55 protein-coding genes (1 of these 55 running past the window's edge) are annotated in these 57671 nt (G+C 36.1%); 26 read left to right on the plus strand and 29 right to left on the minus strand.

Going from position 1 to position 57671, the window contains the following annotated elements:
* Positions 1–219: 219 nt before the first annotated feature.
* Positions 220–381 carry a hypothetical protein gene (locus GVN22_RS10610; RefSeq protein WP_166551004.1) on the minus strand — a complete coding sequence of 54 codons (162 nt, stop codon included), beginning with the start codon at positions 379–381 and terminating at the stop codon, positions 220–222.
* A 467-nt stretch (positions 382–848) separates the two neighbouring features.
* Between GVN22_RS10610 and GVN22_RS10615 the strand changes: the two genes are divergently transcribed.
* Positions 849–1211, plus strand: a complete 363-nt coding sequence (locus GVN22_RS10615) for a helix-turn-helix transcriptional regulator (protein WP_166551005.1) — start codon at positions 849–851, stop codon at positions 1209–1211.
* A gap of 146 nt (positions 1212–1357) precedes the next feature.
* Here GVN22_RS10615 and GVN22_RS10620 read toward each other — a convergent pair whose 3' ends face one another.
* From GVN22_RS10620 to GVN22_RS10655, 8 genes are all read right to left on the minus strand, one after another.
* Positions 1358–1849, minus strand: a complete 492-nt coding sequence (locus tag GVN22_RS10620) for a hypothetical protein (protein ID WP_166551006.1) — start codon at positions 1847–1849, stop codon at positions 1358–1360.
* An 895-nt stretch (positions 1850–2744) separates the two neighbouring features.
* On the minus strand, positions 2745–3185 hold the full coding sequence (locus GVN22_RS10625; protein ID WP_166551126.1) for an IS1 family transposase: 441 nt from the start codon (positions 3183–3185) through the stop codon (positions 2745–2747).
* Positions 3186–3293: 108 nt separating this feature from the next.
* On the minus strand, positions 3294–3689 hold the full coding sequence (locus GVN22_RS10630) for an IS1 family transposase (RefSeq protein WP_166551007.1): 396 nt from the start codon (positions 3687–3689) through the stop codon (positions 3294–3296).
* Positions 3690–3948: 259 nt separating this feature from the next.
* Entirely contained in the window at positions 3949–4152 is a 204-nt protein-coding gene (locus GVN22_RS10635; protein WP_166551127.1) for a DUF2314 domain-containing protein, read from the minus strand.
* Between the two features lie 188 nt (positions 4153–4340).
* Entirely contained in the window at positions 4341–4976 is a 636-nt protein-coding gene (locus GVN22_RS10640; protein WP_166551008.1) for a hypothetical protein, read from the minus strand.
* Positions 4977–5215: 239 nt separating this feature from the next.
* On the minus strand, positions 5216–5821 hold the full coding sequence (locus GVN22_RS10645; protein ID WP_166551009.1) for a matrixin family metalloprotease: 606 nt from the start codon (positions 5819–5821) through the stop codon (positions 5216–5218).
* Between the two features lie 189 nt (positions 5822–6010).
* Positions 6011–7621 (minus strand): glycoside hydrolase 43 family protein, encoded by a 1611-nt coding sequence (locus tag GVN22_RS10650; protein ID WP_166551010.1) that lies wholly within the window; start codon positions 7619–7621, stop codon positions 6011–6013.
* A 363-nt stretch (positions 7622–7984) separates the two neighbouring features.
* On the minus strand, positions 7985–8986 hold the full coding sequence (locus tag GVN22_RS10655) for an amidohydrolase family protein (RefSeq protein WP_166551011.1): 1002 nt from the start codon (positions 8984–8986) through the stop codon (positions 7985–7987).
* 248 nt (positions 8987–9234) lie between these two features.
* Here GVN22_RS10655 and GVN22_RS10660 point away from each other — a divergent pair, with 248 nt between their 5' ends.
* From GVN22_RS10660 to GVN22_RS10710, 11 genes are all read left to right on the plus strand, one after another.
* On the plus strand, positions 9235–9828 hold the full coding sequence (locus GVN22_RS10660; protein ID WP_166551012.1) for an HD family hydrolase: 594 nt from the start codon (positions 9235–9237) through the stop codon (positions 9826–9828).
* A gap of 102 nt (positions 9829–9930) precedes the next feature.
* Positions 9931–10521, plus strand: coding sequence for a TetR/AcrR family transcriptional regulator (locus tag GVN22_RS10665; RefSeq protein WP_166551013.1), 591 nt, complete (start codon positions 9931–9933; stop codon positions 10519–10521).
* 104 nt (positions 10522–10625) lie between these two features.
* Entirely contained in the window at positions 10626–11051 is a 426-nt protein-coding gene (locus GVN22_RS10670; protein ID WP_240915607.1) for a hypothetical protein, read from the plus strand.
* 29 nt (positions 11052–11080) lie between these two features.
* The gene (locus GVN22_RS10675; protein ID WP_166551015.1) at positions 11081–11392 is read left to right on the plus strand and encodes a DUF3817 domain-containing protein; all 312 of its coding nucleotides are present in this window, start codon (positions 11081–11083) and stop codon (positions 11390–11392) included.
* A gap of 314 nt (positions 11393–11706) precedes the next feature.
* The gene (locus tag GVN22_RS10680) at positions 11707–11919 is read left to right on the plus strand and encodes a hypothetical protein (RefSeq protein ID WP_166551016.1); all 213 of its coding nucleotides are present in this window, start codon (positions 11707–11709) and stop codon (positions 11917–11919) included.
* 93 nt (positions 11920–12012) lie between these two features.
* A complete protein-coding gene (locus GVN22_RS10685; protein WP_166551017.1) occupies positions 12013–12570 on the plus strand; it encodes a dihydrofolate reductase family protein in 558 nt (185 codons plus the stop codon).
* 279 nt (positions 12571–12849) lie between these two features.
* Positions 12850–13689 carry an SDR family NAD(P)-dependent oxidoreductase gene (locus tag GVN22_RS10690; protein WP_166551018.1) on the plus strand — a complete coding sequence of 280 codons (840 nt, stop codon included), beginning with the start codon at positions 12850–12852 and terminating at the stop codon, positions 13687–13689.
* Between the two features lie 150 nt (positions 13690–13839).
* On the plus strand, positions 13840–14754 hold the full coding sequence (locus GVN22_RS10695; protein ID WP_166551019.1) for an AraC family transcriptional regulator: 915 nt from the start codon (positions 13840–13842) through the stop codon (positions 14752–14754).
* A 128-nt stretch (positions 14755–14882) separates the two neighbouring features.
* Positions 14883–15686, plus strand: a complete 804-nt coding sequence (locus GVN22_RS10700) for an SDR family oxidoreductase (RefSeq protein WP_166551020.1) — start codon at positions 14883–14885, stop codon at positions 15684–15686.
* 128 nt (positions 15687–15814) lie between these two features.
* Positions 15815–16735, plus strand: coding sequence for an AraC family transcriptional regulator (locus tag GVN22_RS10705; RefSeq protein ID WP_166551021.1), 921 nt, complete (start codon positions 15815–15817; stop codon positions 16733–16735).
* 163 nt (positions 16736–16898) lie between these two features.
* Positions 16899–19385: an outer membrane beta-barrel family protein gene (locus tag GVN22_RS10710; protein WP_166551022.1), complete on the plus strand. Its 2487-nt coding sequence runs from the start codon at positions 16899–16901 to the stop codon at positions 19383–19385.
* A 142-nt stretch (positions 19386–19527) separates the two neighbouring features.
* Here the strand turns inward: GVN22_RS10710 and GVN22_RS10715 are convergent, their stop codons facing one another.
* Positions 19528–20124, minus strand: a complete 597-nt coding sequence (locus GVN22_RS10715; RefSeq protein WP_166551023.1) for a hypothetical protein — start codon at positions 20122–20124, stop codon at positions 19528–19530.
* 250 nt (positions 20125–20374) lie between these two features.
* A complete protein-coding gene (locus tag GVN22_RS10720) occupies positions 20375–20968 on the minus strand; it encodes a redoxin domain-containing protein (protein WP_166551024.1) in 594 nt (197 codons plus the stop codon).
* A 107-nt stretch (positions 20969–21075) separates the two neighbouring features.
* Here GVN22_RS10720 and GVN22_RS10725 point away from each other — a divergent pair, with 107 nt between their 5' ends.
* From GVN22_RS10725 to GVN22_RS10740, 4 genes are all read left to right on the plus strand, one after another.
* Positions 21076–22020 carry a hypothetical protein gene (locus GVN22_RS10725; protein ID WP_166551025.1) on the plus strand — a complete coding sequence of 315 codons (945 nt, stop codon included), beginning with the start codon at positions 21076–21078 and terminating at the stop codon, positions 22018–22020.
* A 135-nt stretch (positions 22021–22155) separates the two neighbouring features.
* Entirely contained in the window at positions 22156–22647 is a 492-nt protein-coding gene (locus tag GVN22_RS10730) for a hypothetical protein (RefSeq protein WP_205690855.1), read from the plus strand.
* A gap of 163 nt (positions 22648–22810) precedes the next feature.
* Positions 22811–23920, plus strand: coding sequence for a family 20 glycosylhydrolase (locus GVN22_RS10735; RefSeq protein ID WP_166551026.1), 1110 nt, complete (start codon positions 22811–22813; stop codon positions 23918–23920).
* A 131-nt stretch (positions 23921–24051) separates the two neighbouring features.
* On the plus strand, positions 24052–24666 hold the full coding sequence (locus GVN22_RS10740) for a hypothetical protein (RefSeq protein WP_166551027.1): 615 nt from the start codon (positions 24052–24054) through the stop codon (positions 24664–24666).
* Positions 24667–24728: 62 nt separating this feature from the next.
* On the opposite strand, the gene GVN22_RS10745 is transcribed toward GVN22_RS10740, so the two are convergent.
* Positions 24729–26261, minus strand: coding sequence for a subtype B tannase (locus GVN22_RS10745; RefSeq protein ID WP_166551028.1), 1533 nt, complete (start codon positions 26259–26261; stop codon positions 24729–24731).
* 636 nt (positions 26262–26897) lie between these two features.
* A complete protein-coding gene (locus GVN22_RS10750) occupies positions 26898–27263 on the minus strand; it encodes a helix-turn-helix domain-containing protein (protein ID WP_166551029.1) in 366 nt (121 codons plus the stop codon).
* 87 nt (positions 27264–27350) lie between these two features.
* Between GVN22_RS10750 and GVN22_RS10755 the strand changes: the two genes are divergently transcribed.
* A complete protein-coding gene (locus tag GVN22_RS10755) occupies positions 27351–27863 on the plus strand; it encodes an SRPBCC domain-containing protein (protein ID WP_166551030.1) in 513 nt (170 codons plus the stop codon).
* A gap of 201 nt (positions 27864–28064) precedes the next feature.
* Here GVN22_RS10755 and GVN22_RS10760 read toward each other — a convergent pair whose 3' ends face one another.
* The 3 genes from GVN22_RS10760 to GVN22_RS10770 all read right to left on the minus strand — a co-directional run bounded on the left by GVN22_RS10760 (position 28065) and on the right by GVN22_RS10770 (position 30702).
* Positions 28065–28652 (minus strand): 5'-methylthioadenosine/S-adenosylhomocysteine nucleosidase, encoded by a 588-nt coding sequence (locus tag GVN22_RS10760; RefSeq protein ID WP_166551031.1) that lies wholly within the window; start codon positions 28650–28652, stop codon positions 28065–28067.
* Between the two features lie 61 nt (positions 28653–28713).
* Positions 28714–29268, minus strand: a complete 555-nt coding sequence (locus GVN22_RS10765; RefSeq protein ID WP_166551032.1) for a thioredoxin family protein — start codon at positions 29266–29268, stop codon at positions 28714–28716.
* Positions 29269–29868: 600 nt separating this feature from the next.
* Positions 29869–30702: an AraC family transcriptional regulator gene (locus tag GVN22_RS10770; protein WP_166551033.1), complete on the minus strand. Its 834-nt coding sequence runs from the start codon at positions 30700–30702 to the stop codon at positions 29869–29871.
* 85 nt (positions 30703–30787) lie between these two features.
* Between GVN22_RS10770 and GVN22_RS10775 the strand changes: the two genes are divergently transcribed.
* On the plus strand, positions 30788–31183 hold the full coding sequence (locus tag GVN22_RS10775; protein WP_166551034.1) for a DoxX family membrane protein: 396 nt from the start codon (positions 30788–30790) through the stop codon (positions 31181–31183).
* Between the two features lie 4 nt (positions 31184–31187).
* A complete protein-coding gene (locus GVN22_RS10780; protein WP_166551035.1) occupies positions 31188–32126 on the plus strand; it encodes a polysaccharide deacetylase family protein in 939 nt (312 codons plus the stop codon).
* Positions 32127–32245: 119 nt separating this feature from the next.
* On the opposite strand, the gene GVN22_RS10785 is transcribed toward GVN22_RS10780, so the two are convergent.
* The 3 genes from GVN22_RS10785 to GVN22_RS10795 form a co-directional block, all read right to left on the minus strand.
* Positions 32246–33442, minus strand: coding sequence for an esterase (locus tag GVN22_RS10785; protein WP_166551036.1), 1197 nt, complete (start codon positions 33440–33442; stop codon positions 32246–32248).
* Between the two features lie 127 nt (positions 33443–33569).
* Positions 33570–33947 carry a hypothetical protein gene (locus GVN22_RS10790; protein ID WP_166551037.1) on the minus strand — a complete coding sequence of 126 codons (378 nt, stop codon included), beginning with the start codon at positions 33945–33947 and terminating at the stop codon, positions 33570–33572.
* 97 nt (positions 33948–34044) lie between these two features.
* Complete coding sequence (locus GVN22_RS10795) at positions 34045–34890, minus strand: SMP-30/gluconolactonase/LRE family protein (RefSeq protein WP_166551038.1); 846 nt, start codon at positions 34888–34890, stop codon at positions 34045–34047.
* A 212-nt stretch (positions 34891–35102) separates the two neighbouring features.
* Between GVN22_RS10795 and GVN22_RS10800 the strand changes: the two genes are divergently transcribed.
* Positions 35103–35867, plus strand: a complete 765-nt coding sequence (locus GVN22_RS10800) for a hypothetical protein (protein ID WP_166551039.1) — start codon at positions 35103–35105, stop codon at positions 35865–35867.
* 323 nt (positions 35868–36190) lie between these two features.
* On the opposite strand, the gene GVN22_RS10805 is transcribed toward GVN22_RS10800, so the two are convergent.
* A complete protein-coding gene (locus GVN22_RS10805; protein WP_166551040.1) occupies positions 36191–38116 on the minus strand; it encodes a glycoside hydrolase family 127 protein in 1926 nt (641 codons plus the stop codon).
* A gap of 221 nt (positions 38117–38337) precedes the next feature.
* Between GVN22_RS10805 and GVN22_RS10810 the strand changes: the two genes are divergently transcribed.
* The 4 genes from GVN22_RS10810 to GVN22_RS10825 all read left to right on the plus strand — a co-directional run bounded on the left by GVN22_RS10810 (position 38338) and on the right by GVN22_RS10825 (position 43088).
* Positions 38338–38940 (plus strand): TetR/AcrR family transcriptional regulator, encoded by a 603-nt coding sequence (locus GVN22_RS10810; RefSeq protein ID WP_166551041.1) that lies wholly within the window; start codon positions 38338–38340, stop codon positions 38938–38940.
* A 148-nt stretch (positions 38941–39088) separates the two neighbouring features.
* Positions 39089–40171, plus strand: a complete 1083-nt coding sequence (locus tag GVN22_RS10815; protein ID WP_166551042.1) for an HlyD family secretion protein — start codon at positions 39089–39091, stop codon at positions 40169–40171.
* A gap of 1 nt (position 40172) precedes the next feature.
* Positions 40173–41753, plus strand: a complete 1581-nt coding sequence (locus tag GVN22_RS10820; protein WP_166551043.1) for a DHA2 family efflux MFS transporter permease subunit — start codon at positions 40173–40175, stop codon at positions 41751–41753.
* Positions 41754–41762: 9 nt separating this feature from the next.
* On the plus strand, positions 41763–43088 hold the full coding sequence (locus tag GVN22_RS10825) for a TolC family protein (RefSeq protein ID WP_166551044.1): 1326 nt from the start codon (positions 41763–41765) through the stop codon (positions 43086–43088).
* Between the two features lie 428 nt (positions 43089–43516).
* Here GVN22_RS10825 and GVN22_RS10830 read toward each other — a convergent pair whose 3' ends face one another.
* From GVN22_RS10830 to GVN22_RS10860, 7 genes are all read right to left on the minus strand, one after another.
* Positions 43517–44506 (minus strand): aldo/keto reductase, encoded by a 990-nt coding sequence (locus tag GVN22_RS10830; protein WP_166551045.1) that lies wholly within the window; start codon positions 44504–44506, stop codon positions 43517–43519.
* A 28-nt stretch (positions 44507–44534) separates the two neighbouring features.
* Positions 44535–45107, minus strand: coding sequence for an NAD(P)H-binding protein (locus tag GVN22_RS10835; RefSeq protein WP_166551046.1), 573 nt, complete (start codon positions 45105–45107; stop codon positions 44535–44537).
* A gap of 37 nt (positions 45108–45144) precedes the next feature.
* Positions 45145–46128: an aldo/keto reductase gene (locus GVN22_RS10840; protein ID WP_166551047.1), complete on the minus strand. Its 984-nt coding sequence runs from the start codon at positions 46126–46128 to the stop codon at positions 45145–45147.
* A 149-nt stretch (positions 46129–46277) separates the two neighbouring features.
* Positions 46278–47177, minus strand: coding sequence for an AraC family transcriptional regulator (locus GVN22_RS10845; protein ID WP_166551048.1), 900 nt, complete (start codon positions 47175–47177; stop codon positions 46278–46280).
* A gap of 130 nt (positions 47178–47307) precedes the next feature.
* Positions 47308–48210, minus strand: coding sequence for an AraC family transcriptional regulator (locus GVN22_RS10850; protein WP_166551049.1), 903 nt, complete (start codon positions 48208–48210; stop codon positions 47308–47310).
* A gap of 176 nt (positions 48211–48386) precedes the next feature.
* The gene (locus tag GVN22_RS10855) at positions 48387–50924 is read right to left on the minus strand and encodes a TonB-dependent receptor (RefSeq protein ID WP_166551050.1); all 2538 of its coding nucleotides are present in this window, start codon (positions 50922–50924) and stop codon (positions 48387–48389) included.
* A gap of 475 nt (positions 50925–51399) precedes the next feature.
* The gene (locus tag GVN22_RS10860) at positions 51400–51852 is read right to left on the minus strand and encodes a hypothetical protein (RefSeq protein WP_166551051.1); all 453 of its coding nucleotides are present in this window, start codon (positions 51850–51852) and stop codon (positions 51400–51402) included.
* Positions 51853–51970: 118 nt separating this feature from the next.
* Here GVN22_RS10860 and GVN22_RS10865 point away from each other — a divergent pair, with 118 nt between their 5' ends.
* Both GVN22_RS10865 and GVN22_RS10870 read left to right on the plus strand, forming a co-directional pair.
* On the plus strand, positions 51971–54913 hold the full coding sequence (locus GVN22_RS10865; protein ID WP_166551052.1) for a DNA polymerase III subunit alpha: 2943 nt from the start codon (positions 51971–51973) through the stop codon (positions 54911–54913).
* A 22-nt stretch (positions 54914–54935) separates the two neighbouring features.
* Positions 54936–56063 (plus strand): VWA domain-containing protein, encoded by a 1128-nt coding sequence (locus GVN22_RS10870; RefSeq protein WP_205690856.1) that lies wholly within the window; start codon positions 54936–54938, stop codon positions 56061–56063.
* A 130-nt stretch (positions 56064–56193) separates the two neighbouring features.
* On the opposite strand, the gene GVN22_RS10875 is transcribed toward GVN22_RS10870, so the two are convergent.
* Together GVN22_RS10875 and alaS are read right to left on the minus strand one after the other, a co-directional pair.
* Positions 56194–57195, minus strand: coding sequence for an aminodeoxychorismate synthase component I (locus GVN22_RS10875; protein ID WP_166551053.1), 1002 nt, complete (start codon positions 57193–57195; stop codon positions 56194–56196).
* A 153-nt stretch (positions 57196–57348) separates the two neighbouring features.
* On the minus strand, positions 57349–57671 hold the end of the coding sequence (gene alaS / locus GVN22_RS10880) for an alanine--tRNA ligase (RefSeq protein WP_166551054.1). It continues 2314 nt past the right edge of the window; only the last 323 of its 2637 coding nucleotides appear in the window; the start codon falls outside the window, past its right edge — the gene reads right to left on this strand; the stop codon is at positions 57349–57351.

The raw sequence follows: 57671 nt of genomic DNA on the forward strand, positions 1-57671 counted from the left end.
AATACAACCAAACAAACTAAATCAAATAAGACAGACATTTTACAAACAGTTAGTAGGTGGTCGTCTATTGTTCTTAATGTACCAAGCAATGAGTAATCCCCCGATTACAAAGCCAGCATAAATGTGAAAGTCGCTATTCATGAGTTTAATATTAGAGTTGAAAATGACAAAATTAAGTAAAAATCAACTCCTCAGCCGAATACCAACATGTTGGGATGCTTACTCATCGGTATCCTTTCCGTAAAGCAAATCTTGTAAAAACTGAGAACGATTGAGGACTTCACCTAACATCGCAATCAAAAAAGCACCCAAACACATTGCAAGTATAAACTGCATAAGTGGGTCAGCGGACAAAGAGCGAACTAATTCAGGTATATTCATGGTGTAATAGAGGGTTAAATGAACGTAATGAACTATTAATATGAATAAATGAAATGTGTAAAATATCGTAAATGAACTAATGAGGGTAGAGAAAGTACAAGGTGTCTTATCAATGAATCCTAATAAACTTTGTTATGCACCTTCAAGCTCAAGTAAAACTCGCAGAAGCTCTATTTCATCTCTTGTCCATCCAATCTCGCCTGAAATTTTGGACTGAAAATTTCTTTCTTTGTACCCGTATCTTGTACATAAGGTGTTCTTTATCTGTTTTCGGTCAACTCGTGCCAGAGAACGATAGGCTTTTTTGATGTCATCCTTTGAAACCATAAAGATTTAATATTTTAATAGATTTTAGACTAAAAAATCGAATAAATCATATTAAATTCGGATTATATTCGTTTTTATTGCGTTTTGTATGCACAAATATCATAGAAAAATCCGAATTAAAAAATAAATCAGACAAAAATATGAAAAATTTTTCTGAAAAATTAAAGAAAGCCCTAAAAGCCAAAGGAATGACTCAAGGGAAACTCTGCGAAGAGATAGGTATGTCGATGGATGGATTTAAAAGAATGGTGGATGCTGATAATATAAAGGTTAAAACATTAGAGCAAATTTGTGAGGTGTTGGGAGTACCTTTAAATTACTTTTTAGAGATAGAGCCTGTGAAAACAGAACCCGTTGGTTTTTGGAAAAGACTGATTGAAGAAGCAACAATGGAGGCACAAAATTGGAAGATTCGAGCTTATCAACTCGAAGAGCAGTTGGGTAAGAGCGGAAATTTTAAATATGTTAGTAGAAGACAAGGCGTGTTGGCGAGTGTGGCATAGGCTTTTTTTTTGCCCCATTTACTAACATTTCTACTAACATTTGCAAGTTTAGGCTTGCAAGCCCCTGATTACCAGTTAGGTTCGAATCCCTACGAGACCACTGAAAGCGAGTCTTATGACTCGCTTTTTTGTTTTTTTACGCTTTATTATTTTGCATCACTATCTGTATTTGACCAGATAATTTCCCCTGTTGTTTCAAAAACTCCAACATCCCCCTTTGACAAAAAAGAAGCCTTGAATTTCTCTGTACTTGTAAAACCTTTCAACTCCCCAATCAATTTTTCTAATAATTGCTCTTTTAATGAATTTCTAAAATAATTTTCTGGAAGGGGAAAATACATGTTTGTTGGCTCAAATTCTACTAGATTTAAGGTTGTGTATTTATCCTTTTCATAAGAGTTGAATCCTACCAATGTTAACGTGTATGATTGCTCTGATTCAAAAAGTCCGATTCGATATTCATCAATTGGTTTTTGAGGGGAATCTTCATCGCAAATACTACCTAACCATTCTTCCAATGAAATAAAATTTGATTTTAAATCTGAGGGTGGACTATCAATATCGTCTTCGATAACTGTAAAAGATCCGTGTACTGTAATGTCAGACTCTTCTTTTTTGTATTCTTGATTATGTGCCATAAATTGAGAGGTTAGTCATAAAATGTATCTAAAAATTGATTTATTATCGTCCAACTTAGTTCTACAATCTAACTTTTGGGAGATTCATATCCTTGTTAAGCTAAATTTAATAAAATTAAATGTGCATGAAAACTTATTAGGCAATCAATTTAGTATTAACTTATTATATGAGAAAGTGATAATTTCGATACGCCTCAGCTAATACAGCCTGTGGCAATCTTAAAAGGTTGACTGTCCAATAGCTATTGCCTTTTAAAACCAATCTTGGATTTAAAAGATGAATCAATTTTTTGCACGAAATCCGATATTGCCAATATCGAGGATTATAGTATGTCTCACGGTTGTATGAACAAGTAGAATTGAGAATCAAACAAAATGCAGTAATCACTTGGTAGTCCCTATCATTTTTCAGTAATAATTCTATAATTGTCATCATCAAACCAGGAAATAGTTTCCTTAGTCCATCCACCAATTTGGATGTCGTTCTTGAAAATGAAATGTTTTCTTCTTAGGAGCCCATTTATGTTATACAAGTCAGCCACCCTACTTGGAAAATTCAGTAATTCTTCCTTTCACTTTTAGTTCTAAACTTTAAGAAGCTAATATCTCATCTTACTAAATTGATAGAGGTACTAAAAAAAGTTCTATTATAAAACAATATATATTTTGCTCTATCGAATCTTCATTAAGCCAACGAAATGTTTTCTAGTAGCAAATTGCATTGTTTATCCCTCAACATATAATTGATAATAGTCGAAAAAGAATGTTTTTTTATTGTGATTTATGGTCGAATCTATTTGATTCGAATCTTGATTATTTGATTTTGAAGTACAAGATACCAGTCCAAAAGAAAAGGATATCAAAAGGGTAATTGAAAGAAATAATTTCGGTAGTCCTAAAAATGTAATGCTTTTCTTTCAAGATTATAGTTACAAATAAAGTGTTTTATTGCACCAATATGGTTTACGAGAGATTTTGAGAAACTTAAAGCTTTTCTAACTAGTCTGGATGCTCTTTGTCTTAATGTTGCATTAAAACGCTCAATATAAGCTGTCAAGCCACTGTCTTTACCAACGCCAAAATGTTTCTCTTTGCCAAATGGCTTTACATAGGCTTGCCAATAGTCTGAAAAAAAGCCTGCACTGCCCTTGAAAATAGCTGGTATTTTTTCATAAAAGAGCAACGCATCGTCTGTTGAACGCCCTCCCACATGAAAGGCTATAATTTGCCTATTAATAGGGTTAAGAGCAAGCCACAACCACTGTTTATTGCTCCTCTTCCCAACAAAACTCCATAGTTCGTCGGGGGCGCCAAGTCTAGTTGAATGCCATAAAATTCCACCCTGACACCTCTCTCTTTGCTATACAATTCCCTTACTAACAAATCGTTATTTTCAATATCAACCAAATTCCCTTCAAAAGAGCAGACCTCTCCTGTAATCACCTCAATTTCTGAGACTTGAATATATTCTTGTAATGCAATCGAATTTTTTTATAACCTCTATTTTGGCTATTTCTTCATCCATCCTGTCTGCTAAGTAAGATTCAATATCAGGCAAAGTCAAGTCAGCATTCAAATCATCTGGTAAGTTTTCATACAACTTTTTGATATAAGCTAAAAGCCATTGCTCGCTCACATCGCATACTCGACAAATACCAGATAATGAAATCCGCTCTAAAAGTAATTTGTTGATAAGGATTTTATCAGACTCCGACACAAACCAATCTCGTCCACCTTCTACAAATTGACGGTTGCAACTATGACATAAATAGTTTTGCTTACCGTAATGCGTATGACCATTCTTCTTTGTTGTTGTACTACCACAGTGACTACAGTTCATTTTACCTTTTTCTACAAAGATAAATAAAGCATTACATTTACAGGACTACCAAAATTTCATTGTTCAGAATTTGTCTACTATTTTTCTATCATCAAATAGGTCAGGTGTGAAAATGGAATTCCTTGAACTAATATCCTATGCGAATCGAAAACTTGAAGTGGAATTTGGTTAATATTTGCTAATTATGCTCAGTATAAAGACCAAGGTTGTGTATCCGAGTTTTCTTTCTAATGATACTAAAACATGAAAAGAGCATTGACTAATTTTCTATCTTAAAAGGGAAGTTGGCATCAAAATCTTGTTGTTCTTCCTTCGTCATGCGGCTTCGTATAAGTTTCATTGTGTAGCCACCACGAAGTATTCCATTATCGGCATACATCCAATCTGTGATATTATCTTTATCAAGTTTAATTTTGTCACCCAATTTTACTTTTGTTGTTAATTCTGGAAGGTTATCAACTATTCCAAAATATTACCCGTCTTTGATAATAATGCTTGTAGCCCAAATGTGTTCAGCACCGATAGATGTCGGAAATTGTACTTTTAAAGCAAATGTGCTTGTGTCAAATTTATTACTTGTGAACACTTTATCAAACTGAGTAATAGTATTTTTCGCTTGCAAAATTGCCTCATTCATTGTGATAAGCTTATTTATCTCCTATCAGGGTGTTTTAGTTCGAAGATTTCATTCGACTCCAATTCATTTTTTAAGTCGTCAGTAATAACATACGTCCCATTACTCAATATCTGTATTCCATTGTTCTTCAACGCTGTTAATATCCTATTGGCAATTGGCTGAAATTGCTTATGATAAAATTCAAAATCCGATATGCTTTTATTATATTCTATTTTCCAATTCTCACCAAATGTCATTGTTAAATATCCTTCGTCTAGCCACCATAAATTATTTAACCCAAGATGTCCTAAGAACTTAAATGCAAATTTTCTTTGTCCATCTCCTTGATAAATTCCGCAGTACAAACGATAAAATTTGACCAGATAAGTATCAAGTCTTTCGTAATCAGTCAAAAAAGCATTTAGTGTCTTTTTTAATTTCCAAGTTTCAAATTGTCCTTCATCAATAATTTGTCCAAATAAAAAATCTTGAAGCCTATTTCCATTTTTTTCTTTGTAATTGAAGCTTATAAGTTCAGAATAAGTTTCATCATCCAATTGTTGTACTAAATCTAACTGTTTGTAAATGAAATCCTCTAAATCCAAAACTGAGATGTCCCCGTTCAGATACTTGTAAAATTGAATTTTATTTTCGTCTGAAATTATATTCATAATAGGGATGCTAACAAATTTACAACCACAATATAATCAAATTTTATTCTGCCTATCTAACCATTATAGCACATTGAATGATGTTGATAATTTTCTTAACCCAAATCAATATGCATTCAATATCTAAACTATATGAGCAAACAGAGATATTATCCCTAGTCTTCTCGATGGTTTGAAAAGTGTGGAGGTATAAATACATTTGCTCATTATGCTTTTAGATAAAACCACTCAATTAAACCTCACAGTTTCCAGCCTTTTTTTTGCAAAAGCTTTTTACAATCTTTACAAAATTCCTTCTCTTCATTCGTAGGATTTTTGCCTTCTGCATCTCTCATAAAACAATGCGTTTGTTTGCAATGCGGTAATCCTTGAGTATGTCCCAGTTCGTGAATCGCAACTTTAAAAAGTTGTTCTTGTCTCGCTTTTTTATCCAAACGAAAGGTTGAAGCAACACAGACTTTTCCTGGACAATATCCAAGTCCCAAGACACCAAAATCTTTGACCGAACCTTTTGTATTACTAATATCCTTGTTTGTCAAACCAATAAAAACATAATCATCCGCCTTGGATTGACGAAGAAATGCTAAAATTGAGTCAGCCCTGTAGCGATTTCTTGGTTTGTAGTAGGCTTGTTTTGGAAGGTTAATTTTAGGAAGGACAACTACCTTCGGATAAAACGATTTTATCTTTTGCTCAACATACACTACGTCCTGTTCTGGAATACCTGTAAAAGTCTGAATAGCAATGGTTATAGAAGATTCTGTTTTGCGGTCTTTTTGAGTACAATAAATAAGACCACTAAAACATAGGGTCAACAGAAACGTTATTGTAAGGTAATTGAACATAAGTTTTTTAGGAATAAGCGCTTTGAGAATGCTCAATAAGGCTCTAATTTATTCAACAAACTTCTTATTTATTAATATTTTTTGGTGTAATGTCAACAGCGACGATTGACACTACACCGATTTTATTTTAATGACAAAGTTCAACCTTCGTACGCTCAAAATTCACAACTCAAAACTCATCACTACTGCTTATCTCTTAAACGAATATTTCACAAAATCTACATCAATAAATCCCTTCTCTTGTTGAGTATTGTAACTATAAATGCCAATTCTATCGCCACGATAACTTCCCCAAGTGAGTTGGGTTGGTAATCCCAATGGAGTAAAATCTTTACCGTTCAAACTGTAATAATATTGGTTCATGCCGTCGTAATTCCAAGTCGATTTTAGCCAAATTACTTTACTTTTAATCTCTTGTCCTACTATCTCCTGATTTTTATAGGTAAACACTAAATGCCTTTTATTTCCTCTTTGTTTTACCCCAATATTAGCAATCGAAGTAGTTGAAAAATGCGTTAAACCAGCCTGCTGTCCATCACTCATATTGGCAATATCTACTTTAATCGTTACGGTACATTCTTGTGTTCTAAGACTTCGTTGGGTAAGCGTATTTCCTGCTCTCAGTAGTATATCTACAGTATCTTGTGGGTTTATGGGTTGAAAAGCATACAAACGTAAATGTCCTTTTCTTGCACTCAATGACCATTGTGAGGCTCTTGGTTGATAGTTCCATTCCCAATCTGGAGAAAGTATTTTTTCCGAAAAAGACTCCTCTGTTTGTCTTACTAATTTTGTAGTTTGGTGTATGATAGGCTTTTTACCTGACCATACCATTGTGCCAATCGTGTCAGCACCAACTTTTCCGATAATTGGCCAACCTGCGACCCAGTTTACAGGCAACAAACTAGCGGCTCTTCCCTCCCAATCACCGCGTCCATGATGCGTAAAAAACCACCATTGTCCATTTTTAAGCTCAATTAATCCTCCTTGATTGGGTTCTTTGTCGAGTTTTTTATCAACATGATTGAGTTGTTTTACTTCCCAAGGACCTGTTAGACTTTTCGAGCGCTCCATCATAATCACACGTCCTTCAGTTTTTACTTCACTAAAAAAATGATAATACGTCCCATTGATTTTATAGAGTTTATTCGCCTCGCTTCCTTGTGATTGATAGATTATCCTATCCGATTCTTGGATAATGTTTTTCCCATCAGGTGTCATTTTGAATAAATGAATATTGTATTTTTTGTGGTTGATGGGGTCTGGTTCAAAATTGGTGGCAATAAAATATATCTGTCCATCGTCATCACAAAACGAACAGCAATCATCCCAGCCCGAAACCTTCCAGACTTGGTGAAGTGGCTCCCATGGTCCTGCTGGATTGCTGGCTGAGCTCATAAAAAAACCGTCGTCGGGCGTACCAAAATAAACCCAATATTTGCCTTTATAGAATCGGATTGAACCTGCCCAAATTCCTTTGCCATAGCTATCCATTTTATCCCAATTGAGTTTTGGACTTATTTGCGTCAAATCCTTCACCACATGACTAATTACCTCCCAATTGACCAAATCCTTAGAATGTAGCACTGCCATGCCAGGCGAAAATTGCATTGTTGAGGAAATAGCATAAAAATCATCGCCCACCCGAATAGCATCCAAATCACTAAAATCGGATGGCAACACAGGATTTTGAAAAGTACCATTCGATTGATCACCCCACTTGGCACCAAATTGAGCAAACAATAAAGTATTTGAAGAAAACAAATAGAAAGCAACGATGAAAACAAGCGATTTGAGCATAGATTCAAGGATTTTGTAATATTTCTCTTACATAAAATGTTTAACACAGATGAAAGGTTAAAAAGAGATTTATTACTCAATTCCTTGTAAAAAACAAAAATAATGGTAGAATTCCGAGAAGCCAATATGAAACACAACCATCTAATATACAGCAAGTTAAAACAAATCCACATAATTGCGTTTTGGGATTAGAATTGTTTTAAAACTACTCATCAAAAAAGCGGTCGAAAACAATTTTCGACCGCTTTTTGAATCTCGGTTTTAGACGCAAAACATTGCGTCTCTACTGCTAGAACATAGATTTTAAAAATAATCACTCATTCAACATTCATTAAATTCGGGTTACGTTTACTCCTGCTTTCTTTATTTAAACTTACTGGCGTCTAAATTGAAAAATCTTACCGCATTGTTAAAGAAAATATCTCTTTTTTGGTCTTCTGACAAATAGTTGGCACTTTCAATTACTTGGATAGATGTCTCCAACAATTTTGGCCAAATCATAAGATCAGTTCCGTACAAAATTCTTTTTCCAAAACCTGCTTGAACGAGTCTTTTCAAATACGCATGGATTTCTTCTAAAGGATAACTCCAAATAAAACCTGCCAAATCGACATATACATAGGCATTTGCACCCATCAAGGCAATCATTTCATCGGCCATCGGGTAGCCTGCATGCATTACCCAAATTTTTAATTTTGGATGTTTAGCCAACATATCCTCCAACAAAAAAGGACGCCCCAACGAAGCACGGTATTTTGGATTACTGATATTGATATTGCCGTTTCCGCCCGTACCCATGTGAATACCCACAGGCACACCCAAGCGCTCGGCAACCGCAAAATACTCATCTAGACTAACATCACTCGGAGACATTCCCTGATACTGTGGTGCTACCTCTCCCATTACTTTATAAAAGCCAGCTGTCAACGAATCTTCGAAAGCTTTTACTGTCATATCCTTATTGCTACTAATACCTAAAGATGGAATAATACGGTTAGGTGCTGCTTTATGCCAATTATGAATCACACTGGCATCGCCACTTACAATCATCGTAACATTGAGTCGCTCGGCAGTAGCCAATAAGGCATCTTGCATTTCCTTATCGGTTTTAGCAGCCTTCAAGGGATCTGGGCAGTCCAAATTAAAAATTGATGGATTATCACCATGATTATGTGGGTCAGCGCCTGGCATATTTTTCAAAAACCAAGGGCAAAGATCTGCTGTATTGGGACTAGCCTTGAACGCATGCACATGTACATCGATGATTGGATAATGCTTTTTGGGTGCTTGTGCGTACGAATTAACTTGAAACGCTAAAACCATCACCAGCAAAAGTACATTGCGAAAACAATAAAGATATTTCATAATTGGATAGTAAATAATTGAGTAATAAATTTCTAATGTAACAAATTGAGACATTAGACAAATGTAAAACTTTTGTCCTTATTATTACAATATTTTCAATGAAAATTACTATTAACAATAGTTGTTAAATTACTTCCATTTCAAAATTTTCTATCTCAAGTTTTTTCTTAGATAGAATAGCCCAACTCAAACACATTGTTCTATACCATGAATTATTACCTTTGTATTTAACATTAAACTAGGTCAAGATGATTTCTGATAATTTACTCAAGCAAATTGCCTTTATCAAGGAGATTGATAAGGTTAAGTATATTCAAAGAAAAACAAAGCTTTTCAATAGCGATAGAAACGAAAATGATGCCGAACATAGTTGGCATTTGGCGATTATGGCGGTAGTTTTGGCTGAACACTCAAACGAAAATATTGATGTTTTAAAAGTGATTAAAATGCTTCTGATTCATGATATTGTAGAGATTGATGCGGGAGACACTTTTATATACGATACACAAAAAAATCATACTAATACCGACGAGGAAAGATTGGCCGCTAATCGTATTTTTGGTCTGCTTCCTAAGGCACAAGCTGACGAATTAATTGAGATTTGGGAAGAGTTTGAGGCTGGCGAAACCAAGGAGGCTAAATTTGCTAAAAGTATGGATAGATTAGAACCGTTATTGCAAAATACTTCTAACAATGGTGGCACTTGGGCGGAGTTTGGTGTTGACTACGACAAAGTGTACAACAAGAAAAAGGTTATTAAAGAAGGTTCTGAAGTCATTTGGGATTATGCCGAAAACCTAATCAACGAAAGTGTTGACAAAGGTATTCTAAAGAAAATATAGACAATTACAGGGCTACCTGATTTGGGCATTCAGTTTTTGGTAAAACATTGTTTATGAGACCATTTACTGAATGTCAAAATCAAAAATTTGATTTTACAAACTATGAAAAAATCAGCGGCAACACGATTAATGATTTTACAAAAAGCATTTGAATTAATTTATGCAAAAGGCTATCAAACCACTAGCATAGATGATATCATTGCTACGACCAAAGTAACCAAAGGCGCTTTTTATTACCATTTCAAAACTAAAGATGAAATGGGCTTGGCGATAATCAATGAGTTGCTTAAGCCACAACTAACCGCTGGTTTTATTGAACCTCTTCAAAACAATGAAAATCCGCTAGATGCCATTTATCAATTGATGCAACATCTGTTACTTGAAAATGATTTTTTGAAGGTAGAGTATGGCTGTCCTGCTGCCAATTTCACACAAGAAATGACACCTTGGCATTCGGATTTTAGCTTAGCATTGTATGAAATTACTCAGCTATGGAATACTCACATGATTGCGGCCATTGAAAAAGGTCAACAAAATGGACTTGTTAGACCAGATGTGAATGCCCAAAGTGTAACCATGTTTGTGATGTCAAGCTACTGGGGTATCCGAAATTTTGGCAAGTTAGAGAATAGTAAAACCGTGTATCTGCCTTATTTAAAGGAGCTTAAATCCTATCTTGATTCACTGAGATAATTTTTTTATTCAAAAAACATACTAACTAGTATGTTTTTTGAATACCTTTGTTACATCAAACAAATCAAGCGATGTATCAAACACTTACTTTTTATCACAACTTCATGCGGTGGCTCGTTTTGGCGAGCCTAATACTAGCGCTGTATCGAGCGTATCGGGGCTATTCCACGAAAGCGACTTTTTCAAAAACGGATAATACTATACGACATTGGACTGCTACTATTGCTCATATCCAATTGATGATTGGCATGACCCTCTATTTCAATAGTCCTATTGTCAGGTATTTTATGCAGCATTTTAAAGAAGCGGTTCAACGATTCGAAATGACTTTCTTTAGCCTTATTCATAGTACTTTGATGCTAATTGCCATAGTTCTTATTACGATTGGGTCTGCCAAATCAAAGCGGCAAACCACCGATTCCGAAAAATTCAGGACTATGCTTGTTTGGTTTTCGGTATCGCTCTTGATTATTTTCATTGCCATACCTTGGCCATTTTCGCCATTTGCACACAGACCTTACTATAGGTAGAACTCTTCATCCTTTAATTTTCATCTTATATGCTCACATTATTCAAAACAAAACTCGGACGTATACGCATCATCGGTTTCTTAGAAGGGCTATCTCTTTTAGTGCTCATTTTCGTGGCGATTCCCATGAAACATCTTTTTCATAATCCTGCACTATCAAAATTTTTGGGTCCTATTCATGGGGCAATTTTTCTGGTATTTGTGCTCAATACAATGAGTTTGGCGATAGAACAAAACTGGAAATTTAGAACAACCACTTGGAAGATCATAGTCGCGTGTTTTATTCCTTTCGGTACTTTTTATATTGATCATAAAATTTTCAAAAACATAAAGGAATCATGATAATAGCGATTATTGTCACTGTTTCTATCCTTCTTATTTATTTGGGATACCGAACTTAAGAAGATCGCAATAAGCGATATGCTATAGGCTATAGGCTGGTAGTATAAAATTGTTATTAATGAAATCATGAATACATTTTTGCTTAATGCCTACGGCTTACAGCTTAAAGCGTATTAGTGCAATTTTATTTTGCATTAATACTTAAGAAGTGTAAAAGTTGAAAATATTCTTAAAGAAAAAGGTTTTCGAAAAGTCTTTAATGGAGGAGCCTGGGTAGATTTAGAAAAAATTGTCAACGAACAGAAGCATTAAACATGGTATTTGTTTTTAAAACTAATATTGCTAATCAATTTCAAAAGGAAGGTATTTCTAAGCTTCTGAAAAGGTATTTTCCTACCTGCCATTGGAGTTTCGATTTGGAAGATTGTGATAAAGTTCTGCGTATCGAAAGCTCATTTGATGTAACCCAACACGTAATACAACTGATGCAAGAAAATGGATATGATTGTGAAGAGCTTATAGATTAGTCAAACCTTTATTTTGTAGTATTTACCCATCAGAATCGACGTAACAATCATGGCTTTTTTTTATCTAATCACTTACATTTGAATAAAAAAACTATGAGAAAATTAAGATTGCAAATGCAAATTTCTGTTGATGGATTTGTGGCGGGTCCAAATGGAGAGGAGGATTGGGTCACAAGAGGCGACACTAAACACTGGCAACTTATCAATGATTTGGCGGATAGCTCAGAAACGATACTCATTGGTAGAAAGATGGCAGAGGCTTTTATTCCTCATTTTGAGAATTTTGAGGAAGAAAATCCCAAAATTGAGTTTGCTCAGAAAATGGTGAATATGCCAAAAGTCATTTTTAGTAAAACCCTTGATGCTCCATTTGGGAAAAATACCACTCTCGCAAGCGGTGACTTAGCTGAAGAAATTTCTCGGCTCAAAAACCAAACAGGAAAAGATATTCTCGTGTATGGTGGTGTAAGCTTTGTGTCGTCCCTCCTAGCTGGTAGACATATTGATGAAATGTATTTGCTGGTCAACCCTATCCTAATCGCTAAAGGAATGCGTATTTTTGATCTACTCGAAAATCGTCAAAACCTAACCTTAGTAAGCGCTACCCCCTCGTACACAGGCGTGACGGCTATGCACTATCGATTGGGGTAACGGTGAATTGAGCATTGAGTTCCTTAGTTTTTCAAACAATTAAAAGTAAGTTATTAGTTAACAGTATATCAGTTATTGAAATAGGCTCATAATCAGAAGGATATATTCAATGTGTAATGTAGCTATATGATTAATTCTTTCTTTCTTATTACTTATTTCAAAATAACAAATAACATCAAAATCTCCCACATACACGATTCAGCTACAGCATCGATTGATTGGGCTACTTTTTTGGGGTGTTCATTATGCAATTTTGCATCAACAAAAATGAATAAAACAATGAACACAGAAAAAGTATGGTTTGTAACAGGGGCTTCAAAGGGTTTGGGGCTTGCTTTAGTAAAACAGTTATTACAAGAAGGATTTAAGGTAGTTGCTACGACAAGAAGTATCCCAGCTTTAACGGCTGAATTGAATTTTGGTTTAGATCAACTTCTGCCTCTTGAAGTGAATCTGACTGATAGTTTAGACGTAAAATTGGCAATTGAAAAGAGTATTGCACATTTTGGCAAAATCGATGTCATTGTCAATAATGCGGGTTATGGTCAATTAGGCACGATTGAGGAGTTGACAGATGAGGAGGCTCGACAAAATTTTGATGTAAATGTCTTTGGAGTTCTTAATGTGATTAGACACGCGATGCCGTATCTGCGTGCGCAGCAATCAGGACATATCTTCAATATCGCTTCTGTAGGTGGGTATTTTGGAGGCTTTGCAGGTTGGGGAATTTATTGCTCCACCAAATTTGCGATGGCTGGTTTTACCGAGGCTTTAGCAGAGGAAGTAAAAGAGTTTGGCGTAAAGGTTACATTGGTATATCCTGGTTATTTCCGTACCGACTTCTTATCGAAAGGTTCTCTCAAAACGCCTTTGAACTCGATTTTAGCTTATCAATCGGCTCGTGAATCTGAAAATTTGCACCTAAATGCAATTGATGGCAATCAGCCAAATGACCCAGACAAAGCTGCTGCTGCTTTAATTGCGATAAGTAAAGAACAAAAACCACCCGTACACTTGTTGTTGGGAAAAGATTCTTACGACATGGTACAACAAAAAATCAGTATCATGACTCAAGAGGTAGAACAATGGAAAGAGGTATCCGTTTCAACGGCATTCTAAATATTTAAGTAAGAAGACGTTATTAGTTAATAGTATATTAGTTATTTGAAGGAATTTATAATCAGATGATTACATCCAAATAGCACCATAAAATACTATTGATTTAATCTTTCCCACTACTTAATCGCTTTTAACAGACATTTATTTACTATGGAGAATACATTTCGTTTTAATACAATTGCTGAATTTCATTCATTTTGCCAGTTGCCTAATCCTGAGCATCCTTTAATTAGTTTGGTTGACTATAGTCAAGTGAAATATCCAGACTTGGGCGTACAGATGAAATGGGTTCAAAATTTTTATACGATTGGCTTAAAACGAAATGTTTCTGGAAAGTTTAATTATGGACAAACGCAATATGATTTCAATACGGGTCTATTGAGTTTTGTTGCGCCACTGCAATGTTTAAAAGTCGAAATTAATCCCAATGTCGAAGTTGAGCCTACAGGTTGGCTTTTATTAATTCATCCTGACTTTTTGTGGAATACAGGATTGGCGAAGAAAATCAAATCTTATGACTTTTTCCAATATGCTGTCAATGAAGCGCTATTTATGTCAAACCGAGAGGAAGAAATTATGGTAGAGATTCTACGTAAAATCCAACATGAATATCAATCTGCGATGGATAAATTTAGTCAAGAGCTAATTGTTACCCAAATCGAGTTATTGCTGATTTATGCTGAAAGGTTCTATGAGCGCCAATTTCATAGCAGGAAAAAATCTTCGTTCGAATTACTAGACAAATTTGAACATATTCTTACCAAACACTTTACCGATGGTAATCTCTCAGAAAAAGGCATACCCACTGTAGCTGATATTGCAGAACAACTCCATATTTCACCCAACTATCTGGGGAGTATTTTAAGAATTCATACCTCACAAAATACGCAACAACATATTCAAAATAAGCTTATTGACTATGCCAAACAATATTTAAGTACCACTAATATGTCGGTAAGTGAAATTGCTTTTTGCTTAGGATTTGAACATTCGCAATCGTTTAGTAAGCTTTTTAAACTCAAAACCCAGCAAACGCCTTTGGAGTTTCGACAGTTTTTTAATTAGAAATAGCAAAGTTTGTGCAAATAGAACCTCAAAGTATTTCTGGAAACAACCAAACTCATTTTGGAAACATTTCGCAGTTGGGCCTTTTCTAATTTTGTTGAGTAAATTTTAAATCTCAATAAACAATCATGAACAAGACCATTTTTATTACTGGCGCCTCGTCTGGCTTAGGAAAAGCAACTGCAAAATTATTTCAATGCAAAGGTTGGAATGTTATTGCTACTATGCGTAACATCGAAAATGAAACAGAATTATCTCAACTCGAAAATGTAACGTTACTACCTTTAGATGTTACAGATTTGGAAAATATCAAATCTACTGCCCAAAAAGCGATTGAGTTGGGAGTAGATGTTGTCTTCAACAATGCAGGATATGGCTTGATTGGCCCTTTGGAAGGCTTATCAGACGAACAAATTATTAAACAATTCAATACTAATTTGTTGGGCGTATTGCGTGTTACAAAAGAGTTTATTCCTTATTTCAGAGAGAAAAAAGCTGGTATGTTTGTTACCACTACCTCGATTGGAGGGCTCATTGCCTTCCCGATGGGTTCTACATATCATGCTACCAAATGGGCATTGGAGGGCTGGAGTGAAAGTTTAGCCTTTGAACTAAATGCTTTTGGTATCGATGTCAAAACGGTATCTCCAGGCGGAATCAAAACCGATTTTATGAGTCGCTCGATTGATACTGGCTCAAACTCTGCTTACGATGAGTTGTTTGGTGTAATGCTTCAGAATTCGATGAATATGTTAGAAAATTCTTCTGAACCAATTCAAATTGCGGAAGTAGTATACGAAGCTGTAACAGACGGGAAAAAACAGTTACGCTATGTAGCAGGTGCCGACGCACGTGCCTTATATGCTCAAAGATTAGAACAAGGCGATGAAAAATTTAGAACTTGGATAGGACAAGAATTCTTAGGAAGATAGTCTCTTCGTTGGGGTTATCCAAACATCTCACAGTTGATTTATTAGGATAATCCCAATATCTTAGCCAATTTAGCGAGGTACTTAAGCTTCATCAAAATCGACATAACATTCTATCTATCAATACCATTATGGAAAAATCTAATCCTATTCGTGTTTCTTCTATTTCGGAGCTTCATCGTTTATTGCAGCTTCCGAAGCCTTTGCACCCCATGATTAGTTTGGTAGATAATGCCAAAATGTCAAGAGATTTTGACTTTATGTATCATCCTTTTTTTCTTGATTTCTACAAAATTTCTTACAAATATTCTACCAATGGTCGAATGGGCTATGGACAAGGGTTTTATGATTTTAGCGAAGGAGGATTGATGTTTACAGCGCCAAATCAATTAATTTATACTGACAACGACCCCAATGAAGACATTCAGTACTTTGGTTTTACCTTATTTTTTCACCCTGATTTTATTCGAAATTATAGCTTAGGTAGAAATATCAAACGATATGGATTTTTCTCCTATGATACCAATGAGGCGTTGCATTTATCAGAAAAAGAAAAAAAGGTTATTGTAGGATTATTGGGAAATATCGATGAAGAACTTAACACCTCTATTGATGAAATAAGTCAGGATGTGTTGGTGTCGTACTTAGAAGTATTGCTCAACTATAGCAATCGTTTTTACAAACGGCAATTTATTACTCGAAAAACGGTCAATCATGATATTCTGACTAGCATAGAGCAACTATTAGATAAATATTTTGCCTCTGAAGAATCGCTCAATAAAGGACTTCCAACGGTAGAATACTTGGCATCACAAGTTAATTTATCGCCCCGATATTTAAGTGATATGTTGCGCTCGTTGACTGGTCAAAGCACACAACAACATATTCATGACAAACTCATTGAAAAGGCAAAAGATTACATTAGCACCACCAATTTGAGTGTCGCCGAAATCGCTTATCAGCTTGGGTTTGAGCGTCCACAATCATTCAACAAACTTTTTAAAACCAAAACAAATCAAAGCCCATTAGAATTTCGAGCGAGTTTTAACTAATAAAATCATTTTCAAGAAAAACCTAATATGACTATCTGAACGGTGGTTGTATTAGGTTTTTTTATTTTTCCCGTAACCTTTTGCTCCTTATCTGCATCCAAGTATTATATGCTACACCATATCAAGTATTTGATTTTTATTCTAAACTTAATTCTTCTCAATCATGAAAACTTATTTTTACACGCTGCTGATTTTATTGACTTTATCAAATCTCAGGACTCAAGCACAGGGAAAAATCACAGGACAAATCACAGATCATAAAGGTAAAATTGTAGAGTTTGCTACAATTACCCTTTTACAAGCCAAAGATTCGAGTTTGGTAAAAGGGGCTTTGGCAGATGCCAATGGAACATTCGAATTCGAAAAAATCAAATTTGGCTCTTATCTAATCGCTATTTCTCAGTTGGGTTATCAGAAACTTTACACGCCCAAGTTTAGTCTTTCATCAGAAAACCCCTCTATCAAACTTTCTAATTTGACATTGGTTGAGGAATCAAAGGAACTAAGCGAAGTGGTGGTTACGGCTAAAAAACCTTTTATCGAACAACAAATTGACAAAACCGTTGTCAATGTTGAAAATTCCGTCGTTTCAGCAGGAAGTACTGCGATTGAGATTCTGGAAAAATCGCCTGGTGTAAACGTCGATAAGGATGGGAATATATCCTTGAAAGGTAAACAGAATGTCATGGTTATGCTCGACGGAAAACCAACGTATATGTCATCGAGTGACTTAGCAAATATGCTTCGAAATATGCAATCGACCCAGTTGGACAAGATAGAAATTATGACCAACCCTCCTGCCAAATATGACGCCGCTGGCAATGCAGGTGTGATTAATATTCGCTTGAAAAAAAATCAAAATCTAGGCTTCAATGGTTCAGCCAATCTTGGATTAGGATATGGGTTTTATCAGTCATTACCCAAAGAAAGTGCAGGTTTGAATTTGAATTACCGAAAAGAAAAACTCAATATATTCGGCAATTTTTCAGGAAATGACCGCCAAAGTTTTCAATTACAGGAAATTGACAGAAAGTTCTTTGAAGGTGAAAAAGTAATATCAAGTTTTAATCAGACGGCAGATGAGAAACGAAGAAATAACTCGCTGGCTTATAAAGTTGGGCTCGATTATTTCATTGATAAAAAGAATACGATTGGCATTTTGTTTAATGGCATGAATGGTAACTGGAATAACGACAGAAACAACCAAACGGCTATTAAGAATGCCTTGAATCAATTGGATACGACCTCTGTAACGCTAGGCTTTATGAGAAATAAATGGGGTAATTATGCCACTAACCTGAATTTCAAGCATGTAATTGATTCAACTGGCAAAGAAATTACAGCCGATTTGGACTACGCTCGTTATGATGCCGACAACTCGATGAAATACAGAACCTCCAAATTTGATACACAAAATATTTTACGGGAGACTAGAAATGAAGATGGTTTGACAGGCTCAAGAATCAATATTTACTCGCTTAAAGTTGACCTTATTTACCCTATCAACAAGACGTCTAAGTTTGAAGCTGGTCTAAAATCTAGCTATGTTAACTCAAACAACGATATGCGCTTTGATTTCTTGGTTGGGGATAATAATACGCCTGTGCTGGACCCTACACGTACACGAGATTTTGTTTACAAGGAAAATATCAACGCTGCCTATATAAACTATTCTAAAGAATTCAAAAAGCTGACTATGCAGTTGGGCTTACGCATGGAAAATACCAATGGACAAGGGACTTTACTCGGCAAAGATTTACTAGACAGACATTATACCAACTTTTTTCCAAGTGTATTTTTCCGTCAAAAACTCGCCAAAAATCATCAATTGGGATATTCATTCAGTCGTCGTATTGACCGACCAAGTTATGAGGATTTGAACCCATTCCTGTTCTTCTTAGACCCTTACACCTACCAAAGAGGCAACGAACTATTGCAACCACAATACACTAATGCCGTAGAAGTGTCGCATACTTACAAAGAGAGTATAACCACTACAATCAACTACAGCAGAACAGAAGGTATAATGACACAAATTTTAGAGCAAAATAATGCCCTAAAAACCACCAATGTTACCAAAATCAATATTGGCTATGTAGAAAATCTGGGTATTTCGTTTTCGGTGCCTATGCCAATTACCAAATGGTGGTTTAGCAATACCTACTTTAATTTATACAATAATCACTATGTTGGTGAAATTCCGAAAACTACGATTGAGTCTAATGGCACATCAACCACTGTTTATCAGCCCTTCGATGCTCGTGCAACAAGTTATACTGCCAATATGACGCATCAATTTACCTTACCTCGAAAATATTCAGTGGAGTTGAGCGGCTGGTATTTGTCTCCATTTATTGAAGGTCAACTAGCAGGGAATCCTATGGGGGCAGTTTCTTTTGGAATCCAGAAAAAGATGATGAATGACAAGGCATCTATCAAATTAAATATCAACGATATTTTCTGGACTCAACACTTTAATGGGACTTTTCTCTTCAACGATATCAATGTTCAGCTCAGAAACAAATGGGAAAGTCGTGTGATACGTATCAATTTTTCTTACCGTTTTGGCAACAGTAAAATTGTAGGAGCACGCCAAAGAAACACAGGCTTAGAGGATGAAAAAAATCGGGTAAAAAGTGGGGGTAACTAACCAACTAGACTTATGAAACAGGGTATTTGTTGTTAAAATATATCATTGCCAAAACTTTTTTTCCTCCTAGTGGGCGATTCAAATCGCCCACTAGGAGGAAAAAGAAAATAACTAACCTTGTGAAACAAAGAAAAACTATATTTCAATTTATTGCTAAAATAAGCGCATAGTCTTTATTTTCAAATCCCTCGAACTGAGGCTTCAAAACGATGTACATAGCTGAGTCGGACAATCTATCGCCAAACTCTACAGTTTCGACCTCTTGGTTATGAAACATACGTTTCACCCGTCTGGTCGGCTGATACTCTTTTAAATTATAATCTCTTAAAACTGTATCTAGACATATCTTTGCTTCTTTATTTTTTGCCACAAAAGTGTTCTGAGAACTTGATTCTACAACAAAAAGAACGTCATTCATGATAAAATAGCCACTGAAAGTGACTTTTTCAGTCTTGAAGAAATTGGTACTGGATACAGTTGCATAATACTCTGTGTGGGCTTTACCATTTGGAAGTTTTCTTTGTTCTTCCTTCAAAAGAATAAATTTTGTTTTATCCTTTTTCAAGGCCTTCCAAAGAGGATGATCGTGCAAGGTAATACGGTTATAGTACGCATATATTGCCTTTGTAACAAGCGGATTATCCATGGCATACTCAACCATTTCACATTGAGAAAACGTCAAATATCCGCAGGATAAAAACAATAAAAGAAACGATAGTTTTTGGGAGACATTTTTCATAATTGTAGTCAACAGGTTTTATTTCAAGAACTCAAACAACTGATTATCAAATCAATAAAATCTAATACTTTCACCTTATTTCAAGTATTTGCCAAATAATAGGGTAAATATCTTTCTCCATCTGAAAAAACTTTCAAAATACGCCCTGATTTTGATGCGATGATATGTGTGGGAAAACTGTTAAAACCCAAAGTATTTTCAATAAAATTTTCTTGATTAGCCACAGTAGCATAATTGAAACTTTTTTTACTTAAAAACTCCTTGAGTTTTTTTCATTGTCAAGTGCTAAACTCAAAAAAACTATATCCTTGCGGTGATCAAATGCTTTAACCATCTTATTCATAGCAGGCATCTCTTCCACACATGCATGGCATCGAATAAACCATGTTTTTAACACAAGAATTTTACCCTGAGTGTTCTGATTATCGTATTGGTTTCCCTCTAAGTCCAGCACTTTAAAGGTAGGAAATGGTTTACCTTCATAGCTCATAAAATTCTCTTCGATTTCAGCAAATTGTGCGACTGTTGTGAGAATTCGGTCATTTATGGTAGATTTTTCCTTGTCTAATCTGTAAAGCTTATAATAAACCTTACCATTCTTCTCCTCCCGAATAGGTATATATTGTCTTTGGGTTAACGCTTTCAGAAAATACATTCTTTGCATTTGATTACCTTGCTCGTCTAAAGGTATAAAGTCAGCACTAAGTCCTGTATTTTGGTTAAAGTATGTCAAATAGGACATAAAATCCTTCAGAAAGGGATAATTCTGTGGTTTATTTTCGCAACCCAAAAATGAAAGATAGAGTACCAAACTCAAATACCTATAGCTTTTAATAAATCGCATATCAATTTTAGATTCAGAAAGTATTTACTACATTCAAATTAATCATTTTTCACAATTAATTCACTAAATTCAGCTATTACTACATTTTATTAACCTTTATCAATCAAATGTCATCAATCCTTACACTATCATTCCCAGAAGTAGAAAAGCGTTTAAGCCAAGCGCAGAAAGCACTTCTCTTTTGTTTTTCTAAGCACCAACGAACTAATTATATAGATTCATACTTTTTGTGGTACGAGGGCGACACCAATCTTGATAAAATTGATTTAGAATCAGACAATTATGATTTTGAGTTAGCAGGAATCATTGTTGACGGTAACCTCACATGTAAGAAAATATTGAATTATGAAACCGACTACGGAGTGAACTTGATTGTTTTGGGGCATTTAAATGCCGACTTCATTGCAGTTGGTGGGCAGCAAGTTTTTGTTCAGGAAGATTTGACAGTTCAACACCTATTTGTCGGTTCTTATAATCACGGCAACCTTGATGTTCTAGGAGATTTTAATTGTCCAATTGTGGTACTCGATGATTATGATTGTTTAGTTAGGGGAGAATTTTACGGAAATGTTCTCGGTTGGGGAAAAACAATAGAACTTTTACACGACGGTGAAACTCAATATGTTCCAGATGGAGATTATGATTTTGAAGATTTTTTTGATGAGCCATACTTGAATGCTTGGGGAAGTATCAACTTTAGTTTAATCGTAAGCGATATTGATCATGATATAGATGTACTCCGAAAATATGTGTTGAATCCAGAAACAGATTCAATCACTCCTGAAATCATAATAGAATCTTCTAAATCGTCTGTTTTTCAAGGAATGAGCATGGACGAATACGTGGGCGTTTATTCGACTCAATATAAGTCTCATATTACTGATAATTCTATGGAGTTATCAATCCTAGAATATGATGACTCCTTTAAATATTCGCTTATTGGAAATAAAGTTTCTGTCTTTCACAAAAATAGCGAGGATACAGAGTTTGTAAAATTGACGCTAGGAAGTAATGTCTACCGAAAAGCTAAAAGAGTCCTTTTAGCAATTTGATTAATTTCCTTTGGTGGGCGCCTTCTGTCGCTCTCCAAAGGGAATAACACTCTATTTTACAATAGTTTACGAATTAATATGACATTTTTGTATATTTAGGTAAATGTATCATTTCATTTCCTAAACCCTACAAATATGATGTTTGGACTTACCTCTCTTGGAATCATTCACACGGTAATCAGTCTGGTGGCAGTTTTTACTGGTGCTATTTCGCTGATTAAACTAAAAGAAATCACATGGAATAATTCACTTGGTAAAACGTATGTTATTGCTACAATTCTTACCTGCCTAACAGGTTTTGGCATTTTTCAACATGGCGGATTTGGCAAGCCACATGTACTTGGAATCATTACCTTGGCGGTGTTAGGGTTAGTATATCTGGCACAGAAGGCAAATCAACCGTTGGGTAAATATTCACCCTATATTGAAAAAGTTGCTTATTCACTGACCTTCTTCTTTCACTTAGTACCAGGTGTGACCGAAACCACAACTCGTCTACCATTGGAGCACCCATGGGCAAGTAGTCCAGATGACCCATTAGTAGCCAAATTAGTCGGTATTTGTCTCGTATTGTTTCTAGTTGGAGTAACGTTTCAAATCATCGAATTGAGAAAAAAACTTTCATAATAACCCTACCTGTAAGACCCTCAATTCTAGGGTCTTACTTATTATTATAAGTATTCTTGCAACCTCTCTTATACCTACCCTGCCCTATCTGTTAGTCATTTGCATGCAGAACTGAATTTAAGCAAATTGCGTACTCAACCCAATTTTTAAATTCAACCTCACTATGACAAAATTTTCACACTTCCTTTTGCTCCTGATGGGAGTTTTATTGCATCCCAACTTATTTTCTCAATCCAAAATTGATAGTTTGATACCCACCCGTGCTTTTTGTATTACTGCTCCCAAAACGCAACGACTAAACGACTTTATCAAGTTTGTAGAAGATGAATTGGTAACTCGTCAGGTAAATACCCTACTGTTGCGTGTGGACTACAATTACCAGTTTGAAAGCCATCCTGAACTTCGAGACCCAGAGGCATTATCCAAAAAGGATATTAAGAAGTTGGTTGCGGTATGCAAGAAAAATAATATTCAACTAATCCCACAAATCAATTTACTGGGACACCAGTCATGGGCGAGTACTACGCACAATTTATTGAGAGTTTATCCCGAATTTGATGAAACGCCATGGGTCAAAATGCCAGAAAAATACGTATGGCCAAACGCTGATGGTCTGTATTGCAAAAGTTATTGCCCACTTCACCCAAACGTCCATAAAATAGTATTTGAATTAGTCGACGAAATCTGTGATGTCTTTGAAACAACTGCTTTTCATGCGGGAATGGACGAAGTCTTCTACATTGGCGATGACAAATGTCCACGTTGCGCTGGTCGAGATAAGGCAGAACTATTCGCAGGAGAAGTCAATGAAATTAGAAATCATTTGGCTCTCAAAAATAGAAAACTCTGGATTTGGGGCGACCGACTAATCGATGGAAAAACCACTGGCATCGGTATGTGGGAAGGAAGTTTTAATAATACTCACAGAGCTATTGATTTGATTGTCAAAGATGTAACTATCTGCGATTGGCATTATGAAAGACCTGACCAAACGGCAGTTTATTTTGCGATGAAAGGCTTCAACGTCATTACTTGCCCATGGAGAATGCCGAAGTTCGCTGTGGTTCAAACACAAGATATGGTCAGATTTCGCGAATCCTCTACAACCATTATGAAGCCCCATTTTCAAGGCATGATGCAAACGGTATGGTCTAGTGCAGAATCTTTTATGGACGAGTTTTATGGAAAAAACACTACTAAACCTGCTGAAGAAAATACCTCCGCCAATTGCTTTAGAGCTATGTTTTCGGAAATGGGGAGATTGGTAAAATAAATTGACAAGTGCGATTTGAATAGAAAAACAATTTAACTTTATGCACTCTAGGTCTTAATCCTTGGATATTTATCCAAATATCCAAGGATTAAGACCTCAAAAATACTTCAATTCACCTAAATAATTTTACTATGAAAAACCTCAAACTACATCTTACCCTTTCTATTCTTCTAATCTCCATTGCACAAAGTATCATTGCACAAACCTCCTCCTATCAGACTGATTCTATTCAAAGGAAAAGAATTAATAAATGGATTAAAAGAGCTCAACATCAATATCCATCTGATCTAAATTGTCAGACTGTTTCAGTGTTTACCAACTTGTTTTGGGGAGATCGCCGTGTGTCGGAGGCAGTATCGAATGGAATGAGTAGTATTTATAAGAGGACTTTCATGAGAAGTGTGCATTCTTTTCAGGGTACTTTCTCTTTTTTAATTTCTTTTGATGAAAAAAGCGAAGTGAAAAATATAGCTTTTTCAGAAAATGTTCCTTCGGAGTTCACATTGGTAGTACAAAGCAATTTCACTCAAACCATTGAGGACATTTCCCATTTAGAGCCCTTGAAAGGAGCATTTAAAAACAAAAAAATACTTCTTATGCTTCATCTTTCATGGGCATTCAATAATAATCCAAACATCATGGGGTATGATGATGATGGAACAAAATCCATGAAATTTAAGGAAGAAAATTTGACTTTAGGAGAAATATTGTTCGCTGAATCAAACTTTATGGCTAGACAATTTTAGCCATTATTTTAAAACCTCCTGATATGGCAATATCAGGAGGTTTTATACACTTTGTCTCTTACTTATTTACAAAGCCCGTCTATCCAAGCAAATAGTTCATCGAGGTCATAATCGCCACTATGGGGTTTGTCCCATGGAAATTCCAAATTAGCATCCATACCCTTGTTTTGTAGTACCGTAGTCAATATCACCGAAATAGCAAGCGAAGTATCTTTGTCTTTGGAGCCGTGTCTGATACGCCAGTGTTTGGCATTTGTCGTATTTTTTTGACCTAAATAATACATAGGATTCATCATTTTCACCAATACTTCATCTACTCTTGAAGCCTTCACGTTAGAGTTTTTTTGCCCAAACTCAGTAAAATGCTGCTTATCAATCGTAGCAGTACCAAATAGCATATTTTCTCCTGTTGAAAGATCCAAAGCATCAAAGGCTGGAGGAGTTTTCATACGCTCCATGTAACTAAGATATGCACCAAAATCTAAGTCTGTAACCTGATTACCATTAATTTTCAAGAATGAATAGTTCGACATATCTTTTCCTGAATTCAAAGCTTTCTGAGCCGAAGCGATAACATAATTGATGACTAAATCTTTAAAACTCCCGTTTCCATCAGCATCCAAAGTCAATAGTTTCCCCTTCGTATCCTTTAGTTTTAGGCTGTTAACGTAAGTAGGGAAAAGCGTTTTCAATTGTTCCGATACTTTTATTTGCTCTTCACTCAACATAGAGGGAGCATCGCTATTTTTCGACTGCATAGGCCCACCCCTTTTGTAGGTATTGTAGCCACTAAACTGCCATTCATAAGCCATATCAGCATGATCCAAATTGGTAATTGGACAATAAGCAGAAACAGCAAAAACATCGTCTGTTCCATTGGCTGCACCTAGTAGTTGTAAATAAGGCTCGTAGTCTGGATTATTTCCCGTTGCCCCAACTAAAGCAGACATTGCACCGCCTGCACTTGTACCATTCGAAATGATTTTATTGGCATCCCCTGGCATAAGTTTATCGTTGAATTTCAAGTAACGTACCGCTGCTTTTAAATCTACAATGGCCGCTGGTGCTTTACCCGTGTATTCGCCATTACTTCCTTTCAAAGTACGCCCTCTTGCTCCTGCCGAAGCTACCACATAGCCTTTGGATAACGCAGCAACTACAGTTGATGGCTTTTGTGGCATTGCTGGCGCTCCTTCAGGTCTTCTGTCACCCATTGGAGGCATTCCATTCATTGGCGAGCGATTACCTCCCATTCCCATTGGCATTTCCTTGAGGGTTGCAGGTTGTGCAGGCATATATCCACCTACTTTATTGGGAAAGAAAATGGGAGCTGTTTCGACTGTATAGCCATTCAATTTTTTTCCTAAAAAATACTCCTCTGGGATGTAAATATTCATTTTTTGGTAGACTGTATCTACAGGATTTGTAACATAAATGATATTTTCATAGGCTCTTACCGTAAAGGTTTTTCCCTCGAAAGTAAGTGTTTGAGTAACATACTTTTGCGCTTGAAAACTGAGATCTGGCTTGGCAGAAGTAAACGAACAAAATGCCAAACTGACCATCATACAAAAATTGATAAGATGGGTTTTCATTTATAATGAGTTTATTAAAAAATTAAAATGAATTTGTAAAAGATCTCTTAACAAATATTCCCATGATTTCATAGTCATTGTTGCTACTCTACTCTTCATGAACCTATATTTAAGCATATCTTTTTCTTGTATCAATATTACGATTTAGCCTAATTTTTTATTGAAAGTAATGACTAGAATAGAAGTGAAGAGGAAAAAAAGGGAAATGAAACGACTTAACTGCTCATTGGATTAGTGTTAAGGCACTTTTGTGGAAGATATATAATGGTTTTGAGCTATTTGCGAGAGAATAGAATATTGATGAAAGAAATAGAAGTTGTTTTTGGAAAATGTGATTTTCCAAAAACATAGTAAATGAATAAAATTTAAGTATTAATGCAAAATAAAATTGCATTAATACGCTCTAGGCTATAAGCCGTAAGCATTAGGCAAAAAAGTTTCTATTACTTCATGAGAAATACTATTTAACTTTTTGCCTAATACCTACCTTACTGCTTAAAGCGTATTAATACTTATTAATTACGGAACAGTGCTATGCTTATTAACAAGAAGTCACTCCTCGAAGCTCAGTAATATTTTGGACGACTGTTATTTGAGAAAAGGTAATTATCATCATTCTAGCAAACACGCTTACGTTTACTCAAATGTTCCCTCACTGATCACTACAGTATTTCCCCACTCGGTAATGGCTTTTAATAGCGGAATAAGGGATTTTCCCAAAGTAGTCAGTTCATAAGTCACTCTTATGGGTGGCTTTTCGCCATAGACAGTTCTGATAACTAGACCATCCTTTTCAAGTTGTTTTAATTGTAAACTAATGGTCATTTCTGTAACAGTAGGAATCGCTCTGGATAACTCATTGAAGCGCAAACTCCCTTCTATCAAGTGATAGAGAATAACTGCCTTCCATTTTCCTCCTATTAAATCCATTGTTAAACTAACGGTACAAGGGTACTCCTTCCCGTTGAGCGTAACGGTTTCACTTTTACATTCTGTTTTCATAATCTTTAAACTATCTATTTTGATAGGTATTTCAAATTAAACAAACTAAAACTAGTTTTGCAACTATAATTTTAATAGTATAAAAAAATGCAAAATTCAATCATCTGGCCAGAAGGCTATTTACCAGGAACTACAGATAATTTTTGTTCGAATGAAGTAATTGTTTCAGGATTAAGAACCACGGACATTTGGCCTCTATTAGCCAACCCTTTCGAGTGGCCAAAATATTATCATAACTCATCTGACATTGAGTTCCTTAATGAAGAACATAAGCAATTAACCGCAGAGGTACGTTTTCGCTTTAAAACATTTGGTTTTCCGATTGAGGCTCAAGTGACAGAGTATGCTCCTCCTGTGGAAGGAAAGCCCGCAAGATTAGCATGGCATGGTTGGGCTGAGGGTGATGCAGAAACAAGATTGGACGTTATTCATGCTTGGCTCATCGAGGACTTAGAAGGTGGAAGAGTAAGAATCTTAACGCAAGAAACCCAAATCGGAAATCCCGCAAAAGAATTGGCAAAAACAAAACCTAACCCCATGATAAATGGACATCAAGATTGGCTTGAGGGATTAGTAGAATACGCTAAACAGTTGATTTAGTTAATGTCAATCATATAAACCTAAGCTCCCTCAAAAGACTTAGCTCTGCAACTTTCTAATAATGCAGAGCCAAGTCTTTTGGAATGAATATAAACAAAATAATAATGCTCATGTATTAAAGCGGGTAAGTTTAATTATGAGGCAAAGATTAAGTCTCAAATTAGGTAATTGTGTGATTTCATTTAAAACTCATATTATTGACTATTTCAATATTTTCAACAACTTCCCATACGTCACCGCAGCTTTATGCACTTGCTCTGTCCAGTCTTCGGCAGCGTTGTCATCGGCACCATCTGAAATATATTTTAGACACAAAAACGGAATGTTTTCTTTCATGGCAATCAAAGCTAGTGAATAGGCTTCCATATCTACGACATTATAAATGGTTTCGGAATGACCCATTTCAAAACTATCGCCTGTACCACAAATGCCTACTTTTAGTCCATCCATCTCAAGCCCATACGCCAATAAGGGAGGCACGCCAGAAAGTGGGGTTTCGTAAAGTTCGAAGCCTAAGCCTCGTACATCCATATCTCTTTGAACAAATTTGGTACAACAAATCACTTCGCCCTTCGCAAAATAATTACTTCCAGCTGTTCCCAAATTAATAATCAAAGATGGTTTTTGTTGTTGAATCGCTTTGGTTAATTCGTAAGCAGCATTTACTTTTCCAATACCTGTAAATACTACATTTTGTCCTTCAAATACTTCGGCGGCCTCTGATTCGAGCGCAAATGAAAAGAGGGTATTTTCTAACGAAAAAGTTGTTTCTGAATTAATATGTATCATGATAGTCTATTTAAACAATCCTTAAAAGTCGATGGGACATTAAAATTACAAAAAGAAAACCTTATCCAATCAACTGAGCTAATTCATGACAAATTTCCTCGCCTTTGTTGTCGTTATACCAATTTTGCAATTTGATTTTAATGGTTTCAAAATCTGCTTTTGCTTCGTGTAATTCTTCCATTAACAGATGAGCACCTTCGGGACGAGGTCCCCACACAAAAAGGTCATTCCCACTCTCGTCTCTCGCAATCAACTTCGGAATACTCTTACTTGTACCGTTTGTTAAATACTTCTCAATGAGAAAAGGCTCGCTATCTCTCAATTGAATCTCATAAGTCAGCAAAGGATTTTGCTCTGTGATTTTTATCAAAAAAGGTACGATATGTGCTGCATCCCCACACCAAGGTTCGGTGATGATAATCCAATGTTGAGGCGATGTAATTTCTTGAAGTTTACTCAAAATCGCTTCTGACAATACCAAATGCTTATCCCAACGCTTCATGCGTGATTGATTGAGCTTCGTGTAGTTTAAATAATCAGGTTTGTCGTAAGGAGCGGCAGGTGTTTCTGCTGATAAAATCTCTTCGAATAGGGTTTTATATGCTAGGTAGTTCATGATGTAATTTGGCAATAAAATGGTTGTTTGTAGATATTACAGATTTTTAATGAGTAATAGTTCCCCATTCAAACATCTAGAATCCCCTTATTTATTGATTGAAGCTTATTCTATTTAGGCTGTGATAACTTAAGTTAGTGGGCAAGCTTGAATAAACGAAAATTTTCTCGTTTCCCTTTGTAAAAGCTCCGTAGGAGTGACAGTTTGGTAGCAATAAGTTTTGAGAAAAACCTTTTTTGAGCGCCGTAGGTGCGACAGAGTTCCAGATTTTAGCTTTCTGTCGCACCTACGGCGCTCGTTTAGTAGGTCAGGAAATAGATTCACTACTACCATACTGTCGCTCCTACAGAGCTAATAAAAAGATTGGGTTCTTTAAAAATCCTAATAATAAGGCTTATCAATGTCATATAATTGATAAAGTTAATTTTGCACGGTTACTTAAGTTAGTGGGCAAAATTAAAAAAATCTACCCGCTTTAAGATCTAGGCTTTATGCTGTAGACTAAAAGTTGAAAGATATTTCTCATGAAACAATTTAAGCTTTTTTGCCTAATGCCTATGGCTTACAGCATAAAGCGTATTAATGCAATTTTATTTTGCATTAATACTTATTCCTCCGCTTAAACTCACTAGGGCTAATTCCTCGATATTTCTTAAATATACGATTCAAATGGCTCGCATCACTAAACCCTAACTCATAGACTATCTCGCTGATATTCAAATTAGTATGTATCAGTCTCATTTCTATAATCTTAATTTTATAATTCATCACATACTCTTGCAGACTACTTCCTGTTTGTATTTTGAAATACTCACTTAAATAGGTAGCCGATAAATTGAAGTGTTTGGCAAGCTCTTCGACTCGAAGTTTTGAGGGTTCATAAATATGCTGATGAATATAGTTGATCATGAGCATAGCCGTTTCAGATTTGGGTTTGTCAATATTTATGGGAGTTATCAGAGAAATATTTCTGGCAGCGATGGTAATAATCGTGTTAATCAATTGTTGAATTACCTCCTCTGTATGAGGAAATTGATGATGATGTTCGCGAATAAGCGCTTCAACCAAAGCTCTGACCAAGGGCTTATCAGCTACAGTTTTTAAAATACAACCAGGCAAATGGTTGTGATTATGAAAAATAAACTCCAGTCTTTTGACCCAATCTTTACTTTGTTGATTCAAGTATGCACTATTGAATCTGATAAAAAATAGTTTGCTCGAGGATTGTATTTCAAACCCGTGTGAATCTTGTGGGAAAATCAAAAATAACTTGTCTTTGGCAAATGGCAATCGATATTGATTAATCCACTGAATGCCTGTTCCCTCCAACACAAAAACCATTTCAAAAAAAGTATTTTTATGTGGACGAGCCTCATAATGGTCTTTCTCCCAAAGCTCCAACTCAAATGGCAAATATAAATTACGTATTTCCATACCTCTAAACTTACAAATACAACCTTTATTTATACAACACTTCAAATCTATTTTACCTGCAATTTTGCAAAAAACAATAAACATTATGAATACTACCTCATTTTTATTACTTCGTTTAGGCATTGGTATAAGTATGTTTGGGCACGGCTTGGTACGTTTACCCAAACTGGCAGGTTTTAGCAAATGGATGGTTACCTCTTTCGAAAAATCCTTGCTTCCTAGCGCTATCGTTACGCCATTTAGTTATGCGCTACCTATTCTCGAATTTGGGATTGGCACGCTACTAATTCTTGGTCTATTGACCAAACAAGCACTTTTGGCAGGAAGCATCGTAATGCTTTTATTATTATTGGGAACAACGCTTATCGAGAACTGGGAAGCACTCCCTTCACAATTAATCCATTTGGTATTTTTTGCGATTTTAATACAATTCATTTCATCCAATACATGGTCATTAGATTATTTCCTCTTCAACAAATAAGGTCATGGATAGCAGAAGAAAATTCATTCAACAAAGTAGCGCATTGGGACTTAGTCATTTATTGTTATCTAGTTTTTTAGCAAAAGCTTCACCAAAAGAAAATGCACCTAGCTCAAAATGGGCTGATGGCTCAAGATTAGTGGTATCTATTTCCATGCAATTTGAATCTGGGGGTGAGCCAGAAAATGCCGAAAGTCCTTTCCCACAAAATCTCGAAAAAGGGTACCGAGATTTGCCTGCCAAAACTTGGTATGAATACGGATACAAAGAAGGTATTCCAAGAATGTTGGACAATTGGGATAGGCTTGGTGTTAAAGTTACTTCTCACATGGTGGGCACTGCTGTAATGAAAAATCCACAGCTTGCACGTGAAATCGTAGAGCGAGGTCACGAGGCTGCCGCCCATGGGATGAACTGGAGTTCACAATACAACTTGCCTTATGAGCAAGAGAAAAAATTTATCAAAGACGGTGTAGATGCTATTAAAAACATCACAAGTTTTAACGCCATCGGGTATAATGCCAATTGGCTACGTAGAGGCGAAAACACTTTGAATATCCTGCAAGAACTTGGCTTTAAATACCATATCGACGACCTTAGCAGAGATGAGCCTTTTGTCATAAAAGTCAATCAAAAGGACTTTGCAGTTGTGCCCTATACTTTGAGAAACAACGATATACTACTGATTGAAGGCAAAAATTTTTCTACAGACCAGTTTTTCAATCAAGTAAAAGCCGAGTTTGACCAATTGTACTTTGAAAGTCAATTCAAACGCCGAATGCTCTCTATCAGTTTTCATGACCGAATTGGGGGCACTCCTCAGATGGTTAAATCCACTTATGATTTGATTAAATACATACAAAGTCATAAAGGTGTTTCCTTCAAAAGAAAAGATGAAATTGCCATCATGGCATTGAATGATGCAAATACTATTCGGGAGTAAATCCAATATCATTAGGGTGCGACTTAAGTCGCACCCTAATGATATTGGATTTATAATTTGCGGATATTTATTAGCAAGATGACACGTCTTTGGACGCAAATCATTACAATACGAAGGAATTATCTAAACAATCTTGGAGCAAATTCCGCAAGATAAATTCTCCAGTTTTTCCAAATATGTCCCTCTCCTGTTTCCAAATACTCATATTTTAGACCTATACCATCTAGTTTCTTTCTAAAATCAACATTGGCTTGATATAAGAAATCGTCTTTCCCGATGGCAATCCAGTACAGTTTCAGACCATTGTTTTTTTGTACTTTTAGCGTTTCATCAAGGTTGCTATACACTTTACCTGTCGCATCTTCGCGAGGCATAATTGCTGCTGAAAATAAGCCTACATAATCGAAGGTATTCGGATAATATCGGCTGATGTGCATCGTATGAAAACCGCCCATCGACAAACCTGCTATAGCACGATTTTCTTTGTTATTTTTTACTCGAAAAGTCTTTTCTACATAACTGACAATATCCATAAAGTTAGCTTCATAAACGCCATTCATCGATTGAGGCAATAGAAATTGTGGCTTATAAAAACCATCTTTCCCATAACCATAGCCAGCGTCTTGTACTACATTACCATTTGGCATAACCACAATCATGGGTTTAGCTTTACCTTGAGCAATTAAATTATCCAAAATTTGTATCGCTCGTCCATGCGCAGCCCAAGATTCCTCGTCGCCACCAGCACCGTGCAAAAGATACAAAACTGGGTATTTTTCATTTGACTGCTCATAACCTGCTGGCGTATAAATAGTCAATCTTCTATTCATTTTCAACCCTGCGGACGGATACCAATTATGTGTCACGGTTCCGTGTGGGACATCATTAGTTTTGTACAAATCTGCTCTACCTTTATCAACGATAAAAATATTGGTCATAGAAGCTGAGTTGCGCAAAGCATAAGGACTATTGGGGTCGGTTGTTTTTATTCCATCTACCACAAAAGAATAGCTATATAACTCAGAATCCAATGGCTTGGAGGTATATGACCAAAGTCCATTTTTATCTTTAGTCAAATTAATAGTACCTGGTCCATCGACTAAGCCAAAGCGACTCATCACTTTTACAGGTGGCAAAAAATCTGACGTGACTTGTACAGTGTCTGCCTTAGGTGCAAAAAACCTAAATGTAACCGTACGGTCAGCATTGACCTCTGGGGAAATAATATTCTCTGGTTCTTTGGGTACTTCTTGGGCTACAGCAATATGAACCGTCAATACTAAGATTGAACAAAAGAATAAGAGTTGTTTTTTCATAATAAATAGTTGGATAGTTTGAATCAATTAAGAATAAAAGCTTTGGGTTTGGAATATTATTACTGACGCAAAGGTTGTCATAGAGAACTCCGACAAAGACCGAAAAATCAACTTAATAATCTACATTTTAGCAATTTATGTATGTTATAGGATTACTACTTCCTCGCTTAAAATAAGACTTGGCTGATTCACCTAGGTATTTATTTCTAATAAATTCATTAGCTATTTTACCTTCAAATTCAAAACGACCTTGGTAGTCATGGACATCATTTCTTGTGTGATAAATTGTAGTCCCAGCTTCATGCCAACTATTGATTTCATAGACTTCTAATATTACACCATCAGCTACCGAAAATGCGATATCAGCATAGGAAGCTCTTTCTTTGGATAATCTCCATACGCCTCTCGTCGCCTCATAAAGTGACTCAGCAGACATATTGGAGTTATATTTTTGGGAAATTCTAATGATGATTGCTTTATCATCAATTTTAATAGGGTTTGTCATAGTATATAAATTTGAGGGCTTATTACTGAAAATCTATTGTTGCTGCCTCAAAGTTTGTCGGAGAAAACTCCGACAAAGGCGAAAACACCACCAAAGGCTAGTTGACTTTATAGGCAATGACCTTATTCTTCCAGAAAGTTGGAACCAATAATATTTTTTGGCTAGGAATATATTCAATATCTGCGGTATTCATTTTGGCTTCTACGGTGTCCAACAACAATTGGGTCTTGCCTTCTGGATTAATATGCCAGATTTTGCCTCTCCATTCAGTAGCGAAATAACCTTTTTGTCCATCCGACAAAATACCGTCCAGTCCTCCCATTCCTTCGGCGATTGTTGCATATTGTTGTGTTTTTAAATCTAGTGCAAGGATTTTTCCATCGCCATTACCAATAATCAATTTATCATTTTCAAAAAATACGCCATTAGGTGTTTTTAAAGGAGCGCCTTCTGCCACTTTCACCAATTGTCCTTTTTCTAATTTCCATAATCTATCCGAACGCATATCAGTAAAGTACACGACTTTGTTCTTCTGATCAACACTTACACCATTCAAAAAAGTAGCATTTGGTACTTCGTACTTATGGAGTACTTGTCCTGTTTTAGCATCAATTTCAACCAATTTGAAAATCTCTGCTACATAAATCTTGCCGTCCAATACATCCAATCCCTTTACAGCATGCAAATTCTCCGTCACTTTTAATTGGGTTATTTTGCCGTTTAAATCTAATTTTGAAATAAAACTTTTTTCATTCGTTGCTGTTGGTGCGCCATTGATACAAGCAACGTATAAGGCTTTTGATTTGGTGTCAAAAACCACCGATTCTGGCGTTGAAATTAGGGTATCTGTCTCCCAGATTTTGGTTAGTGTCTTTTGAGAAAATGACGTTGAAACTATACCAGTAGATAATAGGATTGACAAGAGGATTGTTGATTTTTTCATAAATGATTTTAGATTTTTTATAATTGTTTAAATGAATTAATTCAAACTTAGAGACATTTTATCAGTAATTTCAAGTCCCAATCGAAAAAATTGTAATTTCGAGCTTTTGACCTATATAACTAAAAAATTATACGATTTTGGCTATCTAATCCTACATCTCATAAAACTAAAAGAGGCTTGATTTTTACTGTTTTTATTCAAAATATTCAACTATGGCAATCACTAAAAAAGTAACTGCATACTACCCTAATGCAAAAAGTGGCGATGATATTACGGAAAGTTATTTGACTTTGCTGGAAAAAGAATACAATTCAGACTTGAAAAAAATGCTTTTTGCCACGTCTGTTTGTTCTGATGACGTCAATGTATCGACAGACTTTCGTCGCGTATTATCACGACCGTTCACAATGGGCGGATTAGGAGGTTTGCCTTACTCTGGCTTTACAGGCATGGTAGCTTTTTCGCACCATATTCCTGATGGCGGTGATGCTTTTATTTTTTATGGTCCGCATATCGGCATAACCGATGAGGGTGAATTAGGACGAATGCGACGTATTGGTCAAAAACGATTGACCAATAGCTGTGGGGCTTTGATGTTGGCGCTCGAACGTTTCCAGAGTGACGATGATGTAGATACGTATGTGCCACAAAGTGTACATTATGATTATCAGCAAATTCAATTGGAACAAACTCTGATGCCGTTTAAGAATAAAATTCTTACTGCTGATAATCCCAAAAAAGCCATTACAGATTACACCTATACTGCTATAGACAAGCAAATAAAAAAGCTTGTAAGTATGAGTTTAAATGAATTTCATTGTGAGCGTATTTTCTTGTTGGGGGGCGTTATTATCAATACCAGTGAGGAATATAATGACTACGTAGATATTCGTAATTTTGATGTAATCGAAACCAAAAGTCTTGAACCTTTCAAACCAAAATCGATTTTGGAATTGGATGCCTTTAAGAATTTGTAAAAATATGGTTGAGCTTAAAAATGTGATTTACAATTAAGCGAATGAGTGATTAATGTAAAATTTGTATTCCATTAGTAGAGACGCAATGATTGCGTCTCAAGCTGAGTCAGACATAGCATAGCAGTATCAAAAAAGGGGTCGAAAATTATTTTTCGACCCCTTTTTTAATGAAAAAAATATAGAATCGTCCTAGTTGCAAAATTCTAGATGACTCATGTTTAATACTACATTTTAAAATGATACATCTTAAGACGCAATCATTGCGTCTCTACTGGTGAAAAAAGAATCACTCATCTACTCAATCTAAACTCACTCAATTTGTATTACTTATTTCTTTTAAGTTGCCAATAAATCATATATCTGGCATCATGTAATCTGTAAAATGGGATAAGCTCCAAATTTTTGTATTTCGCTGGACTAATTAGCTCAGGGGCTACAAACGTTTGAGACTTGCCTGCTACTGGCTTTAAATAAGTAGCCAGATTCGCATTTTCAGTTTGTAATACTGGCATCGTTTCGAATGGATAGGTCTTCCCTCTGGCACGGTAACCACCAAATTGATTGGCATCACCAATCAAATTATCTAAGTCAGTGGTATCTGTTTTAGCAGCCAACACAATTGGACCATGTAAAAAAGCCACATAGTTTGAACCGTCTGGTAAGCCCTCTGTAGTAATGCTCATTGGAAGTCTAATTGATATTTTATCTCCTTTTTTCCAAACTCTTTCCAAACGAATATAAGTATCTGGTTTAGCGTCGATAGCCTCTTTTTTACCATTGATTTCTATTTGAATTTTTCCAGCCCATTGAGGATAACGAATCATAATGCCATACGTTTTGCCACTGGTATTTTCCACCGTTAGTTCGGTAGTTTCAGAATCAGGAAATCTAGTTTGCTGCACAAGTGTTACACTCTCCGCTTTCCATACCAAACGAGAGGGAATAAACAAGTTGACGAAAATATCATTTCCTTTATGGCTATAAATCAACTCGCCATATTTACCATGATTTTCCATACCCGAACCTACACAACACCACATACACTGTTGCGCCTGCGAATATACTCGATAATGCCGTGGACGCATAGAGGTATAATACACAAATCCGCCATGCGTGGGATGCTGACTCGAAAGAATATGGTTGTATAAGGCTCTTTCGTAGTAGTCCACATAAGTCAATTGTTCAGAAGTCTGAAACAAAGACTTGGTCAGTTTGAGCATATTATAAGTATTGCAAGTTTCGGGACCAGCTATATCATTAATCATGGGCGAAAAATCATTTGCTGGATGAAAATGCTCTGAATTACTATTACCTCCGATTACGACTGTACGATTTTTCACGACTGTTTCCCAGAAAAATTGAGCAGCTTTTAAATAATCCTCATCTCCACCAACCTCTGCAATGCGCTTAAATCCTACTGCCTTTGGTATTTGCATATTGGCATGTAAGCCTGTCAGTTGGTCTTGCCTTGCCAACAAAGGTTCAAGGATTTTACGATGCGAAAACCTTTTTGCTAATTCAAGATATTTTTTGTCGCCAGTGATAGCTGCAACATCTGCAAATATTTCGTTCAAACTGCCGTGCTCAGACACTAGCATCGTTTGAATTTGTTCATCAGTCAATTTATTGGCGATGTTATTAATAAAATCTGTCAAACGAATGAGCATTACTTTTGCAGATTCTTTGCCTGCAATCACATAGGCGTCTCGCAAACCAGCGAATAATTTATGAAGGTTGTACAATGGCACCCATTTACCATTTAAAGCAAAATCATCTGTAATAATTTTCCCTTGCTCAATATCTTTCCATAGTGCAATACCTCCTGGCATTCCACCCAAATAGCCTGTACCAATTTTATCTTGACAGCGCTTGAGCTGTGCCAACATATACTCAAGTCGTTGATTCATTCGAGCATCTCCTGTAGAGGCATACATATTTGACAATGCTGACAGATAATGTCCTCCAATGTGCCCATCCAAACCTGTATTTTCCCAGTTGCCGTAATTTGCTTTTAAGGTGTCGAGTCCTGCGGCTTTCAAATAAGGAGCCAGCAGACGATCGGTATCGAGCGACAACATATAGTTGAGGTCGGTCTGTTGAGCACTTTTAAAATCGCTAGGTAAAAGTTTCACCTGCTGTAATTTAAAGTATTGGATACTATTTTGAGCCTTCGTTTGGAAGCATGTAAAGCTCATCAACCCGACTGTTGCCAATGTCAGGAGCACTGTAAAAAAAGAAGATTTTTTCATAGAATTGTTTTGAAAGGTTATTGTGTCAAAATTACACTAATCTTTTAATTCTGTCAGTTATAGATGAGAAAAACTATTATTTACTTAGTAAAACAACTCAATTAAAAAATACAACATTTAACTGTAAATCAATTACTTACACCCCCTATTTTCATTATTTAGATTAAAAATTTGAAAAAGTAAAAAATTGCCCCTAATTTTACAGACCAAATGGTCGGTTTATGAATAATTCAAGAGAACATATTTTACAAACAGCATTTAAACTGTTACTTCAAAAAAGTTATCACGAGGTAACTATGCAAGACATTGTTCAAGTAAGTGGCATGTCTAAGGGTGCATTTTATCATTATTTTAATAGCAAAGAAGCTGTTTTTAAGGAAGTCGTTCAGCATTTTTTTCAGGAATCAGTGCATGGTAACCTTAGTAACATTCAGTCTATTTCTCTTTGGGAGTTTTGTGTGCAATATATCAACCTTCTTATTAATCGCATTGCAAAATACAATGCCGAAACGGGCGATAGTTCTGGAGTTCTAAGAGCCAATCAATATATTTTAATATTTGACGCCATGAAAATGTTTCCAGAATTTCGAGATATGCAACAAAAATTACAACAACAAGAGTTAGAAACTTGGACAAATGTAGTAGCGCAAGCACGCTCTAAAGGAGAAATTGCATCAAAGATGAATGATATTCAAATAGCTAAGCAATTTATTTACTTGAGTTATGGAATTGGGGCATACCACGTTTTGAGCAGCCAAATTGCTGAGCTTAGTACAGAGGTACAAAATCAATTCAAAAACTTCTACGACTCTATCATTAACTAAACTGTCTAAAAAAATAAGTTTAGAGGAAAATAAGCACTAGTGCTGAATTATGAGTTTTTTACACCTCATATATTAGGTTATAAAAAAATTTAAACAAATACATACCGACCGTTCGGTTTTAGTTTTAACAATTTTAAAAATGATGTTTATGAAAGAAAAACTGAAAAATATAGTAATCAACCCAAAAGTGATAATTATAGGATTTATCATAGTGTTGGTGGCGTCGTTTAGCGCTAGATATTGGCTCGATAGTAATAAGTACATAGAAACTGATAATGCCCAACTTGATGGCAATATTTATACGGTACGCTCAAGCATTACGGCCTATGTCACTAAAATTCATTTTACTGATAATCAAACAATTAATAAAGGTGATACTCTTCTAAGCTTTGATACAACTGTTTTAGTAGCAAAGGTTCTTCAAGCAAAAGCTGCATTAGCAAATGCTGAAGCAAATACTAATGTGTATTTGAACAAAGCCTTTGCAAGTAGTCAAAACATGGCTGCATCTGTGGAGTTAGTCAAGGTAAATCAACAAGACATTCTTACTGAAGTTACCAACTACAAAAGAATGCAAGAAGAACTTGAGCGGGCTCAAAAATTAAGAAAAATCAAGGCTATTACAGAACAGCAATTTGAACTTATCGAATCTCAACATGCGATAGCAAAACTTAACCTAGAAAAGGTAACAGTACGCAAAAATGCTGCTATGTTGAACATTCAAGGTTTACAAAAATTGACTAACTCGGAAGAGGCACAAATAACTGTTGCAAAAGCGCTGGTGGCTCAAAGAAAAGCAGAGCTCCAAATAGCAGAAGAAGATTTACGACATGCTTTTGTTGTAGCACCATGTACAGGAATTGTTGCCAAAAGAGGTGTTCAGCTTGGACAATTCGTAAGTAGTGGACAAAGCCTTTGTGCCATAGTAGACACAAAACAGGTATGGGTTATTGCCAATATTAAAGAAAATCAACTCAAAACAGTACAAATAGGTCAACCCGTAGATGTAAAAATAGATGCCTTTCCTGACTTAGATATGAAAGGATTGGTTCATTCATTTAGTGGAGCAACTGGTGCCAAGTTTTCTTTAATGCCACCAGATAACGCAAGCGGTAATTTTGTCAAAATTGTCCAACGTGTACCGATTAGAGTTAATCTAATCATACCTAGCAAGATTAAATATCCATTGTATCCAGGACTGAGTGTTTCAGTTAAAATCAACGTAAAATAATATGGCAAATTTTGCATCAAATGAAACAATCTTAGCCTCCTATCCAACTGGATTTACTCGTGCCATCTTAGTAGGCACATCCATAGCTTGTGCCTTACTCGAGTTAATCGACACCACAGTTGTGAACGTAGCGTTGTCCGAAATTAGTGGCAATGTGGGTGCTAGTATTTCCGAAATAGCATGGGTGGTCACAGGATATAGTATTGCCAATGTAATAGTCATTCCATTATCAGCCATGTTTTCGAGCTTGTTTGGGCGCAAATATTACTTTACAGGCTCTATTATTGTATTCACTTTTGCTTCACTCATGTGTGGCTTGTCAAACAATTTATGGGTATTAGTCTTTTGGCGATTCATCCAAGGCTTGGGAGGTGGCGGGTTATTATCTACCTCACAATCAATCATATTGGGGTCATTCCCACCAGATAAAGCTGCTACAGCAAGTGCTATTTTTGGATTGGGGGTTATTCTGGGTCCTACCTTCGGTCCTGTGTTAGGTGGTTTTATTACAGATACGCTAAGTTGGCACTGGGTATTTTTTGTCAATTTACCCATCGGAATTATAGCCTCATTTTTATCGTGGCGATTTGTGTCTGATTTACAAGGTGTAAACAAACCCCACAAATTAGATTGGGCAGGAATCTTTTATCTGGTTATAGGGCTTGGATGTTTACAATATGTATTAGAAGAGGGTGGCTCACATGATTGGTTTGAAAGCACTAAAATTCTGGTTTTCAGTCTGGTTGCAGGATTTTCCTTGACAGCCTTTGTATGGCGAGAATTGAGTATTGACTATCCTGCTGTAAACCTAAAGCTTTACAAAAGCTACAATTTGAGGCTAGGAAATATTTTAAATTTAGTAGTAGGTACGGCTGTTACAGGTTCGGTTTTTATTTTTCCTCTTTTTGCGCAAACATCCTTAGGCTGGACAGCCACTCAAACAGGAGCATTTTTAATTCCGGGTTCATTGATGACAGCAATTACCATGACCTTTGTGGCTCGTTTGCTTAAAAAAGGAGTAAATCCTAAAGTAATTATGAGTATTGGTGCAATTATGATGGCTAGTTTTTTGATTTGGCTTTCATTTGCCTCAGCAGATGCCACCGAAAGTTTCTTTATTATTCCGTTTTTATTTAGAGGAATGGGGTCGGCATTTATGATGTCTCCTGTTATTGGTTTATCAGTTGCTGGCCTCACAGGCAAAGATTTAGCACAAGCTGCGGGGTTATCAAATATGTTTAGACAACTTGGTGGAGCAGTCGGTATAGCTGTAATTAATATATTTTTAAATACCAGAACAGCTCAAGCTAGAAATGCCCTAATCGTCAACATTTCTGATTTTAATGTTGCGACTACTGAAAGAATTCACCAAATAACACAACAGTTTTTAGACAAAGGAATGTCCCTCGACGAGGCCAGTAATCAGGCTATGAGCATGCTTAGTCGTTCAGTCAACAAACAACAAGCCATTTTGGCATATTGTCAAGGCTTTTTTGTAATGGGGATCTCGGTTCTATGTTGTTTAGTTATTATCTCTCTCATTAGAAGGAATCAAACAGTTCCTTCGTCTTCCAAAAAATAAATCCATTTTATGAAAATATACCTCAAAATCATAGTCCTCTTCATATTAAATATAGACTGGCTGTATGCTCAACAAAGTCTCAAATTGAGTCTTAAAGAGGCACAAGAGCTAGGTTTATCAAGCCGACTCGATTTTAAATCTGGACAAAAAGAAATAGCGCTTTTAGGTCAAGACATTGTGGTCAAAAAACAAGCGTTTGCTCCTGATTTAAAAATTATGGCTAATATCATGTATCATCCACAAGTACAATCAACACTCATACCAGCAGGATTTGGAGGTTTAGCTGAACCCACAATTTTGGCACTTGGAGCAAAGAGTATTAGTGTATTTAGCCTAGAAATAAAACAACCATTGTTCAACCCAGCTTTGAAATTAGACATAAAAATAGCAGAAACACTCAAAAGTAAAGAGGAAGAACAGCAGCGAAAAAATGTATTGAGCATTAAACGACAAATTAAAGAATCATATCTAAATGTATTATTAAGGCAAATCCAGAAGCAAATTGCGACCTATCAAATGCAACGATTTGAAAAGTATCAAAATTTAGTACAAGATAAATATCATCAAGGTGCAGCTTTGGAAAATGATTTTTTAAGAGTACAACTAGACTTTCACCATAAACAAGAACAGTATTTAGCCAGTCAAAATGATTATGAGTTGAGTTTAGTAAATCTTTGTTTTGAATTAAATATACCAGCTACCACCAATCTCATTCTTTCTGACTCTTTATCAGAAAATCCTTTGCAAGATGTCTATACTGATGATTCTCTTTATTTAGAGAATCTGACAGTTTTTCGAAAGTTAGCCCTAGAAAAAACGAGACTTGGCCTTGAAGCAAAAAAACAGCAACAAAGCCTCCTACCAGAAATAAACTTGATTGGAAACTACTCACAACAGTACCTCAATATGACATTCAACTACAATTATACCGATGGTAAATGGTGGTCTCCATATAGCTATTTGGGGGTACAAATGGGTATTCCAATCACCAAACAATTCACCAACAGCTCCCAAATCAAGAAAATACAACTAAAAAATGAATTACTAGATTTTCAGACATTACAAGAAAAAAATAGGGTATCATTTGAATTAAGAAAGGCTAAAATAGAATTAAAAAACGCTTTACAGAGCTTAAGAAGAAATCAACAAACTTATTTTTTAGCACAGAAGATTTATCAAAATCAAAAACACCAAATGTCCATAGGAACGCTTAGTTATAACGATTTACTCAATACAGAATTATCTGTAGGTACAACTGAACATGATTATATTAGCGCCTTACACAGTTACCTACTAGCACGATTAGTTCTTGATAGCTTAACAGAAAATCTTTAATCTGTTTTTATTCAACATTTACATTGACCTTTGGATACGGCTATAATTTGATGTAAGGAATATTCTTGACAGTAAATCAGAAACTAGTGTTTGAGTGATTATTTCAATATAGTATCAAACATGAGTCATCCCGAATTTTAAGGTTGGGGTATTCTCTAAGTTTTCATCAAAAAAGCGGTCGAAGAAATATTTTTTCGACCGCTTTTTTGATGAAACTATACTAGATTTTAATTAGCTATAGACGTAAAATATTACGTCTCTACAAGTGTGGAATGGAGATAAAAAATAATCACTCATTCGCTCAATCGCTAAATCACTAAATTAGGGATGACTCATGTTTGATTAACGATCAAGATAATCCTATCATCTGAAATACTTTAGACAATAGCTAAAATCTTGAAGATAGACACACAGAAATTGAATATGAATTAAGACTCCGATAACATCAATAAACCTTCATTCAAACGTGCCCCTTGAATGGTAATTTGTGAAAGACCTTGATCTATTTTTTCTAAGTCAGCATGGGTCAACTCCACTTTCAAGGATTTAATATTATCGTCTATAAACTCGATTTTATCCATACCAGGAATAGGAACAATGAAGGGTTTTTGAGCCAACAACCAAGCCAAAGCTATCTGGACAGGCGTAGTATCTTTTTGTTTGGCAAAATCAATCATCAATTCTAATAATGGCTTATTAGCTTTAATCGCCTCTGGCGTAAATCTTGGAAAGCTTGCACGCAAATCAGAGCTTTCATCAAATACAGTATCGGCAGTAATTTTGCCTGTTAAAAAACCCGTACCTAAGGGTGCCCAAGGTACGAAGCCAATCCCTAACTCCTCACATACGGGTAGCACAAATTGTTCGGGCTCTCTTGCCCAGATAGAATACTGATTTTGAACGGCAGTCACTGGGTGAATTGTATGAGCTTTTCGAATTGTATTGGCACCCGCCTCTGAAAGACCATAGTGTCTAATCTTTCCTTCTTCTATAAGTTCTTTCAGTGTTCCTGCTACTTCTTCAATTGGAATAGCAGGGTCTACTCTATGTTGATAAAATAAATCAATATAATCCGTTTTTAGTCTCTTCAAAGATGCCTCCACAACAGCTCTAATATTTTCAGGTCTACTATCTACACCTGTAATAGCACCATTTTCTAGTTTGAAACCAAATTTAGAGGCAATGATTACGTCTTTTCTAAAGGGAGCTATTGCTTCTCCAAGTAACTCTTCATTCACATAAGGTCCATAGGCCTCGGCTGTATCAAAAAAGTTAATCCCCTGTTCAAAGGCATGACGAATTACGTCAATGCTATCTTTCTTTTCTTTGGCTGGTCCTGTTCCAAAACTTAGATTCATAACACCCATTCCTAAGGCAGAAACGACTAATCCACTGTTACCAAGTTTTCTCTTTTCCATAAAATATATTAAGTTAATGAATCTATTTTCACACCTTACTAATTCCCACATTTGCCCTGTTATACAGCTCTGGTTTTTGAATAATGCTACCCACAAACGATGCTATACTTTTTCTGGAAACTGCCCCTCCTACCTCTGGTTCGCCTTTAAAGGTAACGGCATAATCAATTTCGTCTGTGTCGGTAAACCAATCTGGACGAATAATCGTATAGTCTAATGCTGAGGTTTCTATGATATCTGCAAGTTTTCTGTAAGGCACTAATACAGAACGAAGTGGCATATTATAAATACCAATGGAGCTAATGGCGATAACCCTTTTTACGCCTGATTCTTGCATAACTTCGACGATATTTCGTCCCATACTTTCCAAATCTCCAGCCAGATTAATATACACAAGGTCTTGACCTACAATCGCACTTTTTAGCTCTGATTGATTTAATGCGTTACCTTCAAAAACGGTACAACCATCCGAAATACTTTTGGGGAGACGTTTGGCATTTCTAACCAATAACGATATGTCGATATTTTCTTGATTTTTCAATTCTGCAATAACATACTTGGCAAGGCTACCACTTGCTCCTATGACTAATACTTTCTTCATTTGTATTTCTAAGCAATATTAAATATGATACGCTACGTTACTTCCCAACTCTATTTTGTAAGTGTTGTGGGTATCTCGCGCCTTGTACCTCTATTTTATTGGCGGCTTCGGTGATTTGTGCTAAATTCTCGACAGACAATTCGAGGTTGGTTGCGCCAATGTTTTCTTGTAATCTGTGTAGTTTGGTTGTTCCAGGAATAGGTACAATCCAAGGTTTTTGGGCTAATAGCCAAGCTAGGGCTATTTGCGCTGGAGTTGCACTCATTTCAGTTGCAATACTTTTTAACAAATCAACTACTACCTGATTTGCCTTGCGGTTTTCTTCAGAAAAACGAGGAACGATATTTCTAAAATCAGTACTATCAAACTGCGTATTTTCGTTGATTGCTCCTGTTAAAAATCCTTTTCCAAGTGGACTAAATGGCACAAAACCAATACCTAATTCCTCTAATGTTGGAATGATTTCGTGCTCTGGTTCGCGCCACCACAATGAATATTCACTTTGTAATGCCGAAACAGGCAATATCTCATGTGCCTTACGAATCGTAGTTGCGCCAGCTTCTGACAGTCCCCAATATTTTACTTTTCCTTCTTTGATGAGGTCTTGTACAGTACCTGCTACCTCTTCGATAGGAACGTTAGGATCCACTCGGTGTTGGTAGTAGAGGTCGATATAATCCGTTTTTAATCGTTTCAATGCGCCTTCGGCAACTGCTCGGATATTTTCTGGGCGGCTGTCTAATCCTTCGTTGGGTAGACCATTTTTAAACCCAAATTTGGTAGCAATTACCACTTTATCGCGCATCGTCGAAAATGCTTTTCCTAACAATATTTCATTTTCATAAGGTCCGTAGGCTTCCGCTGAGTCAAAGAATGTAACTCCTGATTCATACGCCGAAAGCAATAATTTGATAGCTTCTTTTTTATCGGTAGCTGGTCCATAACCAAAGCTCAATCCCATACAACCTAATCCCAAGGTCGAAACTTCCAACCCTTGAGTACCTAATTTACGTGTTTGCATTGCTTTTGTTTTTGTTGTTTTAAATGAGATTAATAAAAATACTCGTTCTGCTGTCTAAAGCCATTTTACAGACCATAACCCTTTTGTATATACGAAAACATTGTAAAATTCAAATAAGTCGACTACTTAATAAGATTTGATAAAATTTGCTAGGCACTTCTAAATCGACTTGGCGTTTGGGCTGAATATTTTTTGAAGAAATTGTTAAAATGAGTCGGCTCTTGAAATCCCAGCGAATCTGCAATTTGAGCAATCGTCCATGAGGTATGTTTTAATAGATTTTTGGCTTCTTGCAAAATTCTTTCAGCAATCCACTGACTGGTAGTTTTGTCTGTAACTTCCTTCACTGCTCGATTTAGATGGTTGACATGGATATTCAACTGCTCGGCATACTCCGAAGCCGATCTGTATGGAATTGCTTGCTGGATTTCTTCGATAGGAAATTGACGCTCCAATAACTCTAAGAAGAGTGCTGAAATACGTTGCGATGAATTGACTTTTACCTTATCCAAATGTGTGGAAGTTTGGCTTTTCATAGCAAAATGTAGCAACTCCATTACTTGCGTTTTTAGCACATCATATTTATAAATATACTCAGAATTGATTTCCTGAAGCATTTTTTGAAAAATAGACACCACAAAATCAGCCTGATTATCTGTCAATTCAAAGACATGAATACCTGTAGGTTGAAAAACTGAATATTGATTGAGATTGGTATAATTTTGAAAAAAATGTTGGTTAAAAATACAAAACATTCCGCCTTGCACTTCTTGCGTATTTTCCCATTTGTAAGGAATCAAAGGATTAGAAAACACCAACGCTTGCTTCTGAACCTCCACGATTTTATCAGCATAATGCACTCTTCCATTGCCTCTCAAAAAGGTAATTTTATGATAGTCTCTTCGTCGATAAGGCACAGGTTTAGCATTTCTTCCAACATACGGGTCTAGTTGAAAAACGTTAAAATGTCCAATATCTTTACGCAATGAATCTGGAATCCATTCAAACTTCCGTTCGTAAAAATCTTCTAAAGTTTCTGCTTGTTCCATCCGCTGTGTCGATTGCTTAATTTGATAGTACAAATTTCGCTCTTTTTTACAGTTGGGCTTTAATGCAATTCAAACAGAAGATTACGAAAATCAAACAATTTAAAGGTTTGATTTTCGTAACTAGTTCACGTTAATTCCCTGAACGATATTTTGAAGGAGTAGTTCCTGTATGTTTTTTGAAAAAACTATTAAAATTAGTGACCTCATGAAATCCTAAAGCATCCGAAATTTGAGCAATATTCCAATTACTTTGTTTGAGTAATTGTTGAGATTCTTTCAAAAAACGCTCCGCAATCAATTCTGAGGTGGTTCTTTCACTTGATTCCTTCACCACACGATTGAGGTGATTGACATGGATATTCAATTGTTCGGCAAACTCCGATGGTGCTTTTACTTGAACTTTCTGGTAGATATTATCAATGGGAAATTGTCTTTCCAACAACTCTAAAAACAAGTTGTAAATCCGCTGATTGGAATTAGCCTTTGTTTTTTCGAAAATTAAAGCTGGGTGTGTGCGCATCACATAATGCAAAATTTCGTACATGATTGTTCGCAACACATCAAATTTGAATTGATAATCCGTTTGGATTTCTTCCAACATTCGCAAAAAATGTTTTTCCAATAATAAATACTGCTCTTCGTCTAATTCAAAAATATGTACGCCGCTTGGTTGAAAAACAGTGTATTCGTTGATATTTCCAAATTGGTTGAAAAACATACCACTAAAAATACAAAAATAACCATCTTGGACTTTGTCAGTATTTTCCCATTTATACGGAATATTAGGATTAGTAAAAACAATGGCATATCGCTCAACCGAGGCAGTTCTGTCGGCATAATGTACGTTTCCACTCCCTTTCATCAGGGTAACTTTATAGTAATCCCGCTTACGATATGGTAATGGATTGGCAAATTCGCCTACAAATGGTTTCAAACTAAAAACATTGAAATGTCCATTTTTTTTATCTACAAATTCGGGCAATTGATTAAACTTCTGAAGATAAAAATCTTCAATTTTCTCAGAGGTCGGCATAATAAATAGGGCAATACAAATCGTGTATCAACGTGGTATTGCTTTAAGTTTTCTTCTATTGATTAATTTGAACACTCTAAGATACCAATAAAAATCAAATTAGGCTGATCGAAAGTTTCAACCAGCCTAAATTCACTATTAACTATCGATTGGAAATAAATTTCTGCATGACATTTCTATAACTTTAAGGTAGCACTCAAGTAATAAAACCCTCCTACGCTTGGGCCTGCCAAAAAGTTATAATAATATTGATTGAGCAAATTGGTTGCACCTAATTTCAACTCAATGGGCTGACTTTTGAGTTCATAGCTCACTTGTCCATCGAGTGTACCATAAGCAGGAACCGTACCTGTTGCTAATGACGATTGCCAGATGAAAGCATCTTGCCATTTGTAATTGAGTGCCATACCCCAACCATTACCAAGGTTGCGATTCGAAAGCCCCACATTCAAAATCCATTGAGGGGTATTAAACGCCTCCTCCAAGCCGTCATTGGTTTCTTTCCTGTCCAGTTTGGCATAAGATACATTACTATTAATCACAAAGCTTTTGTAAAACTGATAGCGTGCGCCAAGGCTAGCGCCGTAGTTATAAACCTTACTTTTAGAGTTAGTCCACAAACGATAACGGTCTTGCTTGGTTCGGTCATTGAGATAATATGCCAAAGAATCGCCATTCGTAAAGCCCGATTTAATCGTAGACACCTCTACCTGAGCCATGAAGTTTTGGTAAACATTGTAATAAAAATCTGCATCAATAAAGAGTTTTTTATCCAAAAATTGACCCTTATATCCTATTTCAAAACTATTGACTCTTTCGGGCTTGAGATAAGTGTAATCATTTTTTTGCACTAGCCCTTTATTCTTTTCAATGGCTTGTACCACCGTTAATCCCTTCGTGTTTACGTCGCTCGTTACTGCAGTTTGGAAAGCATCTATGGAGGTTTTATAATAAGAGTTTTCGAAAATACCCTTCGACATTACTGGCAAACCACCCACTCGCTTGACACCTCCGCTATTGACATTCGAAAAGGCTTCAAATAAGCTTGGAAATCGGTATCCATTTTGAAATGAAACACGAAAATTTTGGTCATCTGTTGGCGAAAACACCATGGCTACCCTTGGATTCCACTGCCAGTCAAAATATTGGTTTTTATCAGCACGAATGCTTAGATTAACCTGTAATTTATTATCAAACAATGACTTAGTAATCTGCGTAAAAGCACCATATTTGTAATAAGTTAAATCTTTCCCAGGCTCTACAGGATTAATAAAATAGTTACCATCAGGATATACCTGATACATGCGATAATCAAAACCAGACAAGATATTGATTCCGTATTTTTCTTTCCACGAAGCTAAAGCTTCCTCTGTCAGGTTGTACTGTCCTTCGGCATGATACATCCATGACTTGACACGCAAGGCAGCCCCAACATCCCAGTTATTGATATCGCCTAATTTTTTAATCAAGGCATCAAACTCAGCCGTATGCGGTTGTGGGCGACCTGCATCGGCTTTTACTCTTGCGTCTTTCAATGCTTGAGTGGCAGTAATACCTGCTTGCGTACTTGCGAGAAATGCTGTACTAAAATCCTTAAACCATTGCGTATCTGTCTTAAAACTACGGTCGATATTTTCGGCCATCGAACGAATGTTATAGGAATCTCCCGTATTTTCAGTCGTCATATAACCACGAAGAATCAGAGACTTATTTTTGAAGGTCAGAATATGCTGAGATACCCAATAATTATCTAATTTAAAACGATTGGTACGTTGATAAATATTATTGAGATACCCCATTCTAAAGGTATAATTCAATTCAGAATTGGCGCTCGGTTTGAAAGCAAGGGTCAAATCAGCCTTGAGGTTTTGAATAGAAAAATCAGCAATATCCTTTTCGGTGTAACCTGTACGGGCAACAGAATAGCGCTTGCCCCCAAGTGTTAAAGTCTGGCGGTTAGACGATTCGTTACCATAAGAATTGATACCATCGTAAGCAGGATTGTCTGAGCCAAGCAAGCCCAGTGAAGCGTTACCATTCGGATTCAAATCTTGATTGTTATCCGAAATCCAGTCGTTTCCTTTCAGATAATTGAGATTTAGTTTCACAGCCCATTGATTATTCCAAGCCTTTGCCCAACGCAGAGAGGTTTCTGTAAAAAGTTGGGCTGAAGCATTGGCATCGCCCAAATGATTGACCCCAGTTTTTTGTTGAAAAGAAAATCCTTGGTATTCAAAGGGGTTTTTAGATAAAATTTGGACCATACCGTTCAAGGCATTCATCCCGTACAATGCAGAAGCCGTTCCTGGGATAAGTTCTACACGGTCAATATCCAAATCGGTAGGCGCCAATGCACTACCAATCGGTGCACCAATATGAGGCGCTTGGTTGTCGGCACCGTCTACCAATTGTACAAATCGAACATTGGTCGGGTTGGCAAAGCCGCGAGTATTATAAACCTTAAATCCCAAACTTGAGGTAAGCAATTGTACTCCCTTCAGGTTTTCGATTGCCTCAAAATAGCTTGGTGCAGGCGATGATTTTATCGAACGAGCATCCAACAACTCAATGCTCACAGGCGATTTCATGATAGACATCGGCAAACGAGAGGCTGTTACTACCACTTCCGAAAGATGTGTGGTGGTATCTTTTGTGGTTTGAGAGAATGTTTGATAAAAGCATAGTAAACTAATTATGGTAATCAGTTTTTTCATATCGTTATAGTTTTGAGAATATTTCGATGAAAATTTTGTTCCCAATACCTGTATGGCAGGCACTATTTTAACGTCTTGATGATTCTTGCAGAAACTCTTTTTTCAAAAGTGATTGACTAGACTAATCAAAAGCAAAACGTTATATTCTATAAAAAATAGCGAAGTCCAAAAAAATAGCCTTTGAGAAAGACTATTTTTTACAAATATAAAGAACAAATATATTTTACCAAGAAATACGGTTGTGTTACAACAAATTTAGTTTAGCTAGCTTTTGCCAAAAAACTCATTTGTTCTACTAAAGATATGTGGTCATTAAAAGAGGTCATTTTGACTTTCGAATTTTGTTAATTGTTATGATAATAAAGGCCATAAAGTTAAATCCTACCCAACTTGAAAGTATTATATCTAAGGGATTTAACAAATATCAGCAACCTTTTTTATTTCTATTCAATTCTAGTCAAAAGTCAAGATGACTTTACCTCTTTATTACTTTCAGCTTCAAATCTCCCAAATGTTTTTTATCGACTATGAGCAACAAAAATGGTCGCATCGTAAAACTGAGTTTTTTGCCCCATTTTTCTTCATAGGTTAGCTGTAACTTTTTAGGTGCTGTTTGCAATAAACTCACCGCTTTATAACTCAAGTCAATATCGGATGCTTCTTGAAAAATAGCAATCACGAATTCTTTCTTAAAATTTATTGGCGTTGGAGCTCCTTTTGGACCCATAACAGTTGCCATCCCAAATATTTCTGAAAACTTTAAAGCATCTGTAATGATTGGATTGGTCAATTTTTCTTCTTTAACCGTATTATTAATAAAATAATTATCCCCTATTCGATAAGGAACCTTTTGGGTTTGGGCAATCGCTCCAAACGCCGAGACAAGCATAACTAAAAGAGATACAAGTAATTGATTTTTGTTTTTCATACATATTTTTGAAAAGAGTGAAAAATAGAGACTAACCTTTGCAAGCCTGATTTGCAATTTATACGTATTTTTAAAGAAAAGTAATTCGAGGTAGAAAACTAATTTTGCCAATCGCTGGATGTATCTAAATTGCCATACATATTATAGCCTACGTTACGGAACTATTGCTACCGCTCAATTGGTAGAAAAAGCCGTATCGCTAGGTATTAAACAGTTGGCGCTTACTGACATTAATCTTACTTCTAGTGTTTTTGATTTTGTAAAAGAATGCCAGAAAAATGACATTAAACCAATTGTTGGAGTTGAATTTAGAAATGACCACGAGTTGTTATATGTCTGTCTCGCAAAAAATCACGATGGGTTTGCAGAAATTAATCGTTTCTTGAGCAGATACAAACTTCAACATTTGTCTTTTCCCGAAACTGCCCCAAAATTTAGAGATGTCTTCACGATTTATCCTTTTAGAAAGAAGCATTTAGCAAAACCAAACGACTGGATTGGTGTGAGTATCGGTGAGGTAAATAAGCTATGGCAACATCCTGATTTGTTGAAACAAATGGTGATTTTACAGCCTATTACCTTTCTCGATAAAATTGGTTACAACACCCATAGATTACTCAGAGCGATTGATACCAATGTATTATTAAGCAAATTAAACCCTGATAATCAAGCTGATATAAATGAAACTTTTCTATCTGTAGAACATCTACAAACTATATTCAATGATTTTCCTACAATTATCGATAACTCCAACTACTTGCTGGATGAATGTAATTTTGTCTTTAATTTTTCGGAAAATAAAAACAAACTTCTTTTTACAAACTCAAAACTCGATGACCTTCGGCTATTAGAGCATTTAACCCTGACAGGTTATAAATATCGTTATACGGATAATCCTGTGGTATTGGAAAGGATTAGTAAAGAGCTAATTGTTATATCACAACTTGATTTTAGCGCGTATTTTTTATTAGCTCATGACATCATTCAATTTGCTAAAAGTAAAGGCTACTTTCATGTTGGGCGTGGTTCTGGAGCAAATTCGATTGTTGCCTATTGCATTGGAATAACCGATGTAGACCCCATAGAATTAGATTTGTATTTTGAGCGATTTATCAATCCACATCGTACAAGCCCGCCAGATTTCGATTTGGACTTTTCATGGGATGAACGCAATGATATTATTTCCTATATTTTCGAAAAATATGGAGAGGATTATGTATGCCTGCTTGCCACCTATGTTACATTCAAACAGCGTTCTGCCTACCGAGAATTAGCCAAAGTATTTGGTCTTCCCAAACATGAAATAGACGCACTTATCAATCCTGAAGGTAGCGATTATGCCAATGTAACCGCCAACTCTCTTGGCGAATGGGGGCATTTAATTATCAAATATGGAAATTTAATTCAGGACTTTCCCAACTACCTCAGCATACACGCAGGAGGCATTCTCATTTCGGATAAACCTTTGTACTATTACACCAGCTTAAACCCTGTGCCCAAAGGTTTTCCTATTTGCGAATTTGATATGTATGTCGCCGAAGAAATTGGTTTTGCTAAATTTGACATTCTGTCACAACGAGGTTTAGGTCATATAAAAGAGTGTGTAGATATCGTTAAACAACAACGAGATATAGATATTGATATTCATGCTGTGCAGGCATTTAAGCAGGATGAAAGTCTAAAACAGCAACTTCGAAATCATGAAACAATGGGGTGCTTTTATATCGAATCACCCGCTATGCGCCAGTTGATTTGGAAATTACGCTGCGAAGATTATCTAACATTAGTGGCCGCCAGCTCTATTATTCGCCCAGGAGTGGCAAGCTCGGGCATGATGCGTGCATATATTGAGCGGTATCATAATCCCAACTCGTTTGAATACATACATCCCAAAATGAAGGAATTGCTGAGTGAAACCTTCGGTATTATGGTGTATCAAGAGGATGTTATTAAAGTGGCTCACTATTTTGCAGGATTAAGCTTGGCAGAAGCCGATATTTTGCGAAGAGGAATGTCTGGAAAGTTCCGTTCCAAGTCTGAATTTCAAAAAATAGAAGATACCTTTTTTTCTAATTGTAAAAATTTAGGTTATGACGAATCTATCTCGAAAGAAGTTTGGCGCCAAATAGAAAGTTTTTCGGGTTATTCATTTAGCAAAGCGCACTCGGCAAGCTATGCTGTAGAGAGCTATCAGAGCTTGTATCTTAAAACCTATTACCCGCTCGAATTTATGGTAGCGGTCATCAATAATTTTGGTGGCTTTTACAAAACCGAATTCTATCTTCACGAAGCCCGTAGATATGGCGCACATATAGAAGCCCCTGCCTTGAATCATTCGGTGTACATGACCCAATTGGAAGAAAAAACGATCTGGTTAGGTTGGATTCATGTAAAAAGCTTGGAGAAAAAAGTCGTTGACCTTATGCTTGCACAGCAACGAATGAAACCGTTTCAAAGCTTTGAAGATTTCTACAGGAGAGTTCCGATTTCGCTCGAACAAATCATTATTTTGATTCGTTTAGGAGCATTTAGATTTCTTGATACAAAGAAAAAAAACTTACTTTGGGAAGCGCATCATCGACATACACAAGGAAAAAAGAAAGAACAGTCAAGCGCCTATCTTTTTGAGGTGAAAGAAGAAAACCTAGAACTACCCCATTTAGATTATCATCATATTGAGGACATTTATGATACGGTCGAAATATTGGGCTTCTATCTTGAGCCACCATTTTCAGTACTCCGAAATCCTATTAAAATACCGACACGATCTAAAGATTTCCCAAAGTATCTTCACAAAACCATTACAATTTTAGGGTATATTGTCAATGTGAAGTTTACTCGCACAAGTACGCAAGAACGAATGGCTTTTGGGTATTTTATAGATGAAGATGGAGAATATTTTGATACAGTCCAATTTCCAAAAATACTCAAACAATATCCATTTCAAGGCACTGGTATTTACTTATTAAAAGGCAAAGTCACGGAAGAGTTTGGTCATTTTGCCTTACAGGTAGCATCAATGGAAAAACAACATTTGGCATTTGACCCAAGGTATTTTTAGTAAAAACCCTTAGACCTCCACAATGATGATACACAGAAAAACCACCCTATCAGAAAATATAGTTGCATTTTGTAGATTTCTCAGAGAACATGGTTTTTCTATAAGTGTGCAAGACGAAACTACTGCTTTGGAGGCGCTTTCCTATATTTCTTATCAAAACAGGCTCGATTTTCAAACAGCCTTAGCCATTACACTTGTCAAAAAAGTCCAACAATTAGAGGTCTTCAATCGACTATTTGATGATTATTGGAAAGAGCTTGAAAAAGCACTAGATTCTAAAATCAAAGATGGGAAAAGCAGGTCTAATCGCCCCATCAAGAGTGAGGAGCAAGCCTTTAATTCCCTAAAGTCTTGGCTCAATGGTAACCGACAAAGCAAAGAGGAACAAATGGCATCTTACAGTCCTAACGAAAGCTTAGGGCAGAAAAATTTTGCCAATATCCCTGCTGATGAGATTGCCGATATGATGGTAAGTATTCAAACTCTCTCACGAACCCTCGCTAGAGCAATTGCAAGGCGCGCACAGGCAACAAGAGCCAGAAAACAGTTTCATTTTGCAAGAACCATCCGAAAAAATATGCGCAGTGGTGGCGAGTTGATAGAATTGGCGTTCAGGAAGCCTAAGAAAAATCGTCTAAAATTGGTATTACTTTGCGATGTAAGCAAGTCGATGGATTTGTACTCGGCTTTTTTTATTCAGTTTATGTATGCTTTTCAGAAAGTATATCAAAAAATTGAAACCTTTATTTTTAGTACCCAAATCGCAAGAATTACAAATGAACTAAACACTAATCATTTCAATGAAGTGAAAGCGAATTTTTCAGAAAAAATCAATATCTGGTCAGGTGGCACCAAGATCGGACAGTCTTTGGCACAATTTAACCTAGAATTTGGAAAAAGATACGTCAACCATCAAACGGTGGTCATTATTCTCTCTGATGGATGGGAAACGGGAAATCCTGAAATATTAGCCAATGCTATGGAAACACTTCATCAGCAGGCGTATAAAATCTTATGGCTCAACCCGCTTGCTGGTAATCCAAACTTTCAAGCAAATACCGTGGGTATGCAAGTGGCCATGCCATATATCAGCCACTTCGCCCCTGTCCATAACCTCGAAAGTCTCAAACAATTGGGAAAAATGATTTGATGACTTGATGTTTAGAGAAACTCAAATTGAGCGAATGAGTGATTATTTTAAAATATCTATTAAAAAATAATCACTCATTCGCTCAATTTGGGATGACTCATGTCGTACTGTTACGATTATTACAGAAAAACTATTTTGACAAATAGACTTTATCAATTAATTCTTGGTATTCAGATTCAGCATTAGCAGAAACGGTAATACCTCCTCCGCTTTTAAAAAGCATTCCTTGTGGTGTATTCTCGATAAATCGTATCATGACTGAACTATCTAAATTTTGTCCATCAAATATTCCGAAAATACCTGTATAATATCCTCTGTTATATCCTTCAGCCTCTCTGATAATCTCTAAAGTCTGTGGTTTCGGCGCCCCTGTAATAGACCCAGCGGGAAGCATTTTAAAGAGTAATGTACCTATTTTTTGTGCATAATTATCAGGCAACTTTCCACAAATTTCTGAGCTTACTTGTAACAAATCACCTTCGTTGGTAGCAACTCTATCGATATATCTAAACCGCTCTACCCATACTTTTTCGGCTACCATACTAATATCATTTCTGATTAAATCCACAATAGTGGCATGCTCTGCCAACTCCTTTTTATCCTCCAAAATAGTCGTTTCTGCATCAGGAATATTGGCAGAAATTGTGCCTTTCATCGGATGGGACGAGATAATCCCCGACTTAATCTGTACGAATGTTTCGGGTGAAAATAGGACAAACTGATTTTTAAATAACAATTGATAAGTGGCTTCACTACGTTCAAATATCTCTCTTAAGGATAAATTTACCCGAATAGGAGTTGGTTTGGTGAGATTGACTAGAAAACTATCTCCTCTCTTTAAATGGTTTTGAACTAGTGTAAAAGAGTCTTGGTATTCCTGAAAACTAATTGGGTATTTTTCAAAAACCACCTCCGTATTTTCGGTAGTTTTCTGCTTAAAATGGTAATTCGTTTTATCTCCAATTTTGTAGAATATTTGGTGCTGTGCAACCTCCTCCAAAGGAATCACCAAGGGCTTTTGCATCAGATAGTCAATCACAAAGAAAAAAGGCTTTTGAGATTGACCAAACTGATTCATTCGCTCAATAGCAACCAAAGCGGCTGGAGGAAGTGAATGTTTTTTATAACTCATGATTGAGAATGAATGATGAAGAAAAACAGGGAATTAAGAAGTCTTTTGAATCAAAACACAAAAACTCTATTCTTTTCTCCCTTTTCTTGTAAAAAAATCACCCCTCAAGAAAGTTTCTTGAGGGGTGTGAAATATTCTTATGCTAAAAAACGCTTATGCGTTCACAAAAGTTTTACCTTTTTCTATCGCTTTAGCCAAACCACTTACGTCCGAACCACCCGCTGTTGCAAAGAACGGTTGGCCACCGCCTCCACCTTTCACTTCTTTGGCCAATTCACGAATAATTTGTCCCGCATTTAAGCCTTTGTCTGCTACCAGATTATCAGCAATCATAACTGCCAATTGTGGCTTACCAGCGATTTCGGCACCTAATACGCAATACAAATCACCCACTTTTGCTTTTAATTCATAAGCCAATTGTTTCAAAGCATCTGCCGAACCAACTTCAACAACTTCAGTGATAGCGTTGATGCTAC

This window comes from Cellulophaga sp. BC115SP, from assembly GCF_009905545.1.
GTDB lineage: Bacteria > Bacteroidota > Bacteroidia > Cytophagales > Spirosomataceae > Flectobacillus > Flectobacillus rivi.

What these genes read in the sequence shown, in the direction of transcription:
- GVN22_RS10610 (WP_166551004.1), bottom strand. Translation starts at nt 381, where the DNA reads ATGAATATACCTGAATTAGTTCGCTCTTTGTCCGCTGACCCACTTATG.
- GVN22_RS10615 (WP_166551005.1), top strand. Translation starts at nt 849, where the DNA reads ATGAAAAATTTTTCTGAAAAATTAAAGAAAGCCCTAAAAGCCAAAGGA.
- GVN22_RS10620 (WP_166551006.1), bottom strand. Translation starts at nt 1,849, where the DNA reads ATGGCACATAATCAAGAATACAAAAAAGAAGAGTCTGACATTACAGTA.
- GVN22_RS10630 (WP_166551007.1), bottom strand. Translation starts at nt 3,689, where the DNA reads ATGAACTGTAGTCACTGTGGTAGTACAACAACAAAGAAGAATGGTCAT.
- GVN22_RS10640 (WP_166551008.1), bottom strand. Translation starts at nt 4,976, where the DNA reads ATGAATATAATTTCAGACGAAAATAAAATTCAATTTTACAAGTATCTG.
- GVN22_RS10645 (WP_166551009.1), bottom strand. Translation starts at nt 5,821, where the DNA reads ATGTTCAATTACCTTACAATAACGTTTCTGTTGACCCTATGTTTTAGT.
- GVN22_RS10650 (WP_166551010.1), bottom strand. Translation starts at nt 7,621, where the DNA reads ATGCTCAAATCGCTTGTTTTCATCGTTGCTTTCTATTTGTTTTCTTCA.
- GVN22_RS10655 (WP_166551011.1), bottom strand. Translation starts at nt 8,986, where the DNA reads ATGAAATATCTTTATTGTTTTCGCAATGTACTTTTGCTGGTGATGGTT.
- GVN22_RS10660 (WP_166551012.1), top strand. Translation starts at nt 9,235, where the DNA reads ATGATTTCTGATAATTTACTCAAGCAAATTGCCTTTATCAAGGAGATT.
- GVN22_RS10665 (WP_166551013.1), top strand. Translation starts at nt 9,931, where the DNA reads ATGAAAAAATCAGCGGCAACACGATTAATGATTTTACAAAAAGCATTT.
- GVN22_RS10670 (WP_240915607.1), top strand. Translation starts at nt 10,626, where the DNA reads ATGCGGTGGCTCGTTTTGGCGAGCCTAATACTAGCGCTGTATCGAGCG.
- GVN22_RS10675 (WP_166551015.1), top strand. Translation starts at nt 11,081, where the DNA reads ATGCTCACATTATTCAAAACAAAACTCGGACGTATACGCATCATCGGT.
- GVN22_RS10680 (WP_166551016.1), top strand. Translation starts at nt 11,707, where the DNA reads ATGGTATTTGTTTTTAAAACTAATATTGCTAATCAATTTCAAAAGGAA.
- GVN22_RS10685 (WP_166551017.1), top strand. Translation starts at nt 12,013, where the DNA reads ATGAGAAAATTAAGATTGCAAATGCAAATTTCTGTTGATGGATTTGTG.
- GVN22_RS10690 (WP_166551018.1), top strand. Translation starts at nt 12,850, where the DNA reads ATGAACACAGAAAAAGTATGGTTTGTAACAGGGGCTTCAAAGGGTTTG.
- GVN22_RS10695 (WP_166551019.1), top strand. Translation starts at nt 13,840, where the DNA reads ATGGAGAATACATTTCGTTTTAATACAATTGCTGAATTTCATTCATTT.
- GVN22_RS10700 (WP_166551020.1), top strand. Translation starts at nt 14,883, where the DNA reads ATGAACAAGACCATTTTTATTACTGGCGCCTCGTCTGGCTTAGGAAAA.
- GVN22_RS10705 (WP_166551021.1), top strand. Translation starts at nt 15,815, where the DNA reads ATGGAAAAATCTAATCCTATTCGTGTTTCTTCTATTTCGGAGCTTCAT.
- GVN22_RS10710 (WP_166551022.1), top strand. Translation starts at nt 16,899, where the DNA reads ATGAAAACTTATTTTTACACGCTGCTGATTTTATTGACTTTATCAAAT.
- GVN22_RS10715 (WP_166551023.1), bottom strand. Translation starts at nt 20,124, where the DNA reads ATGAAAAATGTCTCCCAAAAACTATCGTTTCTTTTATTGTTTTTATCC.
- GVN22_RS10720 (WP_166551024.1), bottom strand. Translation starts at nt 20,968, where the DNA reads ATGCGATTTATTAAAAGCTATAGGTATTTGAGTTTGGTACTCTATCTT.
- GVN22_RS10725 (WP_166551025.1), top strand. Translation starts at nt 21,076, where the DNA reads ATGTCATCAATCCTTACACTATCATTCCCAGAAGTAGAAAAGCGTTTA.
- GVN22_RS10730 (WP_205690855.1), top strand. Translation starts at nt 22,156, where the DNA reads ATGATGTTTGGACTTACCTCTCTTGGAATCATTCACACGGTAATCAGT.
- GVN22_RS10735 (WP_166551026.1), top strand. Translation starts at nt 22,811, where the DNA reads ATGACAAAATTTTCACACTTCCTTTTGCTCCTGATGGGAGTTTTATTG.
- GVN22_RS10740 (WP_166551027.1), top strand. Translation starts at nt 24,052, where the DNA reads ATGAAAAACCTCAAACTACATCTTACCCTTTCTATTCTTCTAATCTCC.
- GVN22_RS10745 (WP_166551028.1), bottom strand. Translation starts at nt 26,261, where the DNA reads ATGAAAACCCATCTTATCAATTTTTGTATGATGGTCAGTTTGGCATTT.
- GVN22_RS10750 (WP_166551029.1), bottom strand. Translation starts at nt 27,263, where the DNA reads ATGAAAACAGAATGTAAAAGTGAAACCGTTACGCTCAACGGGAAGGAG.
- GVN22_RS10755 (WP_166551030.1), top strand. Translation starts at nt 27,351, where the DNA reads ATGCAAAATTCAATCATCTGGCCAGAAGGCTATTTACCAGGAACTACA.
- GVN22_RS10760 (WP_166551031.1), bottom strand. Translation starts at nt 28,652, where the DNA reads ATGATACATATTAATTCAGAAACAACTTTTTCGTTAGAAAATACCCTC.
- GVN22_RS10765 (WP_166551032.1), bottom strand. Translation starts at nt 29,268, where the DNA reads ATGAACTACCTAGCATATAAAACCCTATTCGAAGAGATTTTATCAGCA.
- GVN22_RS10770 (WP_166551033.1), bottom strand. Translation starts at nt 30,702, where the DNA reads ATGGAAATACGTAATTTATATTTGCCATTTGAGTTGGAGCTTTGGGAG.
- GVN22_RS10775 (WP_166551034.1), top strand. Translation starts at nt 30,788, where the DNA reads ATGAATACTACCTCATTTTTATTACTTCGTTTAGGCATTGGTATAAGT.
- GVN22_RS10780 (WP_166551035.1), top strand. Translation starts at nt 31,188, where the DNA reads ATGGATAGCAGAAGAAAATTCATTCAACAAAGTAGCGCATTGGGACTT.
- GVN22_RS10785 (WP_166551036.1), bottom strand. Translation starts at nt 33,442, where the DNA reads ATGAAAAAACAACTCTTATTCTTTTGTTCAATCTTAGTATTGACGGTT.
- GVN22_RS10790 (WP_166551037.1), bottom strand. Translation starts at nt 33,947, where the DNA reads ATGACAAACCCTATTAAAATTGATGATAAAGCAATCATCATTAGAATT.
- GVN22_RS10795 (WP_166551038.1), bottom strand. Translation starts at nt 34,890, where the DNA reads ATGAAAAAATCAACAATCCTCTTGTCAATCCTATTATCTACTGGTATA.
- GVN22_RS10800 (WP_166551039.1), top strand. Translation starts at nt 35,103, where the DNA reads ATGGCAATCACTAAAAAAGTAACTGCATACTACCCTAATGCAAAAAGT.
- GVN22_RS10805 (WP_166551040.1), bottom strand. Translation starts at nt 38,116, where the DNA reads ATGAAAAAATCTTCTTTTTTTACAGTGCTCCTGACATTGGCAACAGTC.
- GVN22_RS10810 (WP_166551041.1), top strand. Translation starts at nt 38,338, where the DNA reads ATGAATAATTCAAGAGAACATATTTTACAAACAGCATTTAAACTGTTA.
- GVN22_RS10815 (WP_166551042.1), top strand. Translation starts at nt 39,089, where the DNA reads ATGAAAGAAAAACTGAAAAATATAGTAATCAACCCAAAAGTGATAATT.
- GVN22_RS10820 (WP_166551043.1), top strand. Translation starts at nt 40,173, where the DNA reads ATGGCAAATTTTGCATCAAATGAAACAATCTTAGCCTCCTATCCAACT.
- GVN22_RS10825 (WP_166551044.1), top strand. Translation starts at nt 41,763, where the DNA reads ATGAAAATATACCTCAAAATCATAGTCCTCTTCATATTAAATATAGAC.
- GVN22_RS10830 (WP_166551045.1), bottom strand. Translation starts at nt 44,506, where the DNA reads ATGGAAAAGAGAAAACTTGGTAACAGTGGATTAGTCGTTTCTGCCTTA.
- GVN22_RS10835 (WP_166551046.1), bottom strand. Translation starts at nt 45,107, where the DNA reads ATGAAGAAAGTATTAGTCATAGGAGCAAGTGGTAGCCTTGCCAAGTAT.
- GVN22_RS10840 (WP_166551047.1), bottom strand. Translation starts at nt 46,128, where the DNA reads ATGCAAACACGTAAATTAGGTACTCAAGGGTTGGAAGTTTCGACCTTG.
- GVN22_RS10845 (WP_166551048.1), bottom strand. Translation starts at nt 47,177, where the DNA reads ATGGAACAAGCAGAAACTTTAGAAGATTTTTACGAACGGAAGTTTGAA.
- GVN22_RS10850 (WP_166551049.1), bottom strand. Translation starts at nt 48,210, where the DNA reads ATGCCGACCTCTGAGAAAATTGAAGATTTTTATCTTCAGAAGTTTAAT.
- GVN22_RS10855 (WP_166551050.1), bottom strand. Translation starts at nt 50,924, where the DNA reads ATGAAAAAACTGATTACCATAATTAGTTTACTATGCTTTTATCAAACA.
- GVN22_RS10860 (WP_166551051.1), bottom strand. Translation starts at nt 51,852, where the DNA reads ATGAAAAACAAAAATCAATTACTTGTATCTCTTTTAGTTATGCTTGTC.
- GVN22_RS10865 (WP_166551052.1), top strand. Translation starts at nt 51,971, where the DNA reads ATGTATCTAAATTGCCATACATATTATAGCCTACGTTACGGAACTATT.
- GVN22_RS10870 (WP_205690856.1), top strand. Translation starts at nt 54,936, where the DNA reads ATGATGATACACAGAAAAACCACCCTATCAGAAAATATAGTTGCATTT.
- GVN22_RS10875 (WP_166551053.1), bottom strand. Translation starts at nt 57,195, where the DNA reads ATGAGTTATAAAAAACATTCACTTCCTCCAGCCGCTTTGGTTGCTATT.